The 57,671-nt window shown below is 38.2% G+C and carries 49 protein-coding genes (2 of these 49 cut by a window edge); 25 read left to right on the plus strand and 24 right to left on the minus strand.

The features are described from left to right. The 8 genes from antA to AC1M9J_RS11235 all read right to left on the minus strand — a co-directional run. Nucleotides 1–1,260: the 5' portion of an anthranilate 1,2-dioxygenase large subunit gene (antA, locus tag AC1M9J_RS11200; RefSeq protein ID WP_035266117.1), read on the minus strand. It extends 177 nt beyond the left edge of the window; 1,260 of the gene's 1,437 nt are visible here — the first part of the coding sequence; its start codon is at nucleotides 1,258–1,260; its stop codon lies off the left edge, out of view. A gap of 230 nt (nucleotides 1,261–1,490) precedes the next feature. After that, nucleotides 1,491–3,494, minus strand: coding sequence for an esterase/lipase family protein (locus AC1M9J_RS11205; RefSeq protein WP_481952347.1), 2,004 nt, complete (start codon nucleotides 3,492–3,494; stop codon nucleotides 1,491–1,493). Between the two features lie 114 nt (nucleotides 3,495–3,608). Next, nucleotides 3,609–4,526, minus strand: coding sequence for an ABUW_2363 family tetratricopeptide repeat lipoprotein (locus tag AC1M9J_RS11210; RefSeq protein WP_092767751.1), 918 nt, complete (start codon nucleotides 4,524–4,526; stop codon nucleotides 3,609–3,611). Nucleotides 4,527–4,636: 110 nt separating this feature from the next. After that, a complete protein-coding gene (gene cysE / locus AC1M9J_RS11215) occupies nucleotides 4,637–5,449 on the minus strand; it encodes a serine O-acetyltransferase (RefSeq protein WP_035266113.1) in 813 nt (270 codons plus the stop codon). Next, nucleotides 5,442–6,284 (minus strand): RNA methyltransferase, encoded by an 843-nt coding sequence (locus AC1M9J_RS11220; RefSeq protein ID WP_092767753.1) that lies wholly within the window; start codon nucleotides 6,282–6,284, stop codon nucleotides 5,442–5,444. Before AC1M9J_RS11220 ends, cysE begins: the two co-directional genes overlap by 8 nt. Nucleotides 6,285–6,297: 13 nt before the next feature. After that, nucleotides 6,298–9,876 (minus strand): DNA polymerase III subunit alpha, encoded by a 3,579-nt coding sequence (gene dnaE / locus AC1M9J_RS11225; protein ID WP_481952323.1) that lies wholly within the window; start codon nucleotides 9,874–9,876, stop codon nucleotides 6,298–6,300. Nucleotides 9,877–10,049: 173 nt separating this feature from the next. Further along, nucleotides 10,050–11,108: a type II asparaginase gene (locus tag AC1M9J_RS11230; protein WP_481952324.1), complete on the minus strand. Its 1,059-nt coding sequence runs from the start codon at nucleotides 11,106–11,108 to the stop codon at nucleotides 10,050–10,052. Nucleotides 11,109–11,294: 186 nt separating this feature from the next. Further along, complete coding sequence (locus AC1M9J_RS11235) at nucleotides 11,295–12,530, minus strand: pyridoxal phosphate-dependent aminotransferase (RefSeq protein ID WP_035266106.1); 1,236 nt, start codon at nucleotides 12,528–12,530, stop codon at nucleotides 11,295–11,297. Between the two features lie 151 nt (nucleotides 12,531–12,681). Between AC1M9J_RS11235 and msrB the strand changes: the two genes are divergently transcribed. Both msrB and AC1M9J_RS11245 read left to right on the plus strand, forming a co-directional pair. Beyond that, nucleotides 12,682–13,101, plus strand: a complete 420-nt coding sequence (msrB, locus tag AC1M9J_RS11240; protein ID WP_035266138.1) for a peptide-methionine (R)-S-oxide reductase MsrB — start codon at nucleotides 12,682–12,684, stop codon at nucleotides 13,099–13,101. Continuing rightward, the gene (locus AC1M9J_RS11245; protein WP_035266096.1) at nucleotides 13,098–13,580 is read left to right on the plus strand and encodes a glutathione peroxidase; all 483 of its coding nucleotides are present in this window, start codon (nucleotides 13,098–13,100) and stop codon (nucleotides 13,578–13,580) included. The genes msrB and AC1M9J_RS11245 overlap by 4 nt, the downstream gene beginning before the upstream one ends. A gap of 38 nt (nucleotides 13,581–13,618) precedes the next feature. On the opposite strand, the gene AC1M9J_RS11250 is transcribed toward AC1M9J_RS11245, so the two are convergent. Further along, nucleotides 13,619–15,139, minus strand: coding sequence for a flavin-containing monooxygenase (locus tag AC1M9J_RS11250; protein WP_481952325.1), 1,521 nt, complete (start codon nucleotides 15,137–15,139; stop codon nucleotides 13,619–13,621). 155 nt (nucleotides 15,140–15,294) lie between these two features. On the opposite strand from AC1M9J_RS11250, the gene AC1M9J_RS11255 reads away from it, so the two are divergent. From AC1M9J_RS11255 to AC1M9J_RS11275, 5 genes are all read left to right on the plus strand, one after another. Then, nucleotides 15,295–16,305 carry an AraC family transcriptional regulator gene (locus AC1M9J_RS11255; RefSeq protein WP_481592100.1) on the plus strand — a complete coding sequence of 337 codons (1,011 nt, stop codon included), beginning with the start codon at nucleotides 15,295–15,297 and terminating at the stop codon, nucleotides 16,303–16,305. Between the two features lie 100 nt (nucleotides 16,306–16,405). Further along, nucleotides 16,406–17,548 carry a cell division protein ZapE gene (zapE, locus tag AC1M9J_RS11260; protein ID WP_481587652.1) on the plus strand — a complete coding sequence of 381 codons (1,143 nt, stop codon included), beginning with the start codon at nucleotides 16,406–16,408 and terminating at the stop codon, nucleotides 17,546–17,548. 355 nt (nucleotides 17,549–17,903) lie between these two features. Beyond that, a complete protein-coding gene (locus tag AC1M9J_RS11265; protein WP_092767767.1) occupies nucleotides 17,904–20,066 on the plus strand; it encodes a malate synthase G in 2,163 nt (720 codons plus the stop codon). A 91-nt stretch (nucleotides 20,067–20,157) separates the two neighbouring features. Next, complete coding sequence (locus AC1M9J_RS11270; protein ID WP_481952326.1) at nucleotides 20,158–21,606, plus strand: aldehyde dehydrogenase family protein; 1,449 nt, start codon at nucleotides 20,158–20,160, stop codon at nucleotides 21,604–21,606. A 59-nt stretch (nucleotides 21,607–21,665) separates the two neighbouring features. After that, on the plus strand, nucleotides 21,666–22,331 hold the full coding sequence (locus AC1M9J_RS11275) for an SOS response-associated peptidase (protein ID WP_481952327.1): 666 nt from the start codon (nucleotides 21,666–21,668) through the stop codon (nucleotides 22,329–22,331). Between the two features lie 17 nt (nucleotides 22,332–22,348). Here AC1M9J_RS11275 and AC1M9J_RS11280 read toward each other — a convergent pair whose 3' ends face one another. Then, on the minus strand, nucleotides 22,349–22,813 hold the full coding sequence (locus AC1M9J_RS11280; RefSeq protein ID WP_035266085.1) for a MarR family winged helix-turn-helix transcriptional regulator: 465 nt from the start codon (nucleotides 22,811–22,813) through the stop codon (nucleotides 22,349–22,351). 556 nt (nucleotides 22,814–23,369) lie between these two features. Between AC1M9J_RS11280 and AC1M9J_RS11285 the strand changes: the two genes are divergently transcribed. Both AC1M9J_RS11285 and AC1M9J_RS11290 read left to right on the plus strand, forming a co-directional pair. Next, complete coding sequence (locus AC1M9J_RS11285) at nucleotides 23,370–24,902, plus strand: TerC family protein (protein ID WP_092767773.1); 1,533 nt, start codon at nucleotides 23,370–23,372, stop codon at nucleotides 24,900–24,902. Nucleotides 24,903–25,046: 144 nt separating this feature from the next. Beyond that, entirely contained in the window at nucleotides 25,047–25,502 is a 456-nt protein-coding gene (locus AC1M9J_RS11290) for a hypothetical protein (protein WP_416224324.1), read from the plus strand. A gap of 91 nt (nucleotides 25,503–25,593) precedes the next feature. Here AC1M9J_RS11290 and AC1M9J_RS11295 read toward each other — a convergent pair whose 3' ends face one another. Both AC1M9J_RS11295 and brnQ read right to left on the minus strand, forming a co-directional pair. Continuing rightward, complete coding sequence (locus AC1M9J_RS11295; RefSeq protein ID WP_035266079.1) at nucleotides 25,594–25,845, minus strand: hypothetical protein; 252 nt, start codon at nucleotides 25,843–25,845, stop codon at nucleotides 25,594–25,596. A 420-nt stretch (nucleotides 25,846–26,265) separates the two neighbouring features. Beyond that, on the minus strand, nucleotides 26,266–27,558 hold the full coding sequence (gene brnQ / locus AC1M9J_RS11300) for a branched-chain amino acid transport system II carrier protein (protein ID WP_481596378.1): 1,293 nt from the start codon (nucleotides 27,556–27,558) through the stop codon (nucleotides 26,266–26,268). A gap of 344 nt (nucleotides 27,559–27,902) precedes the next feature. Here brnQ and map point away from each other — a divergent pair, with 344 nt between their 5' ends. Then, the gene (gene map, locus AC1M9J_RS11305; protein WP_035266073.1) at nucleotides 27,903–28,697 is read left to right on the plus strand and encodes a type I methionyl aminopeptidase; all 795 of its coding nucleotides are present in this window, start codon (nucleotides 27,903–27,905) and stop codon (nucleotides 28,695–28,697) included. Between the two features lie 19 nt (nucleotides 28,698–28,716). On the opposite strand, the gene AC1M9J_RS11310 is transcribed toward map, so the two are convergent. The 4 genes from AC1M9J_RS11310 to aceR all read right to left on the minus strand — a co-directional run bounded on the left by AC1M9J_RS11310 (nucleotide 28,717) and on the right by aceR (nucleotide 32,632). After that, nucleotides 28,717–29,895, minus strand: coding sequence for a benzoate/H(+) symporter BenE family transporter (locus AC1M9J_RS11310; RefSeq protein WP_481587691.1), 1,179 nt, complete (start codon nucleotides 29,893–29,895; stop codon nucleotides 28,717–28,719). A gap of 53 nt (nucleotides 29,896–29,948) precedes the next feature. Beyond that, a complete protein-coding gene (gene leuE, locus AC1M9J_RS11315) occupies nucleotides 29,949–30,599 on the minus strand; it encodes a leucine efflux protein LeuE (RefSeq protein ID WP_481952328.1) in 651 nt (216 codons plus the stop codon). Nucleotides 30,600–30,666: 67 nt separating this feature from the next. Further along, on the minus strand, nucleotides 30,667–31,653 hold the full coding sequence (gene tal / locus AC1M9J_RS11320) for a transaldolase (RefSeq protein WP_481592106.1): 987 nt from the start codon (nucleotides 31,651–31,653) through the stop codon (nucleotides 30,667–30,669). A gap of 94 nt (nucleotides 31,654–31,747) precedes the next feature. Continuing rightward, nucleotides 31,748–32,632, minus strand: coding sequence for an HTH-type transcriptional regulator AceR (aceR, locus tag AC1M9J_RS11325; protein WP_481952329.1), 885 nt, complete (start codon nucleotides 32,630–32,632; stop codon nucleotides 31,748–31,750). A gap of 97 nt (nucleotides 32,633–32,729) precedes the next feature. Between aceR and aceI the strand changes: the two genes are divergently transcribed. Continuing rightward, nucleotides 32,730–33,161, plus strand: a complete 432-nt coding sequence (gene aceI / locus AC1M9J_RS11330) for a chlorhexidine efflux PACE transporter AceI (RefSeq protein WP_092767850.1) — start codon at nucleotides 32,730–32,732, stop codon at nucleotides 33,159–33,161. 43 nt (nucleotides 33,162–33,204) lie between these two features. On the opposite strand, the gene AC1M9J_RS11335 is transcribed toward aceI, so the two are convergent. Further along, nucleotides 33,205–34,203, minus strand: coding sequence for an OmpW/AlkL family protein (locus AC1M9J_RS11335; RefSeq protein ID WP_481952330.1), 999 nt, complete (start codon nucleotides 34,201–34,203; stop codon nucleotides 33,205–33,207). 177 nt (nucleotides 34,204–34,380) lie between these two features. Next, nucleotides 34,381–35,910 (minus strand): acetyl-CoA C-acetyltransferase, encoded by a 1,530-nt coding sequence (locus AC1M9J_RS11340; protein WP_180028195.1) that lies wholly within the window; start codon nucleotides 35,908–35,910, stop codon nucleotides 34,381–34,383. Between the two features lie 240 nt (nucleotides 35,911–36,150). On the opposite strand from AC1M9J_RS11340, the gene AC1M9J_RS11345 reads away from it, so the two are divergent. The 7 genes from AC1M9J_RS11345 to dnaX all read left to right on the plus strand — a co-directional run bounded on the left by AC1M9J_RS11345 (nucleotide 36,151) and on the right by dnaX (nucleotide 45,088). Continuing rightward, nucleotides 36,151–37,542, plus strand: a complete 1,392-nt coding sequence (locus tag AC1M9J_RS11345; protein ID WP_481952331.1) for a 3-oxoacyl-ACP reductase — start codon at nucleotides 36,151–36,153, stop codon at nucleotides 37,540–37,542. A 139-nt stretch (nucleotides 37,543–37,681) separates the two neighbouring features. After that, nucleotides 37,682–38,536 carry a MaoC family dehydratase gene (locus tag AC1M9J_RS11350; protein WP_481597806.1) on the plus strand — a complete coding sequence of 285 codons (855 nt, stop codon included), beginning with the start codon at nucleotides 37,682–37,684 and terminating at the stop codon, nucleotides 38,534–38,536. Between the two features lie 68 nt (nucleotides 38,537–38,604). Further along, on the plus strand, nucleotides 38,605–39,864 hold the full coding sequence (locus AC1M9J_RS11355; protein ID WP_481597824.1) for a serine hydrolase domain-containing protein: 1,260 nt from the start codon (nucleotides 38,605–38,607) through the stop codon (nucleotides 39,862–39,864). Nucleotides 39,865–39,972: 108 nt separating this feature from the next. Further along, nucleotides 39,973–41,703, plus strand: coding sequence for a metalloendopeptidase CpaA (gene cpaA / locus AC1M9J_RS11360; RefSeq protein ID WP_481952332.1), 1,731 nt, complete (start codon nucleotides 39,973–39,975; stop codon nucleotides 41,701–41,703). A gap of 3 nt (nucleotides 41,704–41,706) precedes the next feature. Further along, nucleotides 41,707–42,324, plus strand: coding sequence for a metalloprotease secretion chaperone CpaB (gene cpaB, locus AC1M9J_RS11365; protein ID WP_481596369.1), 618 nt, complete (start codon nucleotides 41,707–41,709; stop codon nucleotides 42,322–42,324). A gap of 60 nt (nucleotides 42,325–42,384) precedes the next feature. Next, complete coding sequence (locus AC1M9J_RS11370; RefSeq protein ID WP_481596368.1) at nucleotides 42,385–42,843, plus strand: copper resistance protein NlpE N-terminal domain-containing protein; 459 nt, start codon at nucleotides 42,385–42,387, stop codon at nucleotides 42,841–42,843. 118 nt (nucleotides 42,844–42,961) lie between these two features. Next, nucleotides 42,962–45,088, plus strand: coding sequence for a DNA polymerase III subunit gamma/tau (dnaX, locus tag AC1M9J_RS11375; protein WP_481952333.1), 2,127 nt, complete (start codon nucleotides 42,962–42,964; stop codon nucleotides 45,086–45,088). On the opposite strand, the gene AC1M9J_RS11380 is transcribed toward dnaX, so the two are convergent. Continuing rightward, nucleotides 45,085–45,528 carry an acyl-CoA thioesterase gene (locus AC1M9J_RS11380; protein WP_481952334.1) on the minus strand — a complete coding sequence of 148 codons (444 nt, stop codon included), beginning with the start codon at nucleotides 45,526–45,528 and terminating at the stop codon, nucleotides 45,085–45,087. The genes dnaX and AC1M9J_RS11380 overlap by 4 nt on opposite strands. 37 nt (nucleotides 45,529–45,565) lie before the next feature. Further along, nucleotides 45,566–46,726: an iron-containing alcohol dehydrogenase gene (locus AC1M9J_RS11385; protein ID WP_481952335.1), complete on the minus strand. Its 1,161-nt coding sequence runs from the start codon at nucleotides 46,724–46,726 to the stop codon at nucleotides 45,566–45,568. Nucleotides 46,727–46,839: 113 nt separating this feature from the next. Here AC1M9J_RS11385 and AC1M9J_RS11390 point away from each other — a divergent pair, with 113 nt between their 5' ends. From AC1M9J_RS11390 to AC1M9J_RS11405, 4 genes are read left to right on the plus strand one after another with little or no spacing between them, the layout of a single operon-like run. Continuing rightward, on the plus strand, nucleotides 46,840–47,361 hold the full coding sequence (locus AC1M9J_RS11390) for a low molecular weight protein-tyrosine-phosphatase (protein WP_481952336.1): 522 nt from the start codon (nucleotides 46,840–46,842) through the stop codon (nucleotides 47,359–47,361). Nucleotides 47,362–47,373: 12 nt separating this feature from the next. Continuing rightward, on the plus strand, nucleotides 47,374–48,408 hold the full coding sequence (gene murB / locus AC1M9J_RS11395) for a UDP-N-acetylmuramate dehydrogenase (RefSeq protein WP_481952348.1): 1,035 nt from the start codon (nucleotides 47,374–47,376) through the stop codon (nucleotides 48,406–48,408). A gap of 10 nt (nucleotides 48,409–48,418) precedes the next feature. After that, on the plus strand, nucleotides 48,419–49,549 hold the full coding sequence (locus AC1M9J_RS11400; protein WP_481952337.1) for a YdcF family protein: 1,131 nt from the start codon (nucleotides 48,419–48,421) through the stop codon (nucleotides 49,547–49,549). Continuing rightward, a complete protein-coding gene (locus AC1M9J_RS11405) occupies nucleotides 49,549–50,577 on the plus strand; it encodes an alpha/beta hydrolase (protein WP_035266046.1) in 1,029 nt (342 codons plus the stop codon). The genes AC1M9J_RS11400 and AC1M9J_RS11405 overlap by 1 nt, the downstream gene beginning before the upstream one ends. Nucleotides 50,578–50,613: 36 nt before the next feature. On the opposite strand, the gene AC1M9J_RS11410 is transcribed toward AC1M9J_RS11405, so the two are convergent. The 4 genes from AC1M9J_RS11410 to AC1M9J_RS11425 form a co-directional block, all read right to left on the minus strand. Beyond that, on the minus strand, nucleotides 50,614–52,284 hold the full coding sequence (locus AC1M9J_RS11410) for an FMN-binding glutamate synthase family protein (RefSeq protein ID WP_481952338.1): 1,671 nt from the start codon (nucleotides 52,282–52,284) through the stop codon (nucleotides 50,614–50,616). A gap of 110 nt (nucleotides 52,285–52,394) precedes the next feature. Then, the gene (locus tag AC1M9J_RS11415; RefSeq protein WP_481952339.1) at nucleotides 52,395–53,561 is read right to left on the minus strand and encodes a ribosomal protein uL16 3-hydroxylase; all 1,167 of its coding nucleotides are present in this window, start codon (nucleotides 53,559–53,561) and stop codon (nucleotides 52,395–52,397) included. 1,189 nt (nucleotides 53,562–54,750) lie between these two features. Further along, a complete protein-coding gene (locus tag AC1M9J_RS11420) occupies nucleotides 54,751–55,362 on the minus strand; it encodes a Maf family protein (RefSeq protein ID WP_481952340.1) in 612 nt (203 codons plus the stop codon). Then, complete coding sequence (locus AC1M9J_RS11425; RefSeq protein WP_035269188.1) at nucleotides 55,362–55,745, minus strand: DUF2237 family protein; 384 nt, start codon at nucleotides 55,743–55,745, stop codon at nucleotides 55,362–55,364. Before AC1M9J_RS11425 ends, AC1M9J_RS11420 begins: the two co-directional genes overlap by 1 nt. A gap of 138 nt (nucleotides 55,746–55,883) precedes the next feature. On the opposite strand from AC1M9J_RS11425, the gene AC1M9J_RS11430 reads away from it, so the two are divergent. The 3 genes from AC1M9J_RS11430 to fba all read left to right on the plus strand — a co-directional run. Continuing rightward, the gene (locus AC1M9J_RS11430; RefSeq protein ID WP_481952341.1) at nucleotides 55,884–57,071 is read left to right on the plus strand and encodes a phosphoglycerate kinase; all 1,188 of its coding nucleotides are present in this window, start codon (nucleotides 55,884–55,886) and stop codon (nucleotides 57,069–57,071) included. 121 nt (nucleotides 57,072–57,192) lie between these two features. Then, complete coding sequence (locus AC1M9J_RS11435; protein ID WP_035269170.1) at nucleotides 57,193–57,441, plus strand: hypothetical protein; 249 nt, start codon at nucleotides 57,193–57,195, stop codon at nucleotides 57,439–57,441. Between the two features lie 132 nt (nucleotides 57,442–57,573). Beyond that, nucleotides 57,574–57,671: the beginning of a class II fructose-bisphosphate aldolase gene (gene fba, locus AC1M9J_RS11440; RefSeq protein ID WP_035269168.1), read on the plus strand. Its footprint extends 940 nt past the window's final position; the window shows 98 of its 1,038 coding nt (coding positions 1–98); its start codon is at nucleotides 57,574–57,576; its stop codon lies beyond the right edge, outside the window.

The following is a 57,671-nucleotide window of genomic DNA, read 5'->3' on the forward strand; positions in this document are numbered from 1 at the left end:
CCCTAATGTTTGAGCATTCGGGCTGTCGCCATAATTCCACTTGTGATAACCGCGCGAAATGTCACTCCAGCGTTCTAAACGAGCTTGGAAACCACGCTGTTGTTCACGGAATTCGACTAAATCGTCAGGTGTGCCTAAGCCCGATACGTTGAAGAAATCTTCGAATTGACGAATACGGTTACGACGTGCTTCAGCCGACTCACCTTTAACACCAATACACTGGCTAATGACTTCAGTTTTATTCCACGCAACTGGACGAATAATACGAAGTTGCGAACTGATTTGATCCATAAAGAAAAGGCTTGGGTATAAGTTCAAGTTTCTGAGACGATGCATTGCCCATTCAGCACGTTTTTGACCATATTTTTCAACCAGATATGGCATCACAGTTGCGTAACCAGGACGTACAGTTGGGTTAGGCATGTCACTAAACAAAACGTTATGACCATTTTTAAATGAGAACCAACCATCATCAGTTGTGTCATCACCAGCACCTAATTTACTGTAATCAAGTGTGTCCTTTGGTCCTGTCCCTTTTTGTGCATTCAGTTGCTGACGATATTGAACTGTAGAGACATAGTTATAGTGAACAGTACTTACGTGGTAGCCATCTACACCATTTTCATTTTGTAGTTTCCAGTTTCCAGCAAAGGTATATGCTGATTTACCCGGTAAAACTTCTAATTCACCTGTAGGTGATTGTTCAACCATAAGATCAAGGAAAACACGTGTATCACCTAAATAATCTTCTAAGGTGTCTGTAGCTGTTGTATCTAAGCTAACGAAGACAAATCCTTTATAACTTGCAATACGTGCTTTTTTTAGACCTCGTGATGATTTATCAAAGTCATCACAATACTCACCAGGAGCTTTAACTTTTACGAGGCGACCATCCGATTTGTAACACCAAGCATGGAACGGGCAGGTAAATGTGGATTGATTACCTTTAGCAACTCGGGTCAATGTAGCACCACGGTGCTCGCAGGCATTGACCATTGCATTTAAATTACCTTGACCATCACGGTTAATGATGAGCGGTTGGCGACCAATTTGAACAGTGACAAAGTCATTTGGTTTTGGAATTTCACTTTCATGACACGCGTAGATCCACACCTTTTCAAAGATCATTTCCATTTCTAGATCAAAAAGTTCTGGTTCAGTAAACATGTCACGTGCGATACGATAGACGCCATCCTCTGGTCGAAAATCGATACATCCTTCAATAAAATCATGCCATTCGATGCTGCTACGAGATCCCATGGTCTAACTCCTTATATCACTTGATTTCATTTATCTTTGAATCTATTGAACAGTGATTAACGGAGTCAGGCTATCCAGTTTGTTCTAATCGTTATCCATTTTTTCTCAAATATTATATGGAGAAGGTAGTTAAAAATATGAGTGGGATTCAAAAGTCGTACTTTGGGACTATAAAAACAAAAAGCCGATGCATCTTTGATACATCGGCTGATAAAAGCTAAAGGAAATCGTTATTTGGCAATTCCAAGCTCTGTCAAATGAAGTCTTAGGATTCGTCTTAATTCCAACACAGCTTCAGGCGTTTCCTGAATTGAGTGACCACCTTTGATAATAATCTCAGATTGTGCCCCTTTAAGATGCGCACTCTGATAAGGCACGATCCCATCTGACATAACAGTAGGATCTTTACTCTCAGTCACATTCCCCATGATGGAGTGAAATTTAAATCCTTTAATTGGCGTCACAGGTGAGGTTAATTTGGTGAAAGGAGAGTTGTGACTCAGATCACTCGGACCATTTTGAATCAATCCATGACCTAAGTCTTTGACAAAATGTTTAATATTAATATCTTTATCTGAGAGCGATTCAGCAAATGCACCCAAGAATGCACCTGGCAACTTGATCACTTTACGCGCAGCTCGTGTAAACCAACGATCAGCATAATCTGTCCCTCGATGAGGTGCTGCTAAGAAAATAGCACGATTAAAATGTGGCACAGGTTTGATTTGTAAACGAGCTTTAAATAAAGGTTCATTCTTAAAGCGGCTAATTTGAGAATTTTTTAATTGAGACAATGCAGATTGTGTTAAATCAGCTTGGCTCACCAATAATCTTGAAATAATACCACCCATACTATGTCCAATCAGAACTGCATCTTTAGCTGATGCTGTAGATTGATCAAGTGAATTAAATGCTTGTTGAATGATCGCATTCACCTGAAAGCGACTTTCTAAAATTGGCATATTGGTTGAGTAAAATACTTGCCAAACTTGATAATGCTCTCTTAGAACATTATCTCCCATAATGTCATTGGTTAATGCAATCCAAGCTTCTGGACTGCTTGCAAGTCCATGCACCAAGACAATAATTTTTTTGTTTGGATTATAGGGTTCGAGCATAAAGAGATGAGGCATTGTGATTGTATTGTCACGATCAATCAAACTCAAATATGCAGCAGCACCTAAGTTATTTTCGGCAAGCCACAAACCATAAGGTGCAGAATAATTCGCAGCTAAGGGATAAACTTTTCCACCTACTTTTAATTGATCTAATCCATAAGGATCATAAATATTCAGGGTGAAATGCGGGTCATTCAGAATATCCTCTACATTACTTTGACGCGCAGGCTCAGCGGTCATCGTGACTGAAAGATAACGTGGTGGATGAATGTTAGGATTACGACCATTTTTATAAGCGTGATTTAATGGATCTACAATATATTTACCCGAATCGCTATTTCGCTCTGGCGCTGGAAGCGTTGCGACAAATTCCGCACCGAAACCATCTCGACGGTTAATCGAACGCAATCCGCTAAAATTGAGATTGTAGCTTGAAAGCAGGCTATCTAATTTTCGATTAGCAATCTGAGGGTAATGGTCATAGTTGATGGTATAAATGCTTTGACCAATTTTTATTTGTTTGGGAACTTTTTCACCCGTATAGCGCATACCATAGGTCATCACCATTTTCGCCAAGGCTTGATTGTAGAAATCTCGTATTTGAACTTGTCTATTATCGAAAATACGGTCGCTTGGTTGGCGTTTTGTCTTGAATAGATAGGCATAACTATAACGAATACTTTTATCAAGCATTGCTAACTGTTGGTCAAGACATTGACTATAGTTTTCTTGATGAAGTTTTTGCTTTTCTTCTGACTGATATTTATTAATTAAACTGGTATTACAATCAGAAGAATTACTGAGGGTTAATGCCCGTGTCAAATATGCTTCACTTGCAGTTGAATACAGTTGTTCATCTTGAATTTGTTTTATTTTTTTTAGATCAGATACGCATTTATCTGGATCATTAGAACAACTTTCAGCCTCACTGCCTGTCATGGAGAGGACATTCAGACTCGCTTCACTCATTTTTTTACGCGTTAATATGCTATCTCGTTCATTCGCGATCGAAACATTAAGCGCTTGATTTTTTACACTGACGACTTGGCAACCTGTCATAAATAGTGGTGTTGCGAGCAGTAGGACGCCGATGTATTTATTGTTCATCATAAACATATTTTCAACTGTCAGCATGAATCATTAACGCTGAGCATACGTTATTTTTAGGGAGATAAAAATAAGTGCTAAAAAAAATAGACTGAATGATCAGTCTATTTTTTTTTAATAAGATTATGATTTCGCTGGATTGTTTAAAATTTGCCAAACATTGTAACGACCTTGTTTCTCAATTTCTTGAATCAAGCGGTCAGCAACTTCAGTTTCTTCAGGATATTTCACCTTGTAATTTTTTAAAGTTGTGATTGCATTTTTCTTTTGGCTCAATGCGAGGTAGTTATTAACAGCTACGAGATAAGCTTCTTGAACACCCGCTTTGATGGCCTTATCGATATATGGAATAGCTTCTTTTTGACCACCACCTTCAGACAAAGAGAAACCAAACCAGAAGTTCGCTTCAGCGTCTTCTTTGTTGATCTTAAGGATTTGTTGTGCATATTTTAAAGATTTAGTGGTGTAAGCAGAACCAAGATCAAGGTTACGACCCAATATACTTGCTTTAAATGCACGAATTAAAATATCGAATGACGCGTTATCTTTCGCTGCTAAAGTATCTAGTTGAGCTGAAACTTCACGTAATTTAGCTTCAAAACCGCGACGTTCTTGACGATCTGTAAAGCGAGGAGGATAGTGACGTGCTTTACCTTCAACCATCTGGAGGAAGTCATCAATTTCTGTAATATCGATTTCATTTTGACCCGCTAAAACCGTGTATTTCATCGCACGTTGTGAACTATTCACAGTCGGTACGATTAATTTGTTTTGGTCGAGGATCATCTTTCTGTTTGGATTATTTGGATCAGTCACCTCAAGTTTTTGAAGTGGTGCAGCAGCAGCTTTTTTAAGTTCAAGCTCGAATACTGGAGGTTGGCTATAATTAAAAGGATTTAATGCATAAAATGGCGCACTTAAATCAGGCTCAGAAAAGACGATTGGATCGTTTGTTTTAGATTGTTTTTTAACTGCTGGAGAGCTACAAGCACTCAATAATGAAACAGCGATCATGGTGGCAATAAGGGGCTTAATCGTCATATTTTCTTCCAATATTATGTTTTTAAATTCTAGTTCAGGTTGTATCTGAGTCTATGAAAAGTCGAAACAACATGCAACTCAGATTCACCTAACTTAGTCAAACTTATACATTAAGCTTTTGATTGTGCAGTTTGAGCTTCGCACTCACGACGAACTTCGTCAATGATTTTTAACTCTTCAGCACTAAATGGTTGTCCATTACTTTGAGCGTTATTAAATGTTGGATCAAGTAATGAAAGTCGCTGACATAGAGTGTTCATGCGCTTTTCATTGTGCTGTATACGATCCAATAATACTCGCATACCTTCTAACATAGGATCTGATTGATCTTGGGTTGTCGCATAAGGCTGAAAACCGATGCTTTCTGCATAATTGCGTCGTTCGGATTCTTTGTCCAAATCTTTTTGCTGATTTTTAATAATAAATCGCGCTGGGTTACCTACGGCAGTAGCACCTTCAGGGACTTCTTTGGTGACCACAGCATTCGAACCCACCTTCGCATTCTTATGCACGGTAAATGGTCCTAAAATTTTCGCACCTGCGCCAACGACTACACCATCTTCTAAAGTTGGGTGACGTTTGCCTTTATTCCAAGTGGTGCCACCTAATGTCACGCCATGATAGAGCGTCACATCATCACCAATTTCAGCTGTTTCCCCAATGACCACACCCATACCGTGATCAATAAAAAAACGTTTGCCAATTTTGGCACCTGGGTGAATTTCGATACCAGTTGCAAAACGACTAAAAGAAGACAGCATGCGGGCTGAAGTTTTACACTCTTTTTTCCAAAGCTCATGCGCAACACGATGCATAATCAGTGCGTGAATTCCTGGATAAGTGGTTAAAACTTCAAATGTGTTGCGCGCCGCAGGATCGCGGGCAAACACAGCTTGAATATCTTCTTTAAGCTGTTTAAGCATCTTTTGATTTCTCTTTAGAATCTGACTTTTTCCATGTGCCATTGTTCAATGCCTGAACACGACTGAAAATACCTCTAAGAAGATGGTACTCCATACGATCTAATTGTATACGTCCGAATAAGCGACGCAAGCGTAAAGGCAATAATCGTGGGTTTTCTGGGTCTAAAAACTCGATTTCGTGCAACATTTTTTCAAAATGAGGATAAAATTGTTCCATCTGTTGATGTGTTACCAACGGCTCATCCCAATGCATAGAATCTTCATCAGTCACTTTCATAACTGCTTGAGGATCTTCAACTTGTTCCATGAGAGCCGTGGTCGCCATTCGCATTTCATAGCAAATAATTTGAATGGCTTGAGCGACATTGAGTACCCCATAGTCTGTATTCACAGGGATGGTCACATGGTAATTCGCCAAGGCCAACTCTTCATTGGTTAATCCGCGATCTTCACGCCCAAATATTACGGCAATTTCTTGTTGTTCTTTGATCACCGCTTGCATCGATTTATCAGCAGCAGGCCGAGCATCTAATAAAGGCCATGGAATAGTTCGGCTACGAGCACTTGTACCAAAGACTAAATGACAATCTGCGATGGCTTCTTCAAGCGTTTCTACAATCTGAATTTGATCAATTAAATCGGTTGCACCTGCTGCAAGTGCATCAATATCAGGATGAGGATAAGTTTTAGGTGCTACTAAAACCAATTTTGAAAGCCCCATGGTTTTCATTGCTCGAAGTGCGCTACCGATATTCGCAGGCAGGGTAGTATTCACCATGACAATACGCACATGAGACAAATGCGCTGAGACAGCAGCATTATCAATTAAATTCATAAATCTTCCAAAATTAAGAGTATTGACTGACTTCCGTCATGTATTGATCCATTGCTTCATCCATACTGATCTGGTCAGGTGGAGAGGCATGTGATGTGATGACTGGTTCTGATTTTGGTTCCACGGCGTGGGAACGTGCAGCTTTTGACTTGACATGATACTCCACATGTAAGGCCTCTTTACCAAAATAGTCGCGCAGTTTGAACAATAAGTCATCGAGTGGTGCGACATTCCATTGCGGTGGTAAATGAAAATCAGCCGTTGCATATGGAAAGTCGAGTTGTACTTGTAATGGCACATGCTGACACATATCTACATTACAAAATGGTTGAATGATCTGCGAAAGCTCTTGACCAAGATTTGGCTGAATATGCTCAGGTTGTAATTTGATGAGGATGTGATTCGCACGTTTTTGACGAATTTCATTTAATGTAAACGCTTTTGTAAGACGTCCCATCGGACGGTCGAAGCCTTCACGTTCATAAATTTCACCTTCAATCACGATCACTCTTTCATTCACAATAATGTCTTTAAAACGTTGGAAGCGTTCATGATTTGCTGAGACTTCAATTCGAGCAGTACCATCATCGAGTGTGATCATCATGCGGTTAGGGAAATTTGCGACATCCACAACCAAGCCGGCAAATACTGTAGTCACGCCACGACGTGTTGGAGTCAGCTCATTAATTTTGTTAGAAATAAATGCTTTTAACTCGGGGCGATACACATCAATCGGGTGTCCCGTTAAGTATAAACCTAAGGTGTCTTTTTCACCTTTTAAACGGACTTCATCAGACCAAGGTTTTACAGGTTTAGTAGGTTTACGTTGAACTTCTTCAACTTCACCAAATAAATCCATAATGCCAGTTTCGCGATTTGAACGAGCTTGTTCGGCAGCTTGTACAGCTTCAGGCAATTGAGCCATTAAAGTCGCGCGTTCAAGTCCGAGACAATCTAATGCACCTGAGCGAATCAAAGCTTCAAGTGTACGTTTATTGATTTTCTTCAGATCAATGCGATGGCAGAAATCAAATAAATCTTTATAAGGTCCAAGTTGCTTACGTGAATCAATGACGGATTGCATAGCTGCTTCACCAACACCCTTGATTGCACCTAGACCATATACAATGGTTTTTTCATCAATTGCATGGAATTGATAAATCGACATATTGACGGAAGGTGGTAACACGTCGAGACCATTGTTACGACAGTCATCAATCAAGAATACGATACTATCCGTGTTTTGCATTTCCGAAGTCAGTACAGCGGACATAAACTCAGAAGGATAGTGTGCTTTTAACCAAGCCGTCTGATAAGCCACTAATGCATAGGCTGCAGCATGTGATTTGTTGAAACCATAGCCTGCAAATTTTTCCATATAGTCGAAGATATGGTTCGCCGTTTGCTCATCGATATCTTTTTTTGCAGCACCTTCAATAAAGATTTGGCGTTGTTTAACCATCTCTTCAGGTTTCTTTTTACCCATCGCACGACGAAGTAAGTCCGCACCACCTAGACTATATCCGGCACAATACTGAGCTGCTTGCATAACCTGTTCTTGATATACCATAATCCCATAGGTAGGTTCTAAGACACCTTCTAATAGAGGATGTAAGTATTCGAACTCTCCACCATGCATACGATGAATAAAGTCTGGAATTAGATCCATTGGGCCCGGGCGGTACAATGACACGAAAGCAATAATTTCTTCAAATTTACTTGGGCGTGCTTCCTTGAGCATTTTTTTCATGCCCACGGATTCAAATTGGAATACCGCAGTGGTATTTGCTTCGGCAAATATCGAATATGCAGCTTTGTCATTTAGCGGAATATTCTCAATCTTTAGAGGTATATCAAACTTCAATCGTTGGTTAATGTGCTGAATAGCATCTTCAATTACAGTAAGATTTCGCAATCCCAAGAAGTCAAATTTAACAAGTCCTGCCGCCTCAACATCGTCTTTATCAAATTGAGCGACACGACCGGTACCATCTTCGTCACACAGTACAGCTGAGAAGTCCGTAATCTTGGTCGGTGCGATTACAACACCACCTGCGTGCTTACCAGTGTTACGCGTTATTCCTTCAAGTTTAAGCGCCATTTCCCAGATTTCTGATGCATCTTCATAATCTGGGTTGGATGGGTTGGTTACAATATCTTTAAGTTGTGGTTCGGCTTCTAAAGATTCTTCTAAACTTAAACCCAAAGGTTTAGTCGGGATCATTTTAGAAATACGATCTGCTAAGCCGTAAGACTTACCTAAAACTCGTGCAACATCTCGAATTGCACCTTTCGCTGCCATCGTACCAAAGGTTGCAATTTGAGATACAGCGTCACGCCCATAAGTTCGTGCTACATAATCAATTACACGATCACGACCTGCGATACAAAAATCCACGTCAAAGTCTGGCATCGAAACACGTTCAGGGTTTAAGAAACGTTCGAAAAGAAGTCCGTATGGTAGTGGATCTAAATCTGTAATTTTTAAACTGTATGCAACTAATGAGCCTGCACCTGAACCACGGCCCGGGCCTACAGGTACGCCATTGTTCTTGGACCACTGAATGAAGTCCATGACAATCAAGAAGTAACCTGGGAATCCCATCGAGTTAATGATCTTGATTTCGAAATCTAATCGATCGTCATATTCTTTGCGAATATCAGGCCAGTCTTCTCCACGTTTCTCCACAGGATAAAGGTGATTAAGACGTTCTTCTAATCCTTCTTTAGACAAATGGGCAAAGAAGGTATCAATTGTATGACCTTCAGGAATTGGATAGTCAGGTAAAAAGTATTTACCTAAGCGAAGTGTCACATTACAGCGTTTAGCAATTTCAACTGTATTTTGAATAGCACTGGGGATATCAGCAAATAACTCCACCATTTGCGCTGTTGTTTTGAAATATTGCTCAGGGCTGTAAGTACGTGGACGACGATTATCACCTAAAACATAGCCATCTGCGATGCAGACGCGCGCTTCATGGGCTTCAAAGTCTTCTTCTCTAATAAAATGAACATCATTATGAGCGACAACACCGATTTGATATTTTGCGGCTAATTTAACAGCTTCAATAATAAAATCTTCTTCTTGTGGGCGATTGGTGCGCGTGAGTGCTAAATAGACACGATTGCCAAATTTTTCTATCCAAGCTTCAAGTAAGGGTTCAGCTTTTTCAGGGCTACTTGAACACAGCATTTCTCCAACATCACTTTTAATCCCTAAAAGTGCAATCATGCCCGGCGCTTGTTCTAACACCCATTCTTTTTTTACACACGGGATACTGAGTTGTTGTCCTTCAATAAAGCCGCGCGATACTACTTCAGTTAAACTACGCCAACCCTCATTATTCATCGCCAGTAAAGTCATACGATGTGATTCATCATTCAAACGAATCACACTTCCTAAAATAGGTTTAATCCCTTTTTTAAGACACGAGGTATAAAACTTCACTGCTGCATGTAAGTTCGATAAATCTGTCATCGCGAGTGCAGGCATAGAATCCTGTACAGCAGACTTCATTAGATCAGGTATACGTACGATTGATTCAGTAATAGAAAATTCTGTATGAACACCGAGATGAACAAACTGCATAGATGAGTCCTTTACAAGAGCAGAGCGTATTTTATCATGCAAAGTGATTTAGAGCTGAGAATCCACGATATTTTATATGATTCGCACAAATTATCTTCGATTTGAATAAAGGCGATTTTATATCAATCAAAAAAAGTGCCATTCGGCACTTTTTTATAACATGAAAATTGGGCTTAATATTCCCAGAACATGCGTTGTATTTCTTTTGCATCTTTGGTTTTGGTTAAAGCAAGCGCGGTTAAAATTTTAGCTTTTTGAGGGTTGAAGTCATGTGCAACTACCCAACCATATTTGTCATCTGGCTGTTCGGCATTACGGAGAACGAATCCTTGTGGCACTCGTGAAGAACGTACAATTTGTATACCACTTTGCTGAAGTTGATTCAGCGTGGGAACAATATTTTTCGCGACTGAGCCGTTTCCTGTACCTGCATGGACAATGGCTTTAACCCCAGCCTTGGCATACGCTTGATAAGCATCAGGAATCATGTTGCCAGAGCCATAGACAATTTGAACTAATGGGAGTGTATCACCCTTAATATTCTCGATATTAAATTCTGACCGCTGATTAAATCGCTTAACAGAACTTCGGAACCAATAAGGTTTAGATTCTACTAACGTCCCTAAAGCTCCCCATTGGCTTACAAAGGCATTAGTATGAATATTAATGCCTTTAGTCACATCTCGAGCTGCAAAAATACTATCGTTCATAAGGACGAACACCCCTTTATTTTTTGCACTCGGGTCTGCTGCCAGAGCAACTGCACTATATAAATTTAGTGGGCCATCCGCAGATAAAGCCGTAGATGGGCGCATTGAGCCGACAACAACAATAGGTTTTTCCGTTTGTACGACTAGATTAAGAAAAAAAGCGGTTTCTTCTAAAGTATCTGTGCCATGTGTAATCACAATACCATTTACATCTGACTTTTTAACCAAATCATTGACTTGGCGGGCAAGGGAAAGTAATTCTTTGTCCGTAATACTTTCAGAAGCAACTTGCATTGCTTGTACGCCACTCACATTGGCTAAATCTTTAATTTGAGGGACGGCATTCAGTAAGTCATCTACTGGAACTTTTGCGGCAGTGTAAGTGGCGCTGTTGGTTGAACTAGCACCAGCACCAGCAATCGTTCCCCCAGTTGCAACGACAACAACGTTATTTTTAGCAAAGCTCGTTAGGGGTAATAACAAGCCAATCGATAGAGTCAGTGCGGTTAGCGTCTTTTTCATCTTTTTTCCTAAATGTTTTTTATAGTATTGTGCATGGATAATGCTTAATCACGATAAAGGAAAAGAAGGGTGCTTGTATATAATCAAAATGAAATTAATATCATGAAATAATCAAAATATTAAATATAAAACCCCCAGATTGAAATCTGGGGGTTTTAAATACATCATTCACATAAAACGACTGAATTAACGCATTTTCGCCAAGAATCTTCCTAAACGGTTAATCGCTTCACGAAGTTCATTTTCAGCAGGCAAGAACACCACACGGAAATGATCAGGGGTAGGCCAGTTGAATCCTGTGCCTTGTACCAATAACACTTTTTCTGCTTTGAGGAAGTCAAGCATAAACTGTTCATCATCCTGAATCGGATAAATTTCAGGATCAAGTTTAGGGAAACAATACATTGCACCTTCAGGTTTAACACAGCTTACACCTGGGATTTCATTCAACATTTGCCAAGCAATATTGCGTTGCTCATACAAACGACCACCTGGACGAATTAAATCGTTGATAGACTGGTAGCCACCCAATGCAGTTTGAATAGCATATTGAGCTTGATGGTTAGCACACAGGCGCATTGACGCGAGCATGTCTAGACCTTCAATATAATCTGCTGCACGTGTCTTATCACCCGTAATTGCCATCCAGCCTGAACGGTATCCAGCAATTCGATAGGATTTAGATAATCCGTTAAATGAAATACACAGTTGATTACCCGCAAGGGCAGCGACCGATACATGTTCGATTCCATCGTAAACGATCTTATCGTAGATCTCATCAGCAAATAAAATCAGGTCATATTTTTTTGCAAGAGCGACAATTTTTTCTAAGACATGACGTGGATAAACAGCACCCGTTGGGTTGTTCGGATTGATAATCACGATCCCACGAGTATTAGGCGTAATTTTGTTTTCCATATCCTGAATATCAGGATACCAATTATCTTCTTCATCACATTTATAATGAATTGCTGTACCACCAGAAAGATTAACGGCAGCAGTCCATAATGGATAATCTGGCATTGGCACCAGCATTTCATCGCCGTCATCTAACAGGCCTTGCATAGCCATTACAATCAGCTCAGAAACACCATTCCCAATATAAACGTCATTGACATGCATATTGAAAATACCTTTTTGTTGATAGTACTGACAAACCGCTTTGCGGGCAGGGAAAATCCCTTTTGAGTCTGTATAGCCAATTGCATTTGGTAAGTTCAACGCAACATCATTGATAATTTCTTGAGGTGCTTCAAAACCGAAGGGCGCTGGGTTGCCGATATTGAGTTTAATTATCTTATGTCCGGCTTCTTCCATTTCGTTGGCGGCGCGTAACACAGGTCCACGAATGTCATAGCATACATGCTCGAGCTTAGACGATTTCTTAATTTCGCGTGGAGTAGTGTTACCTAAAACGGACATATTCCCATCCAATTATTTTTGAGTGAATAAAAATAGATTACTAAATATCACAATCTATGTAGAAATTTAGCTAGAAATTTTTCAAGCTCTAGCGTAAATATGAAGGTACTGAAGCATGACATTGAATGTCAAAGATTTAAAGGAGTTAATCATGGGAAAACTCAATAAAACAGACCGAGAATGGCAAAGAGAGTTATCACCAGAGGAGTATCGCATTACCCGTCAAAAGGGAACTGAGCCTGCTTTCACAGGGCGATATTGGAATACCAAACAAGAAGGAACTTATGTTTGTCGTTGCTGTGGCGAACCTTTATTTACTTCAGAAACCAAATATGACAGTGGTTGTGGATGGCCTAGTTTTTATCGTCCAATCAACCAAACAGTCATTGAAGAACATGACGATCACTCACATGGCATGATTCGTACTGAGATTGTTTGTCATCATTGTGACGCACATCTAGGTCATGTTTTTGAGGATGGACCTGAACCTACAGGTCTTCGCTATTGTGTAAACTCAGCTTCATTAGAATTAAAAACCCAAGAAAAAAATGATGAGGAAACCTATCCATGACCAATATTTATCAATTTGAGGCAGAATTGCTAGAAGGGGAAAATAAGCAATTTTCGGACTATGAAGGTAAAGTGCTATTGATAGTCAACACAGCCAGCAAATGTGGATTTACGCCACAATTTGCAGGGTTGGAAGCGCTGTATGAAAAGTATAAAGATCAAGGTTTTGAGGTATTAGGATTTCCGTGTAATCAATTTGGTGGGCAAGATCCGGGTACGCACGAAGAAATTGGTAGTTTTTGCCAGAGAAATTACGGTGTATCCTTTCCGATGTTCGCTAAAGTGGATGTAAAAGGTCCTGAAGCCCATGTGATTTTTCGGTATCTCACCAACAACAGCAAAGGCATTTTAGGAAGTGGAATTAAGTGGAATTTTACCAAATTTTTGATTGGAAAAGATGGCAAAGTGCTTAATCGATATGCACCTACAACTAAACCAGAAAGCATTGAAGATGATATTCAAAAAGCGCTGGCTCAGTAAAAAAAATCAGCTCAATTGAGCTGATTTTTTTTATTCATTTAATTCAAGAAACGGTAATCGGCTAGATTTGCATTTTTGGTTTCTAGCCAATACTTCCATGTATAACTCGGCCAAAGTGAAAAATTCTTTCCGCCTTCTTGCTGATACCAACTCACACAGCCAGATTGCCAAACTGTGCCTGCAAATTTTTCTTGGATTTTACGGTTGAATTCTTCTTGGACTACATCTTTGACCACGATTGCTTTGGATTTGGATTTTTCTACAGCTTCAATCAGTTGTAGAATGTAATTCACTTGAGATTCGATCATAAAAATTACAGAGTTATGACCTAAAACAGTATTCGGGCCTAAAAGTTGAAAGAGATTTGGAAATCCTTTGGTAGAAATTCCATAGTAGCTTTCAGCACCCTCTTTCCATGCTTCTTTCAACTCAATACCATTTTCACCATAACATTTAAAATCTTTTAAATAAATTCGTGGATCAGTAATAAAACCAGTACCGTAAATTAAGCAATCTATTTCTCGTACTTGCCCATCTTTGGTAACAATCGCATTTTCAGTAATTTCTTGGATGCTGTCCGTCACGAGCTCTACATTCTTGCGATTAAATGTTGGGAAATATCGATTTGATACCAAAATTCTTTTACACCCCATGGTGTAATCTGGTGTCAATTTTTTTGCTATTTCTTTATCTTTGACTTGGAAGCGAATAAAAGCTTCTGCAAGTTTTTGACCCAGTCGCATCATTTGAGGTTTTACAATCGGAACTACCCGTGATTCATTTGACCAATACAAGCGCGCTCGATGCAATTTTCTAAACCAGTCGTATTGGGCAAACAGTTTTTTGTCTAAAGCATTATAAGCACGTTCATCGCGCGGTATTACCCATGCAGCAGTTCTTTGAAACACGTATAACTGTTTGGTTTTTGGTGCAATCTCAGGAATATATTGAATTGCACTTCCACCTGTGCCGATACTGGCTACACGTTTACCATTCAGGTCATAAGCATGATTCCAAGATGATGAGTGGAATACTTCGCCTTTAAATTTTTCGATACCTTTAATCTTTGGAATTTGAGGAATATGCAATGGACCAGAGGCAAAAATAAGGAATTGACTGCGTAGAGCACTTTGATTCTTGATGGAGATTTCCCACGCATGAGCTTGCTCATCGAAGCGTGTCGAAATGACTTCGGTATCAAATTGAATAAATTTTTTTAAATCATATTCTTGAATAAGATATTGAATATATTGAAAAATTTCAGGTGCTTCAGCATATCGTTTTGTCCAATCAGATTTAGGTGCAAAAGATAATGAATACATATGAGACTGCACATCACATGCAGCACCCGGGTATTGATTTTCACGCCAAGTACCACCTACATCTGTAGCTTTTTCAAGAATAACAAAATCTTTGATACCGCGTTTAAGAAGTTGAATAGCTGTGGCTAATCCTCCAAATCCGGCGCCGATAATCGCAATTTTAGTATTTTTCTTGATGAGTTGCGTTTCAGTTAAGTCGACTGAATTTGTATCTAGCTGATCTGATGTAATTTCCATTTTAATACTCGTTTATATTATTTGAAGCTATCATAAGCAGTCTGGACTGAAACTGACATGATTTCATTGACATTTAATATTGATATTTTCGGCAATATTCTTTCCCTTTTTTTTAGGGTAAAACATATGCAACTTTAATTTTAAAATTCTGTTTTATGAAAAGGTCGATTCTCGGTTTGTTGTATCTCATACAGGGCATGCGACAGGTCGGAATAAATGTGGACGAAAGATTGGAAGCTGTCGGTTTAAAGGCGGATGCCTTAGATCCGAGTTCAACGATTCAACCTGAATTAGAACAAATCATTCAAAGAATTATTGCTAAAGGGGTTAACCCGCTGCTTGGTTTGGATGTCGGTCAACATTATGCGCTCGCAGGCTATGGTCCGCTTCTCATGCTGTTGGTCACAAGCTCGAATGTCGGTGCGGCTCTCACAAATGGAATACGCTATCAAGCGCTTACCCATTTATCGGGTAGGCTTACATTAGAGCAGACGAGTGTCTATGCGGCTTTATGTTATGAGCCACTCAATTTACAAAGTGAAGTTGATGAGTTCAGGGCTCAATGTGAAATTTCAGGTACGGTTAAATTCGTGCAAGATATCTACAAAATGATAGGATTGCCCTTTCCTGAAGTGCAGATTGAATTGCCGTTTTCACGACCGAAAGAATCCATTTTTTTGAACAAGTATTTGAATTATTTCGGTGAACAAGTTCGGTTTGAACAAGAGAAATTTCGACTGATTTTTGATGCTGAAATTTTAGAATTGAAGTTGCCTTCAGCTGATCAAATCACATTTAATGTCCATCAACAAAGATGTAATGCTGAAATCGAAAGATTGAATGCACAACAATTGAATCAACACCAGTTGATTCAAAGAATTCACGATTATTTGGATTTACAAACGGGGCAGATTCCAACAATGGCAGAAACTGCTCAAGCATTGAATATTCCAGAGCGTACTTTGCGACATCAGCTTAACCAACTGGATACAAGCTATAAGCAAATACGGGAGCAACTCATTCGAGAGAAAGCGCTTCGATTAATTGAGTACAAAGAGTATTCAATCGAAGTAATAGCTGAAATGCTTGGATATTCAGAACCTGCAGCATTTAACCATGCTTTTAAAAGATGGTTTGGACAAAGTCCACGACAGTATGGGAAATAACCTCAGCATGTATGCTCAAATGGTATATGCCAAAGTGTTATTTATCATTTTTTTAAATATTCGTTATACTTCCGACGGCCTAAAAAAGTAATCAATATCTATGTTCCATTCTCATTCTTCGCAAAATAGTTTAAGTCACACTCCGCAATCACCTGCAGAACGTTATGCTCACGCAATTTCGTCAGGACAATTTATGCCTGATGATGCTCAAGCTCAAGCTGTACATGAACTTAATCGTGTTTGGGAAGAACTGATCTTACGATATAAAGCTTCTAAAAAAGCGTTTCGACGTTTTCGCCGTCAAACAGCCCCGAAGGGTGTTTATATGTGGGGTGGTGTTGGGCGTGGAAAAACTTGGTTGATGGACCAGTTTTATGATGCGATACCATTCCGTCGTAAGACGCGTATGCATTTCCATCATTTTATGCAATATGTGCATAAAGAGTTAAATAAAAATTCAGGACAGCAAAATCCACTCGACATCGTTGCTGATCAAATTTACAAAGATGCGGTTGTGATCTGTTTTGATGAATTCTTTGTATCAAATGTCACGGATGCGATGATTTTAAGTGATTTATTCCAAAAGCTATTTGTTCGTGGAATTACACTTGTTGCGACATCAAACATTGCACCAGATGGTTTATACAAGAACGGTATTCATCGCGACCGCTTTATTCCAACGATTGAAATGGTAAAAAAGAATTGTGTCATTTTGAATGTGGATGCAGGTGTTGACTATCGTTTGCGTGTACTGAAACAAGCGCAGTTGTTCAAATCACCTTTAAGCCATGATAATCAGGTATGGATGGCACAACGTTTTTCAGCATTAACCAGTGCTCAAAATGTGAGTGAAGAACCGATCATCATTAATGGACGTAATGTCGATACAATTGGTCATACTGAAGATGTATTATGGTGTGAGTTTTCTGAACTTTGTATGAAGCCACGAAGTCCTGCGGACTTTATCGAAATTGCGAACACTTATAACACTGTCCTAGTCAGTAATGTTCCCGATCTGAATGATTATTTATCAGAAGGAACACGCCGATTCATTTATTTAGTCGATGAGTTCTATGATCGTGGTGTTAAATTATTACTAACCTCACATGCCAGTATCATTGATATATATAGTGGCGAAAAATTAGCGTTTGAAATCGAACGCACACGTTCACGCTTACTCGAAATGCAATCAGATGACTATTTACAATCTGCGCATCGACAAATTGATATGCCTGCAGAATAAATGTGAAAATTCAAAAAACGAACCCAAACAGATGATGTTTGGGTTTTTTTATTTGGAGTGGAATAAATTTGAAATCGTCGCTTAAAAGCGTAGAGAAAATAGACATATTGGTTTAAATTAAATCAGATTTGATGGAAATTGGCACTTAAGTCTAATTTCTACCTTTATAAAACTTTATACACTGTAATTAGATTGTTGAATTAAAACGACTCAATAAGTAATAGATCAAAAGTCTCATCTGATTGGTGTCTATAATAAATGATCACTATTTAGCAATGTGATATTACTATTCAGCAATTTATAAATGGGTATACTAGATTCTCTTGTATAAAAAGTAGCAATATCAGGAAAGACAATGACTGCACGTATTCAGAAAGGCAAGTTAGCGATTGCTAAAGAACTCTACGATTTCATCGAAAATGAAGCACTACCAGGTTCTGGTTTAGACAGTGAAACTTACTGGAAAAACTTTGAACAAGTCGTTGTTGATCTTAGCCCAAAAAATAAAGCACTCTTGGCTAAGCGTGATGACATTCAAGCGAAAATTGATGAATGGCACCGCAATAATAAATTTGAATTAGGAGCTTACAAAGCTTTCCTGACAGAAATTGGCTACTTATTACCAGAAGTAGAAGATTTTCAAATTACAACTGAAAATGTAGATGAAGAAATCGCACTATTGGCGGGTGCACAATTGGTTGTGCCTGTACGTAATGCACGTTACTGCTTGAACGCTGCAAATGCTCGTTGGGGCTCTTTATATGACGCATTGTATGGTTTCGATGTCATCTCGGAAGAAGGCGGTGCGGAAAAAGGTAAGGGGTATAACCCTGTTCGTGGCGAAAAAGTTATCGCTTTTGCTAAAAATTTCTTAAATGAAACTTTCCCTTTAGCAAATGGATCACATGCGGATGCTACGAAATACGCTGTTGAAGCAAAAAAATTAGTGGTAACGCTTAAAGATGGCAGCACAACGAATTTGGCTAAAGAAGCTCAATTTGTAGGTTTTAATGGTGAAGAGTCTGCGCCGACAGAAATCGTTTTATTAAATAATGGTTTGCATGTCATCATTGAAATCGATGCGACAAGCCCAATTGGTCAAACGGATGCTGCTGGCGTAAAAGATCTTGTTTTAGAATCTGCGGTAACAACGATCCAAGATTTGGAAGACTCAATTGCTGCGGTTGATGCTGAAGAAAAAGTTGAAGGCTACCGTAACTGGTTAGGTTTGATGAAGGGTACTTTGGAAGAGAAAATCGAGAAAAATGGTAAAACCATTACTCGTGCTTTAAACAAAGATCGTACCCACAAAAATCTGATCGGTGGCGAAACAACTTTACACGGTCGTTCATTGATGCTTCTTCGTAACGTTGGTCATTTGATGACGAACCCGGCGATCCTAGTGGATGGTCAAGAAATCTATGAAGGTATCATGGATGCATTGATCACACCGTTATTAACGTTTGCTGACATCAAAGGTCAAAATGAAATCAAGAACTCTCGTAAAGGTTCTATGTATATCGTTAAACCTAAGATGCATGGCCCTGAAGAAGTTGCATTTGCAGTTGAACTATTTGAGCGTGCAGAACAAGCTCTAGGTTTGCCAGCAAAAACGCTTAAAATCGGGATCATGGATGAAGAGCGCCGTACTTCTGTAAACTTGAAAAACTGTATTGCTCAAGCGAAAGATCGTACCATCTTCATTAACACAGGATTCATGGACCGTACAGGTGACGAAATCCATACCTTTATGGAAGCAGGTCCATTCGTTCGTAAGGGTGAAGTTAAATCTCAAATTTGGTTCCCTGCATATGAAAACCGTAACGTGATGGTTGGTTTACAAGCAGGCTTACGTGGCAAAGCACAAATTGGTAAAGGCATGTGGCCTAAACCAGATATGCTTTTAGATATGTATAAAACCAAAATTGAGCATCCTGAAGCTGGTGCGAGCTGTGCTTGGGTTCCATCACCATCTGGTGCTGTAATTCATGCGATTCACTATCACCAATGTAATGTTTCAGCGCGTCAACAAGAGTTGTTAAAAACTGAAGCATTACCTTTAGATGATTTATTAACTCCACCATTAGCGACTGATACGAATTGGACTGATGAAGAGAAAACCAAAGAGTTAGAAAATAACCTTCAGGGTATTCTTGGTTATGTTGTTCGTTGGGTTGATTTGGGTGTTGGTTGTTCTAAAGTTCCAGACATCAACAACGTTGGTTTGATGGAAGACCGTGCAACTTTACGTATTTCATCTCAACACGTTGCTAACTGGTTACGTCACGGTATCGTGACTAAAGAGCAAGTTGAAGAAGTAATGCAACGTATGGCTAAAATTGTAGATGAGCAAAATGCGAACGATCCAGCGTACACACCAATGGCGCCTGGGTTTGACGGTTATGCTTACCAAGCAGCATATGATTTAGTGTTTAAAGGTGCTGAACAACCATCAGGTTATACAGAACCATTACTTCATGCTTACCGCTTGAAGCTTAAAGGTTATACTGGTGACTAATTAAAATAAAAAAGCCTCTCCGGAGGCTTTTTTTACGATTGTGTAAAATAGTTGACCATTGGGTAAAAAGTGGCATGTAGAGGGATATAAAATGACGCGATATTCAAATTTAAATCAACAGTATATTAACGGTTCTTGGTTAAAAGGCTCTTCAGAGCGTGTCATACAAAATTTTAATCCATTTGATTTAAAAGAAATACACCAAATTCAAGCGGCGAATCAGTCTGATGTTGATCTCGCTTTTTCTGCAGCACAACAAGCATTTGATCTTGGCTTAATTACCTCTGCTATAGATCGCAAGAAAATCATTCAGAAGCTGCATGACAACATACAATTACGTAAAGACGAAATTATAGATTGGCTGATTACCGAGTCTGGAAGTACGCGTCTCAAGGCAAATATTGAAGTAGGTGCTGCGCTTGGTATTATCTCAGAATCATTCACTTTTCCTGATCAAATCCAAACTGTTCAGCTAGAAAGTAAAGATCCTGCGAGAAAAAGTTTTTATCAACGCAAAGCGTTGGGTGTTATTGCTGTCATTAGCCCTTGGAATTTTCCATTTCATTTGTCAATGCGATCGGTTGTTTGCGCAATCGCATGTGGAAATACAGTGGTACTTAAACCTGCGAGTGATACACCTGTTACAGGTGGAACATTATTAGGGAAATTGTTTGAAGAGGCGGGTGTGCCCGCTGGTGTACTGAATGTCATTGTGGGTAGTGGTAGTGAAATAGGGGATTATTTTGTCGAGCATCCTATCCCGAAGATGATTTCATTCACTGGCTCTACAGAAGTAGGACAAAATGTTGGTGCTAAAACGATGGCCAGCTCTAGAATCAAACGACTTGCTTTAGAGCTTGGGGGGAATGCGCCATTATTAATTCTTAAAGATGCAGATTTAGATTTGGCAGTCGATTTGACGATCAAGGGGCGCTTCCTTCACCAAGGTCAAATCTGTATGAGCACTAATCGTGTCATCGTAGATCAATCGATTCACAATGAATATGTTGAAAAGCTTTTAAACAAAGTAAAAGATATTCTTGTGGGTGATCCTAATCTTGATGAGACGCTTATAGGACCTATTATTAATAATACACAAGTGAAACAGCATCAACGAATCATTGATCAGGCTCAAATAGAAGGTGCTAAGTTGGTCTATGCTGGGGGTATTGAGAATAATTTGGTTTCACCTCATGTGTTTATTGATGTGTTGCCGACATATACAATTGCTCAAGAGGAGAGCTTCGGACCAATTCTGCCGATCATCAAAGCAGATGATGAGGCACATGCAATACAAATCGCCAATGACACACCGTTTGGTTTATCTGGTGCTGTATGTACATCTGATATTGAGCGCGGAGTAGAAATCGCTTCAAAACTCGATATTGGAATGACACATATTAATGGTATAAGTGTCGCGGACCATGCTAATGCACCATTCGGTGGAGAAAAGAACTCTGGATTAGGGCGCTTTAATGGGCATTGGATTATGGATGAATTCACGCGTACACACTGGATGACAGTACCAATATCATCATAATGAACTGAATTGGATCGGCTATAATAGCCTAAGTTTTTTATAGTATTGAAAATTATGCTATGTGTGCCAACTTTAAGCCAATACAAGCGCATCAAATCCAAGCATTAGAACTTCCACATATTCCATTTGAATATGTGGAAGAGGTTTATCCAAGCTACGAAACCCCGTTGTTATTTAAATCTGATCATAGCTACGAGTGGAGGTTAGTTAATTTTGGTTTTATACCAAAATGGGCAACTGATACAGAAATAGCGAAGAAAACCTATAATGCACGCAATGAAACATTAAGCGAAAAAAGAAGTTTTCAAGAAGCATTTGAAAAATGTAAATTTGGTGTAATTCCAGTCACTGAGTTTTATGAAGCAAAATATATTAATGGACGACCGCAACGATGGGGTGTGAGAAGAAAAGATGGTCAGGCATTTTTTATCGCAGCGTTGTATGAAATCACGAAAATTGATCAAATTATTTATCGTTCAGCAACGATGATTACCATGGATGCTATTCATCACGAAATGATGAAGGATTTTCATGAGCCTGGAGATGTTAAACGGTCAGTAATTATTATTCCGCACTATAAATTAGATCAGTGGCTGAGTTTAAAATCCCCCGACATTCAGAACTTTGTTGAAGGCTTTCCAGTAGGGGAATTTGAATGTTTTTATTGTCCAAAACCACGGCAGAACAATACAGCCCAACTCAATATGTTTGATGATGGGCTTTAATCTAAAGTTTAGGAAAATTAATGCGCTAAATTTTTGAAAATATGCTTTAAGCTTTCCATTAGTTTTTCAATTTGAAGTGGGGTTAATCCCTCAAATGTTTGTTCAAGAACCACACTCATCAGGTCATTAATTTTTTTTGTCATTTCTAAACCTTTTGGTGTTAGTACCACACGCGTAATACGGGCATCGTTTTCACACGAGTAAGTGTCAACCATTCCTTCATCTTTTAAACGGTAAACGATTTTTGTAGTCGTCGACATTTTTGACACAATCATGTCAGAGAGTTCTGAAACACTTGCATCTGGTTTAGTAGACAATGCGACAAGCAAACGTCGACGAGAATTATCAACGCCATACTTTTTGAGCACATGGTCAACATTCAGTACATACTGAGAATGGACTTGAGTGATCCAATAGAATGGAAAATTTTCGAGTTCAAAATTTTCAGATGAAGGTAAAAATTTTGCATATTTTTTTGACATCGCTACGTCCTTGTCAGTGTAACTTAATTGTTTTTATTAATTTAAATATTACATGAAGCATAACCTATATTAAAAGAACTATGTTCAAATAATCAACTTATGTTCAAGCGCTTACCTTAAATCAGACAAAAGGTATGACACCTATTGACTTCAGTTTTATAAAACATATTTCAATGATCTGTAAATATCTTTATGTGTATCAAAACAGAAGATTCGAAAAATACAGCTATTCTGATCTTCATGATTATATCTTTATGTCAATTCCACGCTGACCAAATTCTATTGAAAAATATAGGAACTATAACTTGGCACTGATATTTTTTTTTGTGTCGAAAATGTCAAAGACTATTCAAGGATGGCAATTACGACTAAAGATATGATCTAAATTTACATAAAAAATTGTTTTGAACATAAAAAAAGTAATTACAAAATAAAATTCTTATGCATAATAGTTTCATCATTTCTGAAAAGGTAACTTTATATATGGACCCGTCGCCGTGTTGGCCTAATTTAGCTTCTTACATTATCTTAAATAATAAGAACCAGGAGATCTAATATGGAATTTTTATTGGATCCTGGCATTTGGATAGGGTTAATTACCCTTATCATTCTTGAAATCGTTTTAGGTATTGATAACTTAGTATTTATTGCGATACTTGCAGAAAAACTTCCTCCAGAACAACGTGATAAAGCCCGTGTAATCGGTTTATCCCTCGCATTATTAATGCGTCTAGGTCTACTTTTTGCGATCTCGTGGTTAGTGACTTTAACTCAACCATTGATTGAAATTTTTGGAAAAACATTCTCAGGTCGGGATTTGATATTACTGTTTGGTGGTCTATTCCTTGTGTATAAGGCTGTCAATGAACTCCATGAAAAAATGGAGGGTAAACCCGAGATTAAAACGAATAACAATGTCGTATACGCTGGTTTTGCTGCAGTTGTGGCTCAGATCGTTGTGCTTGATGCGGTATTTTCACTCGACTCAGTGATCACTGCGATTGGTATGGTGGATAATATTTACGTGATGATGGCTGCGATGATTGTGGCTATGGTTGTCATGTTAATTGCATCAAAACCGTTAACTACGTTTGTTAACCGTCATCCTACGGTGGTTATCCTTTGTTTAAGTTTCTTGTTATTGATCGGTGTAAGTCTAATCGCTGAAGGTTTTGGATTCCATATCCCTAAAGGTTATATTTATTCAGGTATTGGTGTTGCAATTCTAATTGAAGCATTCAATCAATTTTCGAATCGTAATCTTGAAAAAAATCAAGCGAAGATCCCGTTACGTCATCGAACTGCAGATTCAATTTTGAAATTGATGGGCAGTAAATTGGATGCCGATATTGCAACATCCAAAGAAGTTGAAGAAATTCAACAAGCTTTTGGTGATGAAGAGCGTTATATGGTTGGTGGTGTGCTATCACTTGCTGAACGTTCAGTTGCTTCAATTATGACACCTCGAAATCAAATTTCTTGGGTTAATATTGAGGACGATGCCGAAGCAATTCGTGAACAGGTATTAGCTGTACCTCATAGTCTTTTCCCAGTTTGTCGTGGACAATTGGATAAAGTCATCACGATTGTACGTGCAAAAGAATTGATTGATGCATTAGATGATCCAGATCAACTAAAAGATTTGATGAAACGTGTCCGTCCTATTTTCATTTATGAAAAAATGAAAGTGATTGATGCAATTAATACATTAAGAACTTCTAAAGGTTCATTGGTACTTGTTACAAATGAATATGGCAATATTCAAGGCTTAATCTCACCATTAGATGTTTTTGAAGCAATTGCTGGTGAATTCCCAGATGCTGATGAACAGCTTGAATTGGTTAAAATCGATGATACCACTTGGAAGGCGTCTGGTATGTTAGATTTATATCAATTAGAGCTGGCGCTCGATATATTAGATTTAGATCTGGTGCAAGAAGACTCAGGTTACTTTAGTGTTGCAGGACTGATTTTAGATAAAACGAGTGGGGCGGTTGAAGTTGGTATGTTGATTGAACACCAAGGGGTTAATTTCGAAATTCTAGAAATGGAAGATAATCGAATTAAAACCGTTAAAATCACGCTTTAAACTCTAATAAAAAAGCTCCTTATTGGAGCTTTTTTTTGCTTAAATTTCTATATAAGGTATGGAGTTAGCGAAGTCGTAGTATGAAATATGAGATAAGATGCTAAACATATTGCAATCTGTTTTATAGCGAAGGAATGTCAGATCATGATCGACCAAATGGAATTATCGGTAAGACTTGCTATTTTTTTTAGTGGTATTTTTTTATTGACCGGTATGCTTACTGGTGTATGGAAGTATGTGCAAATCAGCTTATCTAAACAAGCTCGAGCACATTATTATGTTGATATTGCGCATAGGAGTAGTTTGCTATATGCACCTGCAACGTTAATTCTAGCGGTTATGGCATATTTTTCAGCGTTGAATGAATCGACAAATTTGCTCTTTATTTTGATTAATATTTTCTTTTTTGCATTTTCAATTTTAAGTTATATTTTGCATGGCTTATTGAAAGATACGACAAATCAGTTCAAAGAACCACATCAATTAGGGCGTATTGAATTACCAAAATTGCTCATGAGAGGTGCGATGGTACTATTGGTCGTAGGTGAGGTTGGGGCGACCTTAGGTTTGCTTTATGGTTTATATGTTGGGTTATTCTAATAAGTAGAGCAGAATTGAAAAACTTGTTATTTTGATAGAGTGCTTTAAATGATGACATTGACTTTAAGATGGATGCTTTGGCATCCATCTCTTAGTCTAAATGTGCTTCTTGATCAGAAAGCTTTTGAGTACGATATTTCGTGTCAATAAAGGCCCACACGTAAAATGCTAGCGTCGCAGCAAGTGCATAAGCAAAATATTCAAGCTTCAACGTGCCTTGAATTGTACCTTGCACAACAAGTGTCAGCATGAGAGCAAACATTGTGCTTAAAAAAACGACAGCATTGTTGTTTGCTTTAAGAGTATTAATGAAGACTTGCTTGTTGAAATGTAATGATAACATCTCCATCCCTCCTGATAATTCATGACAAATCTGAATGATTTAGTCGACTTTGTTTACATACTTGTACAGGGGATTGAAGAATAAAGCAAGTTTTTAACACTCTATTATGTAAATAAATTATGACATTAATATGACAAAAGTCGAAATATTTGAAATTAAGATACTACGTGAGCTAAGTGCTAGAATTATTTCGATAAATCGTGATGAGATGAATAGAGTTTCTTGTAATTCTTTAATCTATTTACTTTTTAGCATCTTGCAAAACAAATAAATAGTAGCAAAAGTCATTCCAAATCAGACTGATGAGGTCAAAGTTAAGGTGGGTAAGCAATAATAGTCTGTTGGATAAACGAGACAATTATTGATTACAGAACAAATACGGCTTGGGTAAAACAATATTTATTGATAAATCACCTGAATTTACTTCTTCAGTCTATCCAGTATGTAGACAATGACAAATACAACTAAAGAAGGAATCAACCATGCTAAATTTTGTTCAGCCAATGGTAGATTGTTCATAAATGCTGGCAAGAAATGATCTAATTCTGCAACCTTAAGTCCATCAATAATACCGAATATGAAAGCAACCGCCGTAACAGGCGCAATGACGCGTGGAGCGGAATTAAAGAACTTCCACATAAATCCCATCATGATCACCACAATCGCTGGTGGGTAGATTGCACTTAATACAGGTACAGAGAAGGCGATTAACTTGGTTAAACCTAAGTTGGAAATGACAAATGAGAAACCAACAAGAATGAAAACCCATTTTTTGTAAGTAATCTTCGTGATTTGTGAGAAATATTCTGCACATGCACAAGTCAAACCAATTGCCGTAACCATGCATGCAATAAAAATCATCGCCCCTAGAAAATATGAGCCAAAGTCACCAAAGGCATGCTGAACATAGCCATGGAGAATAATGGCACCATTTGCAGCGTTAGGTGCAGCTTCGTGACTACCCAGTCCAAGCTTAAATAGGCTAATGTAAACCAGTGTAAGGCCAATACCTGAAATTAAACTTGCGATCACTGCATATTTGGTAATTAACTTTTGATCAGTTACACCACGTGAACGTATCGCATTAATAATGACAATACCAAATACTAAAGCCCCTAAAGTGTCCATGGTTAAATAACCATTAACAAAACCTTCTGAAACAGGACTATTGATATAGTTTCCAATAGGTGCAGGGATATAATCTGCAGAAACTAAAAAGGCACTACCACCTAAAATGATCAAAGAGAGAATTTTGAGTGGAGATAAAACATAGCCGACAGTATCCAAAATTTTATTCGGATAAAGTGCGATTAACGTTACAAATGCAAAGTAAATTGCACTGTAGATCAACAAGGTCGATGAAGACGTTCCAAAATAACTCGAAAAACCAATTTCAAAAGAAACTGTAGCTGTCCGAGGTGTCGCGAAAAGTGGTCCAACAGCAAGATAGCATGCTACGGTTAAGATTAAACTTGCAATCTTACCCAGTGGAGAGCTTAAAAGTTGAATAGAGCCTTCAACACGCGATAGCGCAATGATCGTGATAACAGGAAGGCCAACAGCAGTAATTAAGAAGCCAAAAGCAGCTAACCAAACATGTTCACCCGCTTGTTGAGCAACAATAGGTGGGAAGATAATATTGCCTGCACCGATAAATAGTGCAAAGGTCATAAAACCTAAGGCAATAATGTCCCGTGTACGCAAATTGGTCATAAGGGAGATCGGTTCAAGAAAAAAGAAAGCGATTTTAGAGCAAATGTCAGTAAATAGGGAGGGTGGTCATCCATCGAATGGAATAGTAAAAAAGCAAGAAGCGAATAATTTTATTGGATGGGAAATTATGAGTTAAATTAAGTCTATGTATTTATAAAACTAATAAAATAAATTTATTTATTAAATTGAAATCAAGCAGAGCGTAGATCTAGATTCGCAAAATAAAATAATGTACTGAATGGTTAAATAATAGTCGAAAATGATTAAGTTACAGACAGTCTATAGCGTTTGTGATCGACAAATGAAAGTCCTATAATGAATCCTGAATTAAAAAGGGGTTCATCATGAAGGCAACAGCTGTCACCATTAAAACTGAACAAGATATTGAAAAACTAAGAATATCGGGTCGGCTTGCGGCACAAGTGCTTGCGATGATTGGTGATTATGTGAAGCCAGGTGTGAGTACTGAGTATCTTGATGATATCTGTAATGATTACATCGTCAATACACTTAAGGTGACGCCAGCAAATGTCGGTTATTACGGATATACAAAAACAACCTGTATTTCGAAAAATGAAGTTGTATGTCATGGTATCCCTGCTTCCAATATTATCTTAGAGGATGGAGACATCATTAATATTGATGTTGCAATCATCAAGGATGGTTATTTTGGTGATACCAGTCGAATGTACTATGTGGGTACAATTAAACCTGAAGCAAAAAAATTAGTCGATACGACTTATGAAGCGATGCTTGCAGGTATTAAAACGGTTAAACCTGGCGCGACACTTGGTGACGTGGGTCATGCTATTCAACAAGTTGCGCAACGCGAAGGTTATACGATTGTACGTGAATATTGTGGTCACGGTATTGGAAAAACCTACCATGAGCAACCGAATGTATTGCATTACGGACAGCCTGGTCAGGGATTAGTATTAAGAAAAGGAATGGTGTTTACCATTGAGCCTATGGTGAATGCAGGCAAAGCCAAAGTTAAAGAATTAAAAGACGGATGGACAGTAGTTACAGCAGATAAATCTTGGTCTGCACAATGGGAACATATGGTTGCTGTTACTGATGAAGGATATGAATTATTGACACCTTGGCCTGAAGGTACGGGTGAATATCCTGTAATTTAATTCCCAAAAGCCTATTTTTTTAAATAGGCTTTTTAATTTGTATACGCATCAAATGATAAATAATAAATCCAATAACCAATCCCCAAAAAGCAGATCCAATGCCCAAAAACTGAACTCCAGATGCAGACATTAAAAAAGTGATTAAAGCAGCATCACGATCTAAATCTTCTTTAAATGCGATACTGATGTTATGTCCAATCGTTGCAAAAAGTGCGATCGCCGCCAAAGTGGTGATCATTTCTCTAGGGAATGACAGTAATAATCCCGTTAGTGTCGCTGCAAAAATGCCCATAAAGATATAGAACACTCCACAAGCCATACCTGCAATATAGCGTTTAGCAGGGTCTTGATGAACTTGTTCATCAAGGCTCACAGCTGCACTAATTGCTGCGATATTGGTTGAAAATGCCCCGAACGGAGCGAATATTGCTTGAGCAATTCCTGTCCAACTTACTAATTGGTTGACATGAGGTTTGTAACCATAGGATCTGATCATTGCTAAACCAGGTAAATATTGTGAAGCCATATTGATGATCAAGAGGGGAATAGCTAAACCCAGAATACTTGACCAGTGAAATTCAGGCTGAATCCATACTGGATACGTCATTCCGTAGTGAATTTTGGTTGCTGTATATTCAAAGAAAAAAGGTGTGGCGATAATGCAAGCTAACAATGTAATGACAATGGAGTGACGGGGTAATGCTTTTTTACTTATAAAATATGTACTGATCAAGATTAAAACATAGATCAATTGGTCTTGCATGACCGTAAATAATGAAATGCCAAATTTTAATAACACTCCAGCTAACATGGCGCTTGTAAGAGATTGCGGTAAAAATTCAAGAATTCTTTGAAATATTCCAAAAAAGCCCAATACAGCAGTCATAATTCCGCATATTAAAAATGCCCCTATCGCCTCATTCAAATTGTATCCTGAGCCTGTAGCGATAATCAGTGCTAGTCCTGCTGTTGACCATGATGTTGCAACTGGATATTTAAACTTCCAGCTTAAGATCAGTCCTGATAATCCTATACTCAAACCCAGTGCCCAAAACCATGAGCTAATCTGTGCTTGATTTGCACCTAATACTTGTCCAGCTTGAATAACCAGTACAGATGAAACGCTAATGCCAATTAAAAATGTAATAAAGCCAGCGAAAACAGCAGGTAGACTTAAATCTTTTTTTATTCTTGTTATCACGTCTATGAGCATTTTTATATTATTTCCCTAATGATTCTGTGAAGTTAAGATTACATTGTTGATGTCGCAAGTTTGATCCCAAACAATCCAAATAAAATACCAATAGCGGCAACAGAAGCAGCTGCTAATTTATAATGCGTGTTGAAGTAATTTGAAATTTTGATACCTGTGAAGATCAACATACTTAAGTAGGCTATACTCATTAATTGTAAAATTACAGCAAGCATTAAAAAGCTTTGGGCTGGATAAGGATAAGCTGGATCTACAAATTGAACAAAAAACGATAAAAAGAACAGTATTGCCTTTGGGTTAATCAGACTAATGAGTAATGCGGTACGAAAAGGATGAAATTTTTCTTGTTTTTGTACAATAGAAACATTAGCTTGATCTTTACTTGGACGTTTCCAAGTTAAACAGGCTGCATATATTAAACGGATACCTAAATAACTAAGATATAAAGCACCAATAATTTTTAGGGCGAAAAAAATCCAGGGAAATTGATGCAATAATGTTGCGGCACCTAAGACAGTTAGCAAAATAAGGATGCTATCTCCACACAAAATACCGAAAGCACCTTGATAGCCCACTTTTATGCCAAAGCGAGTCGCAATAGACATGACATAGAGCGAGTTAGGTCCAGGTAATAAAATAATAAGTAATGTACCTATTAAATAGGTTGGAAGATCAGTTATACCAAACACTCATTTATCTCTTAAAAAATAATCGAGCTCCTAAGAGCTCGATTGAAAGAATGATGGATAGGTGCAATTAAGCTTTTATATCAGCATCTATGCCAAATGATTGTTTTAACAGAGAGCTGAGTTGATCTCTTGCCTTAATAAAGCCATCTATACCGCCTTGCAATAATTGCGATGCCATAAGATCTTTCTGAATTTGCGCTTTAAAATCTATTTCAGTGATTGGACTAAGTGATTCGATATTTGAGCTGTGTGCATTTGCATTTAACTGAACTTCAACTTGGCGATGATCTTGAGCCAATTCGTCAAGTAAATTCGGTGATACAGTTAAGAGGTCGCATCCAGCAAGTCCGAGAACCTGTTCTATGCTACGAAAGCTTGCGCCCATAACTTCAGTTTTCACCTGATTTTGTTTGTAGAACTGGTAAATTTGTTTAACGGATTGCACACCAGGATCTTGTTCAATTGGATAGTGATCCACATTTTCAGCTTTTTTATACCAATCGAGAATACGACCTACAAATGGTGAAATTAATGTGACCTGAGCATCCGCACATGCTTTTGCTTGATGTAAGCCAAACAACAAAGTTAAGTTGCAATGAATGCCTTCTGCTTCAAGAACCTTAGCAGCTTGAATACCTTCCCATGTTGAGGCGATTTTAATTAAAATTCGGTTTTGATCAACACCATAAGTCGCATAGAGAGCGAGTAATTCTTTAGCTTTAGCAATTGTCGCGGCTGTATCGTATGAAAGTGCTGCATCAACTTCTGTTGATACTCGACCTTCAACTACTTTTAGAATTTCCACACCTAATTTGACAGTCAGGATATCAATTGTTCTATCGATTAACTCATCTGACTGATAACCCTCTGACTTTGCTTGATCAAATGCAGCTTCAATCAGTTCTTTGTTTTCAGGGAATGAAGCTGCTGCCGTGATGAGTGAAGGGTTAGTGGTAGCATCCAATGGCTTAAATTTTTTTATAGCGTTTAAGTCACCTGTGTCTGCAACAATTGTAGTGAAGTTTTTTAATTGAGATAAAGCTGTTTCAGTCATTGCGATCTAATTCTTTGTTTCATTACTTATACCATCTTTATAACACATGATTATTTTGAAACATGCTACAAAAGTTTTAAATCAAGTTATTTTCCTACATTTTTCTTTTATTTCTGATGTGATGAATTAAAAATTGAGCAGCTTTGCCCAATTGTTGCTCTTTACTCCAAACCAGATCGATAAAATAATCAAATTTTGGAGTGAAATCTGAAAATCGTAGAACTTTAAGTTTTTTCTTTAATGTTGGTTGTTCGATAAGCATTTCAGTGGGTAAAACTCCCCATCCAAGTCCTTGTGAAATTAATCTACATGCAGAATGGTGATTGTCTGTACGCCATGCATCTTTGGAAAAGAGTAATTCAGGCTTAATGTTCCGATCGCGACTAGCGACTACAATCTGACGACTTTGAAAAATTTCTTCATAGCTCACTTTTTGATTTTGGCACAGCGGATGATGAACAGATGCAACTGGAATTAAACTTTCTTTCATTAATTCCACGAATTGTTCATTCGCCTCAATATGTTCACGCTCAAACATCAATGCTAAATGTGCTTTACCCGTTAAAATCATTTGTTGAGCATCTTCTTGTGGTGCGCTGAATATATTGATTTGTATTTGAGGAAATTGTTGTTCTAATAAAACAATATAATCAGTCCATCTACTATGCAGTAACTCAGATACCACCACAATATTTAATTCGGTTTCGATGCCGCTACTCAAACCAAATGCATGTTGTTTCCATTGATTCATTTCAATCAATAAATGATTAGTACGTTCATACAAAACTTTGGCTTGAAGTGTTGGCTGTGGTTCACGTCCTACTCTTTCAAACAGTTGAAGATTCAGATCAATCTCTAAATTGGAAATCGCCATACTGACAGCAGAGGGGACCTTGCCTAACTGACGTGCGGCTGCGGAAAAAGAACCTGTTTCCATCACCGTTTTAAAAACGACCAATTGTTCTTGATTAATATTCATGTTTATTCTTTCAAAAATTTTGATAGATTCTAACTCGATCATTCAATATTATGAAAATAAAATGCGCTCATGAATAACAATGTTGATGAGTGAACGCATGTTTTTTTCAAAGAGAAGAATTATTCACGCAATAAGCTATGAAATCATTCTATTGGTGATCATCGCAATTTCTTTGAGTTTTATTTTTGAAGTTCCACTGGAAATTGCAGGTTCATTAGGTGTGATTATGGCTGTACTTTCAGTGATCTGGAATATGATTTTCAATCATTATTTCGAAAAAATTGAAGCGCGCAATCAGTGGAAGCGTACTGTAAAAGTTCGTATATTGCATGCGCTAGGATTTGAAGGTGGCTTAATGTTAGTGACCATTCCAATTGTTGCATATATGATGGATATGACGCTCATACAAGCTTTTATCGTCGACTTAGCTTTGACGCTTAGTATTCTGGTGTATACGTTTATATTTCAATGGTTCTATGATGGGATCGAAGCTAAACTGGGTTATGCACCTGAGGCTTTAAATCACTAAAACTCAAAATAAAAAAGCATCTCTATTGAGATGCTTTTTTTAATTAAAATTTATAACCAATTCCAATATAGCTGATTAAAGGATTAAGATTGATTTTTGTTGATGATGAAACTAATTGACGCCCTGATATTTGGTCATAAACTGTAATTTTCGACTTATTCGATAAATCTACATAGGTTAGTGATCCGGTAATATAGATTCTATTTGAAATGTCGTAATTTGCACCTAAAGTAAATACTGCTCCTAAAGCATCAGTGGCTTTCACTTTAACCTTTGGATCTACTGGAGAATTAATTCTTACTGCTATAGGATCTACAAGAGCATCTAATAGATTTCCATTGATATCCTTTGATGGATCACTATCTCTAACAATATTTGTAATATGACCGATACGATGTCCAGCAGTTATTAGTTCTTCCTCAAGACCTTTATCAATTTTTAGTCCAGTAAATGTTGCATACATGACACCTGCACCGACATAAGGTCTAAATTTATTTATACCTGTAGTACCAAAGTGGTACTGTGCGGTTGCAGCTGGAGTCCAAGCTGTTGCTTCTGCCAACTTTGATCTGCTCCCAAGATCAGTTACAAACAAATTTCGATCAGGCCCTAATATATCAATAATAGCAGCATCAATCATTGGATTAAGTGCAATAGGTTTTGCATTAATCTGACCTTTCCCCTTAATATCAATTTTGGGTGGAACACCTCCAATCATTTGAAGTGAAATGTTATCATTGACATAATAATTAATCATTAAACCCAAAGTATCCCCATCCTTAGGTTTTAAGCCAGCATTTTCAGTCCAATTGCTTAATCCGTCCATTTTTGAGGTTATGCCCATATTTTTCCATAGGTCGTACTCATAATCAGGATCAACGGCTGTATTAATCGACGTATTTCCATATTTCCCCTGAGGCATTATATGTAGCCATCCAGTACTAACAGACCATTTATATTTAGGCTCAACTGAGTTCGCCAAAATTGTGGTACTGATGCAACATAATAGAATTACTGAGTATATGTTTTGTATCTTTTTCATTTTTTTTCCTTTAATTGGCTAAAATCCATTTTTAGCTCTTTAATTATGTAATAAAATGCTAATTTTTAAAGTTTAATGTCAGTCATTCGTCTAAAAAAAATAAATACTCTGTCAATCTTTTTTATGAAAATAAAAAAAGCCCCTCAATCGAGGGGCTTTTTTGTTAAGAACATCGAATTATTTTTCAATAATTGCCGTTACACCTTGACCACCTGCAGCACAGATCGACACAAGTACACGACCTGAACCTTTTTCATTTAAAATTTTTGCAGCAGTTGCGATAATACGACCACCCGTTGCGGCAAATGGGTGACCCGCAGCCAACGAAGAGCCTTTAACGTTTAACTTCGCACGATCAATTGAACCTAAAGGCGCATCTAAGCCTAGACGTTCTTTACAGAATTTAGGATCTTCCCAAGCTTTTAATGTAGAAAGAACTTGAGATGCAAATGCTTCATGAATTTCATAGTAGTCAAAATCTTGAAGTTTTAAATTAGCACGCTCGAGCATACGTGGAACTGCGTAAGCAGGAGCCATTAACAAACCTTCTTTTTTACCAATGAAATCTACAGCAGCAGTTTCAGAGAAACTTAAATACGCTAAAATTTCGTGACCATTTGCTTTAGCCCATTCTTCTGATGCTAATAATACACAAGAAGCACCATCGGTAAGTGGAGTAGAGTTACCCGCAGTCATTGTACGGGCATCACCTTTACCAAACGCTGGCTTAAGTTTTGCAAGCTTTTCTACAGTTGAGTCAGGACGTAAGTTGTTGTCGCGCTCAAGGCCGAGGAATGGCGTCATTAAATCGTCAAAGAATCCTGCTTCATAAGCTGCAGCCATTTTCTGATGAGACGATGCAGCAAGTTCATCTTGAGCTTCACGAGAAATGCCCCACTCAAGTGTTGTGATCGCTTGGTGATCGCCCATAGATAGGCCAGTACGAGGTTCACCATTTTTAGGAGCATCTAGCAAATCTTTTACGTTAATTTTAGTTAACGCTTTTAGACGATCTTTACCTGTTTTTGCAACGTTGAGTTCTAAGAGGGCTTTACGTAATCCATCACCAAATGCGATAGGAGCATCTGAAGTGGTATCCACACCACCTGCAATACCCACCTCAATTTGACCTAATGCAATTTTATTCGCTACGAGGAAAGCGGCTTGAAGCCCAGTACCACAAGCTTGTTGGATATCGTAAGCTGGAGTTTCAGGTGCAAGCTCTGTGCTTAACACACATTCACGCGTCATATTGAAATCACGGCTGTGCTTCAGTACAGCACCAGCAACAACTTCACCCAGACGTTGACCTTGAAGATTAAAACGCTCAACTAGACCATTCAATGCCGCTGTAAGCATATCCGTATTTGTAGCTGTGAAATAAGCACCATTAGAACGTGCGAAAGGAATACGATTACCACCGATAATTGCAACACGGCGTACAGTATTTTGAGTCATAGTTTTTTCCTGTTCAGCGGAAGATTGAGTCGTAGTTGCTGAAGTTTGATTTTCAGCTTTAGTTTTATTTGTTGCTGCTGTTTTTTTGCGAGTCGTCGACGTACGAGGGCGAGTCGCTTTTGGAGTATTTGCGTTGTTGGCACTGTTTGCATTACCACTACTCGCATTTGAACGAGCTTTTGATGTATTTGACACAGTCGCTTTCGCAGAATTCTCAGTTGTTGGATTTTCTTGAGTTGTTTTGCTCATAAGGCTTTTCCAAGCATATTTGGGATATTCTTGAGTGCTACATTAGCATAATCGCTAAGAGGTCGTATTGACTAAAATGACATTTAGCAATGCTTTCAGGTCAAGACATACATAGAGTAACTCAAGTATTATTTAACTGAAACGCAGGGATCGATTAATTTACTAAGTATCAGAGTTTGAACTGAACTTCATCTACACCATAGATCCTTCAAAAAATTATTCTATCGAGAGATCATATTCATGACTGACCAATATCAAGCTTTTGCAAAATCTCCAATTGGTAAATTTGTCATCAAAAATTTAGGTTTACCATCTCCAATTCACTTAGATCGCTTTGAATCAGCAACGCCTGTTGTTCAAGGCGCTGTTTTATTCGGTTCTGCGTCTAAAAGTCTTTTTAATGGTGAAATTGCGCAAGTTCTGAGTAATATTCATGCCAACAGCTATGCGGGAAACAATGCTGAGTTACAACAAGCTGCAGCTAAAGTAGGGTTGAACTTAGGTGCGTTTAATGAAGGCGATAAAGAGTCGAAATTCAAAGCAGTTGTGTTTGATGCTTCGGGTATTCAGGACTCTGAACAGTTAATTGAATTGCATAAATTCTTTAATCCAATTGCTCGCCAAATTCAAACTTCAGGTCGTGTAGTCGTCGTTGGCTTGACACCAGAATCAGCACCTACAGTGAAACAAGCGATTGCTCAACGTGCATTAGAAGGTTTCGTGAAATCTGTAGGTAAAGAATTTAAGAAAGGTATTGCTGCACAATTGGTTTATGTAGATCAAGATGCTGCTTTAAATCTTGAATCTACACTTCGTTTTGTACTTTCTCCGCGCTCAGCGTATGTATCAGGTCAAGTCATTCGTGTTTCAAAAGCAAATGTTGTTGATGTTGATTGGACTAAACCACTTGCGGGCAAAACTGCAGTGGTCACAGGTGCAAGTCGTGGTATTGGTGAAGCGATTGCGCATGTTTTGTCGCGTGATGGTGCTCATGTCATTTGCTTAGATGTACCACAACAACAAGCAGATCTTGATCGTGTTGCGAGTGAAATTGGTGGATCGACTTTAGCGATTGATATCACTGCACCAGATGCTGGAGAAAAAATCAAAGCTGCAGCGGCTGCTCAAGGCGGGCTAGATGTGATTGTCCATAATGCCGGTATTACACGTGATAAAACGCTTGCTAATATGAAGCCAGAGCTTTGGGATCTTGTGATTAACATTAACTTATCTGCGATTGAGCGTGTGAATGAATATTTGTTGTCTAATGAAGGCATCAATGAAAATGGTCGCATCGTTTGCGTATCTTCGATTTCAGGTATTGCGGGTAACCTCGGTCAAACGAACTACGCAGCTTCTAAAGCTGGTGTGATTGGTTTAGTGAAATTTACAGCACCAATTTTGAAAAATGGTGTAACGATTAATGCTGTTGCTCCTGGATTTATTGAAACTCAAATGACAGCAGCGATTCCATTCGCAATTCGTGAAGCGGGTCGCCGTATGAATTCGATGAGTCAAGGTGGTCAACCAGTTGATGTGGCTGAAACAATCGCATTATTTGCTTCATCTGCTTCAACGGGGCTGAATGGAAACATTGTACGTGTGTGCGGTCAAAGTTTATTAGGTGCTTAAGCTTTAGTGGTCATAGATTGTTAAATGAAAGAGAGTAATGTTCAGGCATTGCTCTCTTTATTGCTCGTATGATTTGTTATGATCGTTTTGTTGAGCTGCAAACTGTAAATTTTTATAAAGATAAATGGGAATTTTTAACATGAAAACACGTCACTTTAGTCAATTGCCAAAAGCTTATTTAGCTTATCCTAAAGTCATTAAAGGTTTAATTTTTAAAAAACCGAAAGGCGAAAAGACACTGCCACAAGTGGATTACATCGTTGATGAATATCGTGTTGATCATGACCATTTAAAATCTTATAACGAAATTTGTGGTTATAAGAATAATGGATATGTACCATCGACTTACTTGGCAGTCATTTCTCAAAGTTTGCAGATGCAAATGATGACACAAGAACCTTTCCCATTTGCTTTGCTGGGTTTAGTTCATATTCGTAATCAAGTTAAGCAGTATCGCAAAATTGGAGTGAATGAAACCATCACGCTATCATGCAAATTTGGTGAGTTAAAACCACATGACAAAGGTTTGCAATTTGACTTCATTACCACTGCGAAAGTAGGTAATGATGTGGTGATGGAGGGTTTAACAACCTATCTTTCTCGTGAAAAAACAAATACTTCATCCTCTTCAAAGGCGAAAGAAGATCAGTTACCTGAATTTAAATCACAGGGTAATTGGAAAGTCGCTGAAAACACGGGTCGTCGCTATGCGCTCGTTTCAGGTGATTTTAACCTCATTCATATTCATGCAGTTACAGCAAAAGCATTTGGTTTTAAACAAGCGATTGCGCATGGCATGTGGAGTAAAGCTAAAGCATTAGCAAGTATTAGTTTACCGGATGCTTATGATGCTGATGTTTATTTTAAGTTGCCTATGTTTTTACCATCTGAGGTTGAATTTTTAACGGGTGAGCGAGATCAAGCGACATATTTGTTAGTTCGTAATGCAAAATCACAAAAACCTCATGTTTCTGGTGTTGTGAAACCACTTTAATAGATGCTCTAGGCCTAACATGTTTGTTAGGCTTTTTTATAACTATAAATCAAGGATAGAAGATGAAAATTCTAAAAGATTTAATTTACGCTGACACACATAATTATAAGGGTATCGTTCACCATCAGTTTGCAGATTTGGCACATTTATTTAGTCGTTTACAAGACTCTCGTACTGAACAAGGTGGTGCATCATTGGCTGTATATTATGGTCAAGAAAAAGTGGTTGATATTTATGTTGGAAAAAAGTCTTCGAGTGAAGAGTGGTCAGAAGACACGATGGCGATGTGCTATTCCACCGGAAAGGGGATCTTAGCGACTTTGTCGCATATTCTAGTGAGTGAAGGGAAATTAGACTATCGTCAACCCATAGCTGATTATTGGCCAGAATTTGCTGAACATGGAAAATCTAAGATTACTTTGGCTGACGTATTAAGTCACCGTAGTGGTTTATATGATGTTAGAAATGTCATTGCTCAAGCATCTGAAATGGCAGACTGGGATCACATGCTCAATGTGATGGCTAGCGCGACACCACGTTTTAAACCCAATTCAAATTATGCATATCAAGCACTTACGTATGGCTGGTTATTAGGAGGGCTGATTGAAAAAGCGACTCAGCAAAATCTTTCTGAGCTGATGAATCAATATTTAGTAGAACCACTGCAATTAGATGGTGCCTATTTTGGTGTCCCTCAGGATCAACTTTCAAGAATAGCCAAACCTCTAGAAAAAACAAATATTGAAAAAAAGTCATCAACTACTCAAGTTGCACAACAAAAGAAGAAAAAACAGAAAGTTTCATTTTCGGATCGTATCATTCAATATTCTGGTCAAAATCCTGATGATTTTATAGATGCAATGATTCCAAAGGGAATGAAGGGGTTTAGCTTTTTTGATGATCGTGTTCTGACTCAACCCATTCCTGCTGCTAATGGTGTCTTTACAGCCAGAAGTTTAGCGAAAATCTATGCCATGATGGCGCACTATGGTCAGTTCGAATCAAGACAATTTATCAAGCCACTTGTATTCAAACAACTTTCGCAAATTCAAAGCTATGATCGAGACAAGGTGATGCCAATACCTATGCATTGGCGTTTGGGTTATCACAGAGTTATCACGCTGGGTAAAAGTGCAAAAAATGGATTTGGTCATATGGGCTACAACGGATCAGGGGCTTGGTGTGATCCTGAAAGAAAATTAAGCTTTGCCTATACCCATAATTATCCTGTTGGGTCAATTACAGGGGATTATCGTTTGTGGAGTTTATCGCAAGAGGCATTAAGATGTGTGGATCACATTAATAATGGTAAAAAGGGATGGTTTTAACATTTACAAAGGAGAATTTGTATTTATAATGTATACTAACTTTAACTAAAATAAACAAATAGTGACATGATGAATAAAAAAATTACCTTTTTACTAATGGGTTGTTTGATGAGTGGTGTTGTGGCAAGTACAGTACTTACACCAAACCAAAATCAGCAAAGCGGGCAGATTCCGAGCGGTTATGCTGAATTAGAATTCGAATTGCGTGATGGAAATTGGACGAAACAAATCTATCTGCCAAACAATCCAAAAAATAATGACAAGATTAGAATTTCCTCATCGGCGGGATATGCGGCATATCTAGATACTTCCAATATTGATATTCCCCTTGAATCAATTCAAATCAATAAAGGAAACACATTCGACTTTATTTATAGTGAATCTTTAAAAAAATGGCGAATCAACAGTACACCCAGTGTCATTTTAGATAATTCAAGTGTACAAAATATTATATCTAATCAACAAACAATACAGCGAGTTCATCTAAAAGATGGCGCTTGGGCAAAGAAAATAGTATTGCCGAGCGATGTTGCTAACAATACGGTAATGTTGATTGAATCTGATGCAGGCAGGGATTCATCAATTGATACAACAAATCTTCTTTTTTCGAGTAATTTTAATTTAAAAAAAGGAGATCGCTATTGGTTTGTATTTAATCAAAATCTAAAAAAATGGGTGCCTGAATATATCAAGCCGAGACAACTAAATGTTAGTTCAGTGGGTACTCAGTTAAATAAAACAGATAGCCCTTTAACTGAAATTATTTTTGGTGATGGAAACTGGGTGTCACAATTCACATTACCAAGTTCAGCATATGACCGTGATCGTGTGATCGTGAAGTCGACTGCAACATGGCAAGCTACTATTTCAAATCAGAATATCAATACCTCAGCAACTTTAAAACTAAATAGAGGTGAACGATATGAATTTATGTTTGTAAAAGAATTAGCGAAGTGGATTTTAGTTTCTGCACCAGAACGTGTGATACAAGCGAAAGATTTAAATAATCAAAAAGTTCCTGATCCTAAACAACCAGTGACACGTGTTAAGTTGGCAAATGGAAATTGGCAATCAGTAATTAATTTACCTGATCGCGCTCAAATCAATGACAAGATAATCATAAGTTCTGGAGCGGCGTGGAGCAGCACAATTCAGGCATCCAATAATTTACGACAAACGATTCAAACTGGTGAAACGCAACGTTTTGTCTATACATCTCAAGGATGGCAAGCTGATAGTGCAACCATTGACATGCTTTTGGTGAGTAGTACTGCTGTTGCAGAGAAATTAGGTGCAAATGCAGCGAAAATGAGGTTGATTGAAGGCTTTGATCTAACCAATGTGTCTGCAGAGAATTCAAATGCCAAGTTTTATCTGCGCAACGTTGGTTATCTGCAATATAAAACACCAGGTTCTAAAACATTAAACAATGTCCTTGATATTGGTCGTGTGGACAAAGTTATTCAGAATGAGCGTAATCGCTTAAAAGCTGATGCTGTATATTATGAAGGTGATGAAGAAGGCTGTGGTTTAGCTTACTTGCTTGAAAACCCTAACTCTAATTATATGATCGGTAGTGGAAGTATTAACTGTGGAATCACGGTTTTACGTCATGAATTCGGTCATAATATGGGGGTGAATCATGATGATACCGCTGGACCAGCACGTGGTTTGGAGCATCCATTGGGTGGTACGATTATGGGAGGTAATAGTATCTCTTATTTCTCAAGCCCAGATTTATTCCATCCAAAGTATGGATACCAATTGGGGGGTACGAATGATCGTGATGCTGTCACTATGATTAATAAAAATGCTAAAGCAGTGTCGCTATTCAAATAACGTATGAAAGTAATTTATATTTTATTGGGTGTAGCAGTTTTTGTGACTGCTACATTTACGTTATATCTAAAACCCGAAAAAGACAAATCATCTGCAAGCTTACAGCAGCATCAAGTTGAAAATGAACTGGGTCAAAATGTTAATGCTCATGACGAACGGCTTGAAAATAAGAATGAATCATCGAGTTCTCATCTGATGCCTGAGCTTATGCCTGTACTAGAACAAAATGTTGAACGGCATATGATTCTTCCAGAAAGTTTTCAGCATCGGGCTGACTCGGGTTATTTATTTAAGTTTAGTCCTGATCAAGTGGCGAGCATGAAAGAGGGCAGTAAATTTCCCTTGAAACTTTTGCAATTTGGTATCAACCGTGTGGCTGAAATTACTGAGATTGAACAAGTTGAGGATGGAATTGTGCGATATAAGGGGCAATTTGAGGATTATCCTGCTGATCTAAACTATTTTACGATTACTCAAAGTATTGAAGATCAATATGCAATTATTAAAGTTTATACAGATAAAGGGTCATATTTTGCTGAAGTAATTAAAGGGATTGGACTCGCTTACCCTGATCAAGTTTTACATGATGATGGGGTTCACGTGCACCAACATACGCATTGATTCATATGCAGACTTGAGATATGGTAATTTTCACAAAATTGTTAAAATTGATTTGTGATTATGCGCCGTAGTACTGTCATCCCATTCGTTTTGATCTCGTCGATTCATATGGCTTCTTGCGATCAGTCCACGCAATCAAATCAACTCTTGAAACAGAATGATTCAATAAAAAATCAAGTAACACCTCAATATATTGGTTTGTATCAAGGTACTACGCCATGTATGGGGTGTTTTTCGCGTTGTGAGGATTGTCCTGGTATGGCTGTTGATTTACAACTTAACGCAGACCAAACGTATGTATTATCACGATTAAGTCTAAGTGGTCATAACCAAGCAGAAGAAATAAAAGGTCAGTTTAAATTCATTAATACTGAGAAGTCTGTGATTCAATTAAGCGGTGTCCCAACCAGAAATATCATTCTTGTCGATTTGGTCAACAAAATACTAGAAATTCGTATCGATGGGACTGGTGAGGAATACGAAAATTTCGATGATTATAGTTTGAATTTAACAGGTTAAATTTTCCCAAGAAAAAAGAGTTGGGTTTAAATTGTTTTTTGAATGTATGAATCATCTGTAACGCATTCACTCTTGCCAAAAAAAACAGTATGCTTAGTCCTGTAATTAGGGAGCATTCATGTATCAGGTTCTTGCGCGTAAATATCGTCCACGTAATTTTTTAGAATTGGTTGGTCAAAACCATGTGTCGCGTGCATTAACCAGTGCTTTAGAGCGTGGTCGACTGCATCATGCTTATCTTTTTACGGGGACGCGTGGCGTTGGTAAAACGACGATTGCAAGGATTCTTGCTAAATGTCTGAACTGTGAAACAGGTGTAACATCTACACCGTGTGAAGTATGTCCAACGTGTACCGCAGTCAATGAAGGTCGATTTATAGACTTAATTGAAATTGACGCAGCATCCCGAACCAAAGTTGAGGATACACGAGAATTATTGGATAACGTACCTTATGCACCAACGCAAGGTCGTTTTAAAGTGTATCTCATTGATGAAGTACACATGCTGTCCACACATTCATTCAATGCTTTACTCAAGACACTTGAAGAACCGCCTGAACATGTCAAATTTTTATTTGCGACGACAGATCCTCAAAAACTTCCAATTACGGTTATTTCACGTTGTTTGCAATTTACTTTACGCCCATTGGCGGTTGATGAAATCACTTCACATCTCACACAAATTTTAACTAAAGAATCAATTAATGCGGAAGCTGATGCGATTTGGCAGATCGCTGAGTCAGCACAAGGTTCTTTACGTGATGCACTGTCGCTAACAGATCAAGCAATTGCATATGGGCAAGGTGCGATTCACCACCAAGATGTGAAAGAAATGCTGGGTTTGATTGATCGCACGATTATTTTCGACCTTATTTTGGCGATACATCAAAATCAACGTGCTAAAGTCAGTGCTTTATTACTCCAATTCCGTCAACAAGCACTTGATGTTTCTTTGGTGTTGGATCAACTCATTTCAACTTTACATGAGTTGGCTTTACTCCAATACTTACCAGACTTGAGTTTAAAATATAGTGCTGAGATTAATCAGAAAATTATGCAGCTTTCGAGCATGATTTCTGCTCAAGATCTACAATTGTATTATCAAATTGCATGTAAAGGTCGTGCTGAATTACAAATTGCAGTGACTCAAGAGCAAGGCTTTGAAATGTGTGTGCTCAGGTTGTTGGCATTCCGCCCCATGGCGAATAATGAGCAGCTGACCACTCAAGCACCTCCAGAACCATCAAATGTCTTAAAAGAAGCTGAAAATTTCAATCAGATTTCGACAGAGAATTCAGAATCTATACCGGCTGATCATCAAGAAGCAGGATCGAAAATCAGTTTGCCTGAGAATAATACGAGTTCGATTCAGCCTAGTCGTGATGTAAATGATGAGGAAAATACGGATCTAATCTTATTTCAGCAGATGATGGCATCTGATGATGAGGTAGTTCCAGCTGAGTCAATTCAGCCTGAAAAAACTGAATCTGAAAGCTTGCACTCAACAGAATTAAATCATGCGGATGATGTCGGTCAGTCTGTATCTGTTGAGGTGAAACAAGAGAATTTAACCAACTCTGTGGTAGGCAGTGGGGAGGTTGAGCTGACTTCATTTGGAGCAAGCTCTAATTCAGAACCTGTTGAATCTTCTATTGTTGATCAAGACAATATTTTCTTTTTAGAGCCGAAGCCAAATGAACATTCTGCTGAAAGCGCTGAATTGTCAGTTCAAGTAGAAGGATTATCGAATGGCACTCATTTCCCAAGTCTAGATCTACCTGATGAGAATAAAATTGTTGTCACAGATGTTGGCTTAAAAGGTTTAATGCCTCAAGATATTCTTAAACTTGAGCCTGTCGAATTGGTAGGTGAATGGGATACTCAAAAGTGGGAATATTGGTTCAGAAATAGTCCATTAACACCTGCGGTACAAGAATTAGCACAACAAGGTCTTATGCAAGGTCAAATTGATGGGACATGTGAATTCTATATCCCTGCAAAATACGAAGCTTTATTGCACTCACTCATTCCGAGTTTAGAAGCAGCACTCAAGCAATCATTTTCAAAATCTCAATTAATCGTAAAATACAACGAACCAAACGGTGAGACGCCTTTCGATCTGCAGGAAAAGCGTAAGCAAAAGGCATATCGACGTGCTGAAGAATTGATTCATCAAGAACCCGTCGTGGAGGACTTGTTAAAAATTTTCGGCGGTGAGCTACATAATATTCAGCTTAAGTCTTAAGTTGATTTCGTCATAAACGTAGTTAAGGCTTCGCGTATTGAGTTTGGTAATTCAATACTTTTACGAGAGTCACGGTCGACAAATACATGCACAAAATAACCTTGAGCAGCAGGCTCTGATTGATTTTTCCTAAATATTGAAATGCTATACGTCACTGAAGATCGTCCAATCTTTTCGATAGCGACAGCAACATCAATGACTTCAGGGTAGGATAGTTCAGAAAAATATGTACATTTTGATTCAACAACGAGTCCAATGATAGGCGAAGTTTTAAAGTCAAATAGTGCGTGTTGAATAAGTAGCGCATTTGCGGCGGTGTCAAAGTAGCTGTAATAAGTGACGTTATTGACATGCCCATACACGTCATTATCAGCCCAACGGGTTTGGATGGGAAAAAAGAATTGATAGTCTGCTCTTGTTTTTTTTGAAATAGTTGTCATATTTTATTCAGAAAGTTGATTAAAGATTTCGAGTCATTTAATGATAAATTGCTTGGTAGATGCTTAAAGCATCAGCATAGCTTAGAGCTCTAGGATTGTTTTGTAAGAGGCGCGTTTGTTGCATCGCATCATTAGCTAACATCTCTAAATCTGATTCTTGTACACCTAGCTCATTGAGTTTTAAGCTCAACCCACTCTGGCTAACATGCCTTTCCATATGATCTATAAATAAATCACATAAGCCATCAGTATTGCCTTTGCTATATGGGTCAATCCATTGCATCAGTTCAGCATAGTATTTCTTCGCTTGAGGTGCATTGAATTTCAGTGTTTCAACAAGCACGATTGCATTGGTATGACCATGCGATAAGTGATAATGCCCGCCCAAAGGATAGGCAAGCGCATGAACAGCTCCAACAGGAGCATTTGCAAATGCTTGTCCAGCCAACATAGAGCCTAAGAGCATTTTTTGGCGCGCTTCTAGGTTTTGGGGTTGCTCTAGAACAAGTTTTAAATTTTGATTCAATAAATCCAATGCTTGTTTAGCGAGCAAATCAGAATAGAAATTTTTCTTTAGTTTTGAGGTGTAGGCTTCAATTGCATGCACCATTGCATCGATTCCTGTTGCTGCAGTGATGTGAGCCGGAAGACCTTGAGTAAAAGTTGCATCTAAAATGGCAGTATCCGCATACAGAACGGGTGAAACAATTCCTGTTTTTGTTGTTTTACCTGTAGTGACAATAGAGATTGGTGTAACTTCTGAACCTGTACCTGCAGTTGTAGGCACTAAGATGAGTGGTAATCGTGGCGATTGAGCTTGATTGACGCCATATAACTCAGAAATCGTTTGGGTTTGATTGGGGTGTGAAAGTACGGCAATAATTTTTGCAACGTCTAAGGAGCTACCACCGCCAAAACCAATGACTGCATCAATCTGTAAACGTTTTGCTTCATCTACTGCATTTAAGATGACATCTTCTGGAGGGTCTGCAACGACATCGGAAAAAATACTGAACTCAGTCCCAGTAGCGTTGAAAATGTGAAGAAGAGGTTGGTGGAGGTGGTGATCAATCATCCCTTGATCTGTGACGAGAAGAACTTTATTAAATCGATGTTGTTTTAAAATTGAGCCAAGCTGTTGAATACTCCCTAAACCAGAAATAATATTCCCGACAGTTTGAAATTGAAATTGGCTCATCACACATCCTTTTTGCGCTTTAAATAAGATTATTGTTTTACAGTTCTATAGGATTCACTCCTTAAATAACTTAACATATGCACTGCGAAAGTATATGTATTTTTGAGGCGAAGATGACGACGAAAATGCCATACAAAATTTTATGTGTATGTTTAGGAAATATTTGTCGTTCCCCAACAGCAGAAGTGGTAATGAAACACTTTGCGGATTTAGAAAAATTAAATATTCAAGTTGATTCAGCTGGAACCAGTAATTATCACCCAAATAAAGCGCCTGATTATAGAAGTCAAAAGCACGCATTGAAACGAGGATATGATTTATCTTCATTACGTGCGAGACAGATTCGTATTGAAGACTTTAAGGAATTTAATTTAATCTTGGCGATGGATCATGAAAATCTAGTCAATATTCAGAAACTGCAAGTTGAAGCAGCGCAAATATTTCAAAACCATGAACCACGAGCAAAAATAGAGCTCATGAGTGCCAAAGATCCTTCATATTTAAATCAACCCGTACCAGATCCTTACTATGGTGGAGATGATGGCTTTGAGTTGGTCTTAGATCAATGTGAGTCGAACAGTAAAGCATGGATTAGTTACTTAAAACCAATGTTGCAGCAGTCAAACGTTGAGTAAGATAAAAATATGATTGATATTCAAACTAATATACAACTCCAGTCTTTCAATACGTTGAATTTAAATGCTGTTGCATCTCATTATTGTATTGTTCGATCTCTTCAAGATTTGCGAGAAGCAATTCAATTTGCTGAGCAAGCTCAATTAAACATGATGATACTTTCTGGGGGGAGTAATATGCTGCTTCCCGAGTATCTAGATGCTTTAGTTGTTCAATTACATTTAGATGATCTTGTCCTGCTTGCTGAAGATGATACCAATGTAACAATTCGAGTAGGTGCTGGACGTCACTGGCATGAGTTCGTGCTATGGACAACAGAGCAAGGTTTTTATGGATTGCAAAATCTCGCATTGATTCCAGGGTGGGTGGGTGCTGCACCTGTTCAGAACATCGGTGCCTATGGCGTTGAAGTCGGTGAATTTATTGAATTTGTAGAGGCTTTTGATCGTACTAAAAATGAAATCGTTCAAATCCAAGCGAGTGATTGTCATTTTTCATATCGACACAGTATTTTTAAAGATCACCCTGAGCGGTTTGTTATTACTGCGGTCATCTTTAAATTACTTAAACACCCACAACTCAAAATGCATTATGGAGATTTAAAAGCTGCGATGGGCGATGACATTACGCCATATAATTTACAGCAACAAGTGATCAAAATTCGTCAAAGTAAACTCCCAGATCCTGCAGAATATCCAAATGCAGGGAGCTTTTTTAAAAATCCGATTTTAATTAAAACGAAATTTGAGGAAGTTTTACAGCTTCATCCCACGATTCCACACTATCCTCAAGCGGATGGTTCCGTAAAAGTTGCAGCTGGTTGGTTGATTGACCAATCAGGCTGGAAAGGAAAAAAATTAGGAAAAGTGGGAATGTTTGATCGACAGGCTTTAGTTTTAGTCAATTACGCCGATGCATCTCTCACAGATGTGCAGGCAACCTATCGCTCTGTGCAGCAAGATGTGTTAAATAAGTTTGGTATTTTATTAGAACCTGAGCCTGTTTTGTTCGATCAAAAAGGTTCTATTCAATCTCATTTGGTTTAAAAAGGACAGTATGTCTAGAAAACATTGGATGGTGACAACGGTGCGTATGATGGCGATCATATTCGCACTTTTGGGCTGTCTCATGGTTTTCTGGTATACACCATTTTATTCAGCACTTGTTGTGAAATCACTTCACGCATTTGTCCCTATCAAAGTTGACGAAATTGCGGCCAAGAGCCAGCAAATGGCAGCGTTAACTGATAAGGAGGATTTGGAGCCTGGTTCAAGGCTGTGGATTGCAAGACAAGCTTATCTCAAACTTATTGAAGAACAATTGAATGATCAAGGGGCTGAACAGCTTGCTGAAATTCAAACTCGCTATGTGTTATTAAAACAAAAAATTAAAGATGAATTGCTTACAGATATAAATACAAAGAACGAAACTAAAGAGGATGTTGTCTTCGCAATTGATCAGCCTGATTTAGCCAGTGATGTTGCCATAAGCCAAACTGATTCAACAAATTCATCCATCAATGAAGAAAAAAATCAGCGCTTGGCTTTAATGGAAAAATATGAATTTTTCCTTAGAAATCATCCCTTAGAAGATGATGAGGTTCAAACATTAGATCCGCAAATCTATAAAGATATCGCGTTGATTCAAAATGAAAATAAAACTTTATCAAATCAGAAAGATAAACCTTATGCGATAGTTGTGCTGGGTGGTGGGTTGACGCTAGGGGATAATAAAATTGATATCGTAGTTAATGATTACACACGCTCTAGACTAGAAAAAACACTTGAGATTGAGAAGCAAACGGATTTACCTATTGTGTTGAGTGGTGTTGAAGCACCGTACATGCAAGCATGGTTAGCATCGCGTGGGGTAGAAGCGAATCTATTAGAGCAACGCAGCATGAATACCTGTGAGAATACACGCTTTAGTTCATTATTATTACAAAAAAAAGGAGGAGCGCCGACAGTGATTCTGATTACCGATCGTTATCATATGACTCGTACACGACGTCTTTTTGCTTTGAACGGTATCAAGACAATTCCTGTTGAAGCGCCCATGCCTACAATGCTGACAACATGGCGTCCTAGCCAATTAAATTACGATCACAGTCGTCGTGCAAATTATGAATTACTTGCCACGATCAGAGATGTAATGTTTGGCTCTAGCGGTTGTCGGGAGGTGCCATAATGTCTGATATTCCATTTCTGAATCCAAATGTGTTGAAACAACTCGATTTACCCATTCCGAATCGAGAACAAACACCATTAAGGTTGGAACCTTTAAACTTAAATCGACCTTATTCACCTTCGAAAGAGATTCAAGCTTATCGTCATCTTTACGCACTTGATCGTCTTGAAGCGAATTATTGGCAGGGTTATATCAAAATGCCTTTGTTCAAACTTCATGTGCAGGTGTATCAACCTCGCATAGAGCAGGTGAAAGGTACTGTATTCTTATTGCATGGCTATTTGGAACACAGTGGGATTTACCAACCAATTATTGGTGAATTGCTGGATCAAGGGTTTAGTGTTTTAACTTATGACTTGCCTGGACATGGGTTAAGTGATGGCAATGCTGCCAGCATTCAGAACTTTGATCATTATCAGCAAGTACTCCATGCGGTTCACCAATATGTAAAACAAGCTGATCAATTGCCTAAACCATGGCTAGGTATTGGACAGAGTACTGGTGGTGCAATTTGGATGCATCATTTGTTGGAGTTTGCTGAACAACGTAAAAATCCAATTGTAGAACGCGTATTGCTCTTGTCGCCGTTAGTCAGACCTGCAAAAACAGCATGGTGGCATAATCCAGTAGGCTTGGGCATCATTCGCCGTATCAAACGTGAAGTTCCAAGGCATTTTAAGCGCAATAATCACAACCCTGAATTTTTAAGATTTGTACGTCTAAAAGATCCACTACAACCGCGTATGATGGGGATGGATTGGATATTAGCAATGTCAAAGTGGATGTTGGAAATGGAAAATCGACCTGCATGCCGAATTCCAGTTTGGCTCGCTCAAGGTGCCCAAGATCAAACCGTAGACTGGCGTTATAATATCGAATTTATTCGCAGAAAGTTTCGCCTCCAGACCTTGCTTATGCTAGAGGAGGGATCCCATCAGTTGATCAATGAGCGTGCGGATATACGGGCAGCATTAACGGGTCTAATCCCAGCGTTCTTGCATGCTCAAAGTCACAAAGGATACTTTTAAAATAAAGGTGCTGATTTCAGCACCTTTTTGATGAAACTAGAATTTGCTGGCATCTGCCAAATTCCACATTCTGAAATAGAAATTTTCTTCATCTCTATCTTTACAGTTTAATAATTGACCTGATTCTAACCAAAAATGTAATTGAGCATAATTTTTGATTTCACGATCATTTATACGTTGCGCGAGATGATGAGCTTTAATTTCGCTCGGATGATTTAAACCTGCAGCTGCTATCATTTCCGCCAGTGCATGCAATGTATTTTTGTGGAAATTATAAACACGTTCTGCTTTCGTTGGTACATGGACTGCTTTTTGGCGCTCAGCATCTTGTGTTGCTACCCCAACTGGACACTGATTGGTATGGCAACTTTGAGCTTGGATACAACCGACAGCAAACATAAATCCACGAGCTGAATTCACCCAATCTGCACCTAAGGCAAAGGTACTTGCAATATCAAAAGCACTGATGATTTTACCACTTGCACCAATTTTTACTTTATCTCTTAATCCAGCACCTACTAAGGTATTGTGTGCAAACAAGAGCGCTTCACGCAGTGGTGTTCCGATATTATCGCTAAATTCAATCGGTGCAGCACCGGTCCCACCTTCTGATCCATCTACGACGATAAAATCAGGAACAATATTGGTTTCAAGCATAGCTTTGACAATACTCATAAATTGCCAAGGCTGTCCGATACATAATTTGAATCCAACAGGTTTACCACCTGATAGTTCACGTAACTTTTGAATAAAATGCATCATTTCAATCGGTGTATTAAAGCTAGGGTGGCTTGGCGGGGAAATACAATCGCGATCACGAGGAACACCACGAATCTTCGAAATTTCTTCTGTAATCTTATGTTTGGGTAAAATACCGCCGTGACCTGGTTTTGCACCTTGAGACAGTTTTAGCTCAATCATTTTGATATTGGGATGTTTGGCTTGAGCTTTAAATTTTTCAGGATCAAATAGACCTTCTTCAGTTCGACAACCAAAATATCCACTGGCGATTTGCCAAACAATATCTCCATTATTTTCAAGATGGTAGGGGCTTAGGCTTCCTTCGCCAGTATCATGATAGAACTGACCCATGTGGGCACCGAGATTAAGTGCGCGTATTGCATTAGCACTTAAACTCCCAAAACTCATTGCTGAGATATTCATGATTGATGCACTATAAGGTTGAGCGCACTGATCATTACCCACTTTAATACGGAAGGTGCTGGTATCAGCTGGGAGTTTCGGTGCAAGAGAGTGAGTAATGAAACGATAGTCATCTTGATATACATCAATAATTGAACCAAAAGGCTTATCAGCATTTTCATTCTTTGCACGCTGATAAACTAAGCTACGTTGCATTCTTGAAAAGGGTAAAGCGTCTTGGTCTGATTCAATAAAATATTGACGAATTTCGGGTCTGAAATCTTCAAATAAGAAGCGAAAATGCCCCATGATCGGGTAGTTCTTTAAAATCGAATGTTTATTTTGAAGTACATCATATAGGCCTAACACACTGAGTAAACTGGTCAGTAGCCAAATAATATTAATGACACTGTCGGATAGAAAATAATAAATATAATGGGGGCTGTAAAATAGCCTAAGCCATGTAATACTCAGGGCGATGATAATACATGCGAACCATACAGAATGTCTTGAAAAAAAAGTGTTCAGTAATTTATGTCTTATTGCTTGAGCAGGACTTGCCATTTTTATTTTCCATCGTTCTTTAATGCAATTACCATACGAACTTCTATGGAATCAGACAAGTAGTGAATTGTTAGCTTACAGCTGTAAGCTAACAATTTATATTTATGGGTTTAGTTTTCTTCCGAAGGAAGCAACATAATGATCGAACTATTCAAGAGTTCCGCGAGATCTTCAAGAATATGTTGATCATATAAACTTTCATCTAAAGCGATCATTTCACCATCAGCGATACGTTTTAAATGAGGTTTAAATTCTTCGGAGATACATAAGCGCTCTCCATTTGCCCAAAAGTTAAGTTCATCATTGAAGTTGCTATAAAGCAAACGTGAAGCAGGTTCGATTTTTAATAAATAACCTTCTTCAAGTGCTTCTTCTAAATCACCTGTTCCAATTTCGTCATTTTCTGGAATATTGTTAGGATAACCAGGTTGCGAAGCGAGACACATGATGGCTTCATTTAGCATCTCAGGATTTTGCAGTTGAGCTAAAAGTTGTTCGCGCAAATAGCTAAGCTCATGATCTGAAATTTCGCCGACAGCAGTGCTGACAGAGCGTGTGATATCTAATAATGGTTTTTTCAGTTGCTCTTGTTCTGAAAAAGAATCACCAAGACTATCCATCATGTCTGAGATATTTGGCATGCGGAACCCGAAAGAATAGGTTAAACACTCATCTTCAGCTACGCCATAATGAGAAAGACCAGGTGGGACGTATAGTAAATCTCCCGGCGCCAAAACTTCATCAAAATGAACTTCCATTTCTTGCAAAAGTTTTAAAGGCTGACCTGCAACGAGTGCTGTCTGTTCATCACACATTTGCCCTAATTGCCAACGGCGATGTCCGTAACCTTGAACTAAAAATACATCATAAAAATCGAAGTGTTTGCCGACAGAACCACCTTGTGGTGCGTAAGACACCATAATATCTTCACGACGCCATTGAGGAATAAAAGGAAATTTTTTCCATAATTCAGCAAGATCAAACGAATAGTGATCGACCGCTTGAACGAGCAGTGTCCATAATTTTGGCATTTTTTGGAAGTCTGCTTTGAGTAGTGGTGATGACTTCACATTCCATTGGTTAGGGTCGCGATCTTTTTGTTTGATTAAACGCGCAGTCACGTTTTCATCGAGTGCAAGCTCCTTAACATCATTGGGTTCAAGTAAACCCACAATTTCAGGAACTGCATTACGAACGAGGAGAGGTTTTTTTTGCCAATATTCCGTAAGGAATTGTTCAGCGCTAATACCGCCGAGAACGTCTAAAGTTTGGGACATAATAAGGACTACAATTTAGTTTGGCTTATTGTCCCTTGAACGATGCAAGTTCTGCAAGTGACACGGCTTTAAAAGCGCATGTTTTCTTGCTTATGGATGATACAAATGAATATGAAAAAAATTGAATATAGCTATTTTAAGGAAATAATTAATTTACACTTTGAGGGGAATTTCATATCGTATAACAGCCATTATGTTAAATGAGGCAGATTTATTGAATCAAATATTAACTAAACTAATCATCATCAAAAGGGCTTTCAGCACCAAAACTACTTATACAAGCTTTGGATGTATATAGAAGCCCATCTCCTGAAGAATGAATGCTGACCAAGAAATCTTTTGTTTCGAAAATTTCAGGAGGGGGTATAAGGTATATTTTTTCTTGAACTACAAATCTGTAGACTAAGTTAAGTAAAAAAGTGCGCTAGCTGAGTCTAATAGATTTTTTAAGTTCGCGAGATTTCTATTAATCTCACGATCATGCTTAATTTTATTATGGTGATTCCACCATAAAATTGTTTCATCGCTATCTATCTTATCAAATGGAGTGAATTTTAAAGGTGTATATTTAATTTTTACGTCAGACTTTAAGAGAGATAGACTTTGTAGTTGTGTTTCATCTTTATAGTATTCACGAAAATCTCTAAAGTTGAATGAATTACCAATATTAGATGTACAAGCTTTAAAAATAGCTTCAATTTCTGAACAAATTGTAAGATACAAATTCATTATTTCTATAGAAAAAGTTTCATTGTTTCTAATGTCAAAATCTACGTGAGTAATAAATTCTTTTAGTTTTTTTCTATATGTAGAAATCTATTCCAGTAGTTATCATGCATATGTATCCCCCTAAAGATATTATCCAAAATTGAAAAAAACTTTAACAATGATAACTTAAACTAAGATAATGGATGTTATACAAAGTTTCTTAACTTGTTCATGTAATTCATATTCTTAACTTGAAATGAACAACCCAAATATGATCATTTGAACTTTTTTACAATTTCTATGTTTTGAGATCGCTTATCGATCAATTTTCCACAGCTTTGTGTAGATAAATTAATTTAGCTCAGTTGTAATTATTTGAGCTAAAAATAGGGTATTTATTTCATTCATCAGTTGCTAGTAACAAATAATTCCAAAAAAACCGAGTCATTGAACTCGGTCTTATTTATTAATAAGCAACGTATCAAGGCACTAGAATTTTCAATTCACGTAAAATCTTACACAATTGGATCATCGGCATACCCATTAAAGTTGTTTGATCCTGACCGATCATTTCTTCAAATAAGCTGATGCCCAAACTTTCGCATTTGAAACTCCCAGCACATTGTAAAGGTTGTTCAAGTGCGACATAACGCTTAATTTCTTCAAGATTCAAATGCCTAAATTTGACCTTATAATGTTCAACAATGGTTTCTTCAAACCCAGATGAAGCGTGTTGAACACTCAAAGCTGTACTGAAATAAACAATTTTTCCTGAATTTGCTTGAAGTTGTTTGATTGCTTTTTCAGGAGATAAAGGTTTTCCAATAAATATATCAGGTGCGCCTTCACGCCAAGCTACCTGATCAGAACCAATAACGATCGCATCTGGATCTTTCTCAGCAAAATATTTTGCTTTTTCATATGCAAGTCGATAGGCAAGATCATCGGCATGGCTTTCCCCACGCGGAGTCTCATCGATATCGGGTGATATTTGTTCAAAATCGATATGTAATCGATTAAGTAATTCCTTACGTGTCTGACTGCCAGAAGCTAAAATAATTCTTGCTGACGTTGAAGCAACATGATGATTCATTACACTGAGAATTCCATTAAAATATCAATCGGGACATAAGCAAGAACCGACTGATGACAGGCCTGAAGTTTTAAATTCGGTGCCATATCATTCTGATAAGCTTCAACCCAGCGCGTCACACAAATACACCAGAAATCACCAGGTTTTAAACCGGGAAAACCAACTTCGGGTAGTGGTGTTGTCAAATCATTCCCAATTCGTTGCGAGAAACTTAAGAATTCTGACGTCATTTCGGCACAGACTGTATGTTGACCTAAATCAGACGGCGCAGTGTGGCAAAAACCATTTCTGAAATATCCTGTGATAGGATCAAAACAACAACTGGCGAGCGGTTCGCCGAAAACATTTAAACGATTAATACTTGGATCTGGATGGATAGACATAGTAACACTTTGTGGTTCGACTCCATCTATCATAATCAAATCTAAAGATTTCTACAGCTTTTCTGAAATTTTACTCACCTTTTTTAGCATAATCATTTAGAATCTATGCGGTTTTGATATCTATAAAGTGAGCTATACATGAACTTTCAGCGTATGACTGACCTCGATTTAGCAGGTAAACGTGTTCTGATCCGTGAAGACTTAAACGTTCCTGTTAAAAATGGTGTGATTACGAGTGATGCACGTTTACGCGCTGCATTACCAACAATTAAAGCCGCTCTTGGAAAAGGCGCAGCAGTAATGGTTTATTCTCACCTTGGTCGTCCAGTTGAAGGTGAGCCTAAAGCTGAACAATCACTTGCACCTGTTGCTGCCTACTTAACTGAAGCATTGGGTCAAGAAGTTAAATTACTCACTGAATATTTGGATGGTGTTGAAGTTGCACCAGGCCAAGTTGTGTTACTTGAAAACTGTCGCTTTAACACAGGCGAAAAGAAAAATAATCCAGAGTTGGCAGCAAAATATGCAGCACTATGTGATGTGTTTGTGATGGATGCATTTGGTACTGCACATCGTGCAGAAGCATCGACAGAAGGTGTGGCTCGTCTTGCTAAAGTTGCAGCAGCAGGTCCATTACTTGCCGCTGAATTAGATGCACTTGGTCGTGCGCTTCAGACGCCTGAGAAACCAATGGTTGCTATCGTAGCGGGTTCAAAAGTATCGACTAAACTTGATGTTTTAACATCGTTATCAGATATTTGTGATCAGCTCATTGTCGGTGGTGGTATAGCGAATACATTCTTAGCAGCTGCGGGCTATAACGTTGGTAAATCACTTTGTGAAAATGACTTAATCGATACAGCTAAAGCAATTGCTGCGAAAGTATCGGTTCCATTGCCAACAGATGTTGTTGTTGCTGACGCATCAGAAATTAACTTTGATGACTTCCTTGGCTCATTAGCGGCAGCAAAAGCCGTAGTGAAAAAAGTTGAAGATGTTGCTGACAATGACATGATTCTTGATGTTGGTCCAGAAACAGCTCAAGCATTTGCTGAAATTTTAAAAACTTCAAAAACAATTCTTTGGAATGGTCCAGTAGGCGTATTTGAGGTTGATCAATTTGGTGAAGGCACGAAAGCGCTATCTTTAGCGATTGCAGAATCTGACGGTTTCTCTATCGCAGGTGGTGGTGATACTTTAGCTGCGATTGATAAGTATGCAGTGGCTGACAAAATTGGTTATATCTCAACGGGTGGTGGTGCTTTCCTTGAATTTGTAGAAGGTAAGACATTACCAGCAGTCGCTGTTCTACTTGAACGCGCTTAATTGGATTTAAGAAAAAAGACCTTCTAAGAAGGTCTTTTTTTTATGACTAATTTTCGTCATGAAAATGAAATAATTTTGAAATATTATGATCATAATCTGATTTATCATGCGGAATAACATCATGAAATTACAATTAGGCGTAATTGCACTATTGGCTGCTACTCTTGCAATGACGGCTTGTTCTAAACAAGAAAGTGCACCAGCTGCAGATCAAACATCAACATCAGAAGTTGCTGTTGAAGCATCAGATATTAGTGCTGAACAACAAGCGGCTATCGATGCTATTGATCAGCCATTACAAGATGAAAATAATACTGATGTTCCTGAAGAAGTTGCAAATGCACCTGCTGATCAAGCAACGGCGGAGTGATTTTCTACTTCAATAAGTATTAAATTGAAAATCTCCCTGCAATTGCAGGGATTTTTTATGAAATACTGTCAATTGTTGCTGAATTGAAACACAGGTCAGGTTAGAATATGGAGCATTACCTGGGAGGAAATTATGGCTCTTATTTCAATGCGCCAGCTCTTGGATCACGCCGCAGAACATAGTTACGGCGTACCAGCGTTTAACGTAAACAACTTAGAACAAATGCGCGC

The sequence above is a fragment of the Acinetobacter sp. ANC_7588 genome (assembly GCF_056783995.1).

Excerpts from the sequence above, each read along its gene's own strand:
- AC1M9J_RS11205 (WP_481952347.1), bottom strand. The coding sequence starts at position 3,494 with ATGTTTATGATGAACAATAAATACATCGGCGTCCTACTGCTCGCAACA.
- AC1M9J_RS11210 (WP_092767751.1), bottom strand. The coding sequence starts at position 4,526 with ATGACGATTAAGCCCCTTATTGCCACCATGATCGCTGTTTCATTATTG.
- cysE (WP_035266113.1), bottom strand. The coding sequence starts at position 5,449 with ATGCTTAAACAGCTTAAAGAAGATATTCAAGCTGTGTTTGCCCGCGAT.
- AC1M9J_RS11220 (WP_092767753.1), bottom strand. The coding sequence starts at position 6,284 with ATGAATTTAATTGATAATGCTGCTGTCTCAGCGCATTTGTCTCATGTG.
- dnaE (WP_481952323.1), bottom strand. The coding sequence starts at position 9,876 with ATGCAGTTTGTTCATCTCGGTGTTCATACAGAATTTTCTATTACTGAA.
- AC1M9J_RS11230 (WP_481952324.1), bottom strand. The coding sequence starts at position 11,108 with ATGAAAAAGACGCTAACCGCACTGACTCTATCGATTGGCTTGTTATTA.
- AC1M9J_RS11235 (WP_035266106.1), bottom strand. The coding sequence starts at position 12,530 with ATGTCCGTTTTAGGTAACACTACTCCACGCGAAATTAAGAAATCGTCT.
- msrB (WP_035266138.1), top strand. The coding sequence starts at position 12,682 with ATGGGAAAACTCAATAAAACAGACCGAGAATGGCAAAGAGAGTTATCA.
- AC1M9J_RS11245 (WP_035266096.1), top strand. The coding sequence starts at position 13,098 with ATGACCAATATTTATCAATTTGAGGCAGAATTGCTAGAAGGGGAAAAT.
- AC1M9J_RS11250 (WP_481952325.1), bottom strand. The coding sequence starts at position 15,139 with ATGGAAATTACATCAGATCAGCTAGATACAAATTCAGTCGACTTAACT.
- AC1M9J_RS11255 (WP_481592100.1), top strand. The coding sequence starts at position 15,295 with ATGAAAAGGTCGATTCTCGGTTTGTTGTATCTCATACAGGGCATGCGA.
- zapE (WP_481587652.1), top strand. The coding sequence starts at position 16,406 with ATGTTCCATTCTCATTCTTCGCAAAATAGTTTAAGTCACACTCCGCAA.
- AC1M9J_RS11265 (WP_092767767.1), top strand. The coding sequence starts at position 17,904 with ATGACTGCACGTATTCAGAAAGGCAAGTTAGCGATTGCTAAAGAACTC.
- AC1M9J_RS11270 (WP_481952326.1), top strand. The coding sequence starts at position 20,158 with ATGACGCGATATTCAAATTTAAATCAACAGTATATTAACGGTTCTTGG.
- AC1M9J_RS11275 (WP_481952327.1), top strand. The coding sequence starts at position 21,666 with ATGTGTGCCAACTTTAAGCCAATACAAGCGCATCAAATCCAAGCATTA.
- AC1M9J_RS11280 (WP_035266085.1), bottom strand. The coding sequence starts at position 22,813 with ATGTCAAAAAAATATGCAAAATTTTTACCTTCATCTGAAAATTTTGAA.
- AC1M9J_RS11285 (WP_092767773.1), top strand. The coding sequence starts at position 23,370 with ATGGAATTTTTATTGGATCCTGGCATTTGGATAGGGTTAATTACCCTT.
- AC1M9J_RS11290 (WP_416224324.1), top strand. The coding sequence starts at position 25,047 with ATGATCGACCAAATGGAATTATCGGTAAGACTTGCTATTTTTTTTAGT.
- AC1M9J_RS11295 (WP_035266079.1), bottom strand. The coding sequence starts at position 25,845 with ATGTTATCATTACATTTCAACAAGCAAGTCTTCATTAATACTCTTAAA.
- brnQ (WP_481596378.1), bottom strand. The coding sequence starts at position 27,558 with ATGACCAATTTGCGTACACGGGACATTATTGCCTTAGGTTTTATGACC.
- map (WP_035266073.1), top strand. The coding sequence starts at position 27,903 with ATGAAGGCAACAGCTGTCACCATTAAAACTGAACAAGATATTGAAAAA.
- tal (WP_481592106.1), bottom strand. The coding sequence starts at position 31,653 with ATGACTGAAACAGCTTTATCTCAATTAAAAAACTTCACTACAATTGTT.
- aceR (WP_481952329.1), bottom strand. The coding sequence starts at position 32,632 with ATGAATATTAATCAAGAACAATTGGTCGTTTTTAAAACGGTGATGGAA.
- aceI (WP_092767850.1), top strand. The coding sequence starts at position 32,730 with ATGTTTTTTTCAAAGAGAAGAATTATTCACGCAATAAGCTATGAAATC.
- AC1M9J_RS11335 (WP_481952330.1), bottom strand. The coding sequence starts at position 34,203 with ATGAAAAAGATACAAAACATATACTCAGTAATTCTATTATGTTGCATC.
- AC1M9J_RS11340 (WP_180028195.1), bottom strand. The coding sequence starts at position 35,910 with ATGAGCAAAACAACTCAAGAAAATCCAACAACTGAGAATTCTGCGAAA.
- AC1M9J_RS11345 (WP_481952331.1), top strand. The coding sequence starts at position 36,151 with ATGACTGACCAATATCAAGCTTTTGCAAAATCTCCAATTGGTAAATTT.
- AC1M9J_RS11350 (WP_481597806.1), top strand. The coding sequence starts at position 37,682 with ATGAAAACACGTCACTTTAGTCAATTGCCAAAAGCTTATTTAGCTTAT.
- cpaA (WP_481952332.1), top strand. The coding sequence starts at position 39,973 with ATGAGTGGTGTTGTGGCAAGTACAGTACTTACACCAAACCAAAATCAG.
- cpaB (WP_481596369.1), top strand. The coding sequence starts at position 41,707 with ATGAAAGTAATTTATATTTTATTGGGTGTAGCAGTTTTTGTGACTGCT.
- AC1M9J_RS11370 (WP_481596368.1), top strand. The coding sequence starts at position 42,385 with ATGCGCCGTAGTACTGTCATCCCATTCGTTTTGATCTCGTCGATTCAT.
- dnaX (WP_481952333.1), top strand. The coding sequence starts at position 42,962 with ATGTATCAGGTTCTTGCGCGTAAATATCGTCCACGTAATTTTTTAGAA.
- AC1M9J_RS11380 (WP_481952334.1), bottom strand. The coding sequence starts at position 45,528 with ATGACAACTATTTCAAAAAAAACAAGAGCAGACTATCAATTCTTTTTT.
- AC1M9J_RS11385 (WP_481952335.1), bottom strand. The coding sequence starts at position 46,726 with ATGAGCCAATTTCAATTTCAAACTGTCGGGAATATTATTTCTGGTTTA.
- AC1M9J_RS11390 (WP_481952336.1), top strand. The coding sequence starts at position 46,840 with ATGACGACGAAAATGCCATACAAAATTTTATGTGTATGTTTAGGAAAT.
- AC1M9J_RS11400 (WP_481952337.1), top strand. The coding sequence starts at position 48,419 with ATGTCTAGAAAACATTGGATGGTGACAACGGTGCGTATGATGGCGATC.
- AC1M9J_RS11405 (WP_035266046.1), top strand. The coding sequence starts at position 49,549 with ATGTCTGATATTCCATTTCTGAATCCAAATGTGTTGAAACAACTCGAT.
- AC1M9J_RS11410 (WP_481952338.1), bottom strand. The coding sequence starts at position 52,284 with ATGGCAAGTCCTGCTCAAGCAATAAGACATAAATTACTGAACACTTTT.
- AC1M9J_RS11415 (WP_481952339.1), bottom strand. The coding sequence starts at position 53,561 with ATGTCCCAAACTTTAGACGTTCTCGGCGGTATTAGCGCTGAACAATTC.
- AC1M9J_RS11420 (WP_481952340.1), bottom strand. The coding sequence starts at position 55,362 with ATGAATCATCATGTTGCTTCAACGTCAGCAAGAATTATTTTAGCTTCT.
- AC1M9J_RS11425 (WP_035269188.1), bottom strand. The coding sequence starts at position 55,745 with ATGTCTATCCATCCAGATCCAAGTATTAATCGTTTAAATGTTTTCGGC.
- AC1M9J_RS11430 (WP_481952341.1), top strand. The coding sequence starts at position 55,884 with ATGAACTTTCAGCGTATGACTGACCTCGATTTAGCAGGTAAACGTGTT.
- AC1M9J_RS11435 (WP_035269170.1), top strand. The coding sequence starts at position 57,193 with ATGAAATTACAATTAGGCGTAATTGCACTATTGGCTGCTACTCTTGCA.